The organism is Dissulfurirhabdus thermomarina (assembly GCF_012979235.1).
Classification (GTDB): domain Bacteria; phylum Desulfobacterota; class Dissulfuribacteria; order Dissulfuribacterales; family Dissulfurirhabdaceae; genus Dissulfurirhabdus; species Dissulfurirhabdus thermomarina.
This window is the reverse complement of record NZ_JAATWC010000010.1, coordinates 55,468-105,930: the sequence shown is the minus strand read 5'-3', so window position 1 is coordinate 105,930 and position 50,463 is coordinate 55,468. Positions and strand designations below refer to the sequence as shown.

The window sequence follows — 50,463 nt, the reverse complement described above, 5'->3', positions numbered from 1 at the left end:
TCCGTACGCCGCCTGCGGGATACCCCATGCGGACACCGCCTGCCGGGTAGCCCATCCGTACACCACCTGCCGGGTAACCCATGCGAACCCCGCCGGCCGGGTAACCCATCCGTACGCCGCCGAAGGGACCCGGGGACGGCGCCGCCGGCCCCATCACCGGGATGCCGACGGCACTGGGGGGCACCCACTGCCCAAGATGCCTTTCCATAATCGCGACCTCCTTTTCCGAATGGCGTATTACGCCAGGGATCGATACCAGGCCTCGAGAAAGGCCTGTTTGGCCTCGCAAAACTCGTCCGGGCCCTCCAGGGTGCCGTGCACGGCGAAGGCCCGCGCCGGGCTGCCCCCGCCGCACACCCACCGGTGGCGACATGCCGCGCACGCACCCGGCGGGTGCGCCCGGCGTGCCTCGGCCCGGCGGATCCACTCGGCCAGGACCGGGCGTCCGCCGATCTCGTGCAGGCGCTCCTGGTGCAGGTCCCCCAGGACGAAGCGATCGTCGTCGACGTAGGCCGTGAGATAGACGCGGCCGTCGGGGGCGACCCGGAGGGTCCCCTCGATGGGATCGCCCGGGCCATCGTCCCACCCCAGGAGCCGGGCCAGGAAGTACTGCAAGTGCCCCAGATCCAGGGCCAGGTCGAGGGCGGGATCGGTGAGCAGCAGGACGAGCTGTGTCAACAGCCGGACCCGGTCCGCCGTGGTCAACCCGAGCTCCGGGGCATGCTCCCGCTCGCGGCCCCGGTCCTCGAGCGACGAGACGTAGAGGTGCCGGAAGCCCCAGCCCGAGAGCCGCCGGGCCAGGGGATAGAGCTCGCCGACGTTTTCGTGGTTGGGGGTGAAACAGACGATGCACCGCTCCTGGGCGCCGAGCGCGGCCAGCCGATCGAGGACGTGTCCCACCCGCCGGAACCCACCCGGGGCCCGAATGGCGTCGTGGGTGGCGGCCCGGGCGCCGTCGAGGCTCAGGGCGAGGCGCGCCCCGGAATCGAGCAGAAACTCGAGATCTTCTGGCCCGAGGGCCCACCCGTTGGTGACCACGGTGGCGGCCAGGCCGAGGTCCGCGGCCGCCCGGGCCAGGACGCGCCAGTCCGGGTGGAGCAGGGGCTCGCCCCCGCTCAGGGCCACCGAGAGCCCGCCCAGGCGCCGGAAGTCCTCGAGGGCCTGGCGGACCACCGCGGTCTCCAGGGTGCGGGCCCCCGCCGGCCCGGCGGCCAGGTAGCAATGGCGGCACGCCAGGTTGCACCGGTCCGTGAGCTCGATGTAGAGGTGATCGCACGGTGTCTCCACGAGCGCCTCCCTCACGAAAGCCCCATGCCCGGGGCGATCCCCTCCTGGAGCTGGGCCAGGGTCTCCCGGTAGAGGGCGCGGCGCAGGTCGTTGCGCGACAGGCACCGGGTCTCGCTGATGGGGTTCGAGGTACGGTAATCCCGCCAGGCACGGGCATGAATGCGGACGCCGAGCGCCTCGGCCTCCAGCGCCAGCGGGGTCCCCGGGAAGGGCGTCATGATGGAGAAGAAGGTCACGGCCCCCTTGGCCCGCAGTTCCGCGGCCAGGCGGTGCGTGGCCTCCAGGGTCTCCGGCGTGTCGAAGGGGGCGCCCACCTGGAAGGTGAACATCGGCGTAAGCCCCTGTCCCAAGGTGATCTCGGCGGCCCGCCGCACCTGGTCCAGCGTGATCCCCTTGCGCAGCTGCTCGATGACCTCCTGGGAACCAGATTCCACGCCGATCTCGACCCGCTGGCAGCCGGCGGCCCGGAGCCACCCCACCAGCTCCTCCGTGACGAGGTTGGCCCGGGAGACGCAATCGAAGCGGATCTCCAGCTCCGCCTCCACGATCCCCCGGCAGATGGCCCGCACGCGGTCCGCGTCCACCGTGAAGACGTTGTCGATGAAATAGAGATCCCGCAGGCCCCAGACGAAGCGCAGCTCCTCCAGCTCGGCCAGGACGTCCTCGGCCCCGCGCGGCCGGTAGTTCCCCTCGTAGGTGCTCGAGATGCAGAAGATGCACTTCATGGGGCATCCCCGGCTGGTCATGATGTTGCCGGGCCGGCCGTACCGGGCCATGGGCAGGAGGTGCCGGGCCGGATGAGGCAGCCGGTCGAGATCGGTCTCGGGCGGCCGGGCCGGGGTCTGAACGGCCGCCTCCCCGTCCCGCCAGGCGATGCCGGCCGTCTCGGCCAGGGCGGCCGCCGCGCCCCGCCGCCCGGCATCCACGGCCCGGAGCAACTCCACGATGGTCCGCTCCCCCTCGAAGCAAACGACGACGTCCACCTCCCGGTTGGAGAGCACCTCCCGCCAGCAATAGGAGGCATGCGGGCCGCCCATGACGACCAGGGCCTCCGGGGCCAGCGCACGGGCCGCCCGCGCCGCCTCGAGCGCCAGGTCGTAGTTCTGCGAGATGGAGGTGATGCCCACCAGGCGCGGGCGCGTCCGCTCCAGGGCCCGGGCGAGCGCCGCCCGGGGCTCCGGGGCCACGGCCAGGTCCACGATCTCCACCGTGGCCCCCGCCTCGAGGAGGCTCGCGGCGAGGTAGCCGAGCCCCAGCGGGGGGCACAGCCCGTTGAAGGCCGCCTGGGCGCTGGGCGACCACATGGGGGGGTTGACCAGGAGGACATCCTTCACGTCGGTCTCCTTCCAGGCCGGGGCACCGCGGAGGCGGGCACCACCCGGCCGAGGCATCTCCGGCAGAGGGCCTCCGGGAGCCGGCCGCGGCGCATGAGATCCCGGATGCGGGACATGCGGCGCCCGGCCCAGAGGGCCTCGATCCCGTGCTCGAAGACGTCACCTAGGTTCACCTCGTTGTCGTAGTCGAGGGAGCAGAAGCTGGCGGTGCCGTCCCAAAAGATACAGAAGGTCCGCTCCGGCGCGCCGAAGAGGCAGCGGCCGGTCCCGGCCGGGCGGACGCCCCGGCCCGGCGGCAAGAGGGCGTTGGCGAAGTTGCAGGCCCGCTTGACCACCAGCCAGACGTGCCGTCCGATGGGCAGGTAGTGGGCCGGGTCCCAGGGCGGCTGCTCCAGGGCCCGGGGCCACGTAGCCGCCTCCCGCCCCGCGGGGGCGGCCGCGCCCGCCTCGGCCTCGACGTCCCGGACGAGGTCGCTCCAGAAGGCCAGCTGCTCCTGCACCTGGGCCGGGGTCTCCACGAGGGGGCCGGCGGCGATCTCGGCCCCGCGGGACGAGAGCAGCTGGATCTCGACCCGCGGCAGCACCGCGTCGCGCCGCGCCCGCTCCGCCACGAAGGCCTGGATGTTGCGGACCACCTCGTCGAAGGGGGCGCCGGCGCCGGTGGCGGCGTAGCTTCGGGCATCCGGCGCGTTGAGACTCATCACCACGCTGTGGACCCCGACGTCCAGGAGGGCGGCTCCCACCTCGGGCGTGAGCAAAGAGGCGTTGGTGACCAGGGCGAAGTCGAGGCCCAGCCCGCGCCCGTGCGCCAGGAGCTCGACGAGGCGCGGGTAGAGCAGCGGCTCGCCCATCACGTGCAGGAAGACGGGATGCCGGGCCTCGGCGTAGTTCTGGAGCAGGGGATGCCGGCGGCGGTAGGCGGCGATCATCTCCAGGGCCGCACGGGCCCGATCGAAGGGCATCGCCCCCTGGGGACGGGTCAGAAGCGGCCGCGGGCAATAGGTGCAGGCATAGTTGCAAGCCGTGGTGAGCTCGAGGAAAAACCACTCGATCGCAGGGGCCGACCCCAGCCGCACGGCCTCGGCCGACGACTGTTGCACCCGGCGGGGTACCTCGGCCGACGCCCGGCGGAGGACCCGGTCCCCCGCCGGGGTGGAAACGGACAACAGGAGATCGATCGCCGCCGGGAGACGCCCCGGTTCCGGGCACGCATGGTCCACGGCCACCGCGGCGCCGTCCCGGGTCAGGAGCCGGGCCCCCAGCAGATCCGGGCACCGAAGATCCACCTCCACGGCGACGAGGGGACCGGCCGGCGGGGCGAAACGCCACTCCGCCCAGGGCGTGGCCCAGGCCGGCGCCCCCCGCTCGAAGAGGCGCACCGCCACCTCCCCAACCGGAGGCGGCGCCTCCCCGGGCGGCAGCACCACCCGCCAGCGAGCCGCCCCCGGGACGTCGGCGTCCTCGATCGAACCGGGGCGGCTCACCGGACCTCGAAGTCCACCAGGCCGTTCCGGGCCGCCTCGACGAGGAAGGCCACCGACCAGAAGGCGACCTCGTCCGGGTCCGCGTCCGGGAAGGCCGCCTGCATCTCGGCGACGATCTCCCGCACGGGCTTTCCGAGGGCCGACCAGAGCGCCGCCGCCGAGTGGTTGAGCTGCCACTGGAGGCCGTGCCGCATGACGACCACGGCCCCGTGCTCTTCGTCCTCGTACCAGATGTCGGTGGCCGGCGTGGGGACCGCCGGCATGATCGCCTCCATCACCAGGGGCTGCAGCGCCGCCGGAAAGGCGCCGAGCAGAGTCCCGCTCCGCGGATCCCACTCCGTGCCGGCCCAACCCGCCTGCTCCCTAGCCGTCGCTTGTTGTTGCACCACGTCGCACCTCCCTCAGGTTTTCCCTGACCTGGGCGGGTGTCTTGCACCCGCAGACCACGACCGACACCTCGGGCCGCTCCAGCACGAACCGCAACGCCAGCTGGGTAGGAGTCTCCCCCTCCCGGCAAAACCGGGCCAGCCGCGCCGCCGCAGCCGTCGCCCGGGCCCAGTATGCGGCCCCCCTCCGGGCCCGGATGTCTCCCGGGGCCAGCCGGGGCCGGGGGCCGAACTTCCCGGTCAACACGCCGTTGGCCAGGGGCTCCCGGGCGATGATCCCGACCCCCCGGGCCGCCGCCAGGGGGAAGAGCGCCTCTGCCTCCGGGGCCAGCATGTGGTAGTGCACCTGGACGGTCTCCGGCCAGCCCGCCTGCAGGGCCCAGAAGGCGTCCTCCACGGTGGCCGCGGAGACGCCCACGGCCCGGGCCTTGCCTTCCGCCTTGAGGGCACGAAGCACCGCCACCACACGGGGGTCGAAGAGCACGGCCGCGGGCGGATCGTGCAGCTGGAAGAGATCCACGGACTCGGCCTGCAACCGGCGCAGGCTCTGTTCGAGGGCCCACCGGAGATAGGCCGGGGCGAAATTCGGCCGGGGCGGCCCGTGATAGAAGTCGTAGCCGGCCTTGGTGGCGATGAAGACCCCGTCCCGGACGGCCCCCAGGGCCCGGCCGAGCAGCCGCTCGCTGTGGCCGAACCCGTAGCTGTCCGCGGTGTCGAAAAAAGTGCAGCCGAGCTCAACGGCCAACCGGACCGCGGCCATCGAGGTCTCGTCATCGGTGGGACCATAGCCGGGCGCCGCCGCCCCCCCGATCCCCCAGGCGCCGAAGCCGATCTCCGAGACGCGGAAACCGGTGCGGCCGAGCCGGCGGATGCCCAGCCGTGCGCGACCGCCGGACGTGGCCTCCACCGGGGGCGCCGCACCCACCGCCGGGGCGCCTCAGCCCACCCCGGCGTGCGGGGTAAGACCGCCGGTGCCCCGGCCCGAGACGACCGGCCGCCGGCCGCCGGCATGGAGCGGGTCCGCGGCCCCGGAAAGGCCGAAGTCCCCCGCGGCGCCGCGGGAGACGGCGGCCTTTCCAAGGGCCGCGTTCTCCTCCCGGCAGAAACGAATCTGGCCATCTTCCATGGACCCCACCTCCCTGTCGGACCTCTCCACGCGGGCGATGCCCTCGCACCGCCCCTTGAACCGCGGAAAGGGGAAACGAACTCTCGTGATCGACGGCCAACACGGGCACCCTTCGGGCCCATCCTGTGTATGGCGGAGATTATGGACCGCCCCCCCGGCGCCGTCAAGGCTGTGCGGTGACTTCGTATGCACCGGGGCGGTGACTTCTTTCGTATTCAATTTTCTATGTATTAATTTTTGTTTATTCTTTTTTTACATTTTCCGCTTGAACATGTAGGTTTTTATAGATACCATGGTTGCCAGTTTCCGAGACCCGACATGAAAAACATCAAGGAGGAGATGGATGGACGCGAAAAACCTGAAGGATGAACTCAAGGTCCTCAAGCGCCTGGGCACGGCGAAGGTGGCCGGCCTCGTCTGCAACAAGAAGGCCCCGGTGACGCTCCGGATCGAGGTGGAGGTCCCCCAGGACCAGGTCGCGGACGTGGTCGCCGCCCTGGACCTCGAACCCACCGACCGCCTCAGGTCCGCACTCGAGGCCATCCTCCGGGGGTTCAAAAAGGCGGAGCACCGGGGCTGAAGCCCCAGGCATGCCGTAAGGAGGAGAGACCATGCCGGACATCAAGGACGAACTCGCCGTCCTCAAGCGGCTCGGGGTGGCCAAGGTGGCCGGCCTCGTCTGCAACAAGGACGCCCCCCTGTCCCTCCGGATTGAGGTCGAGCTCCCGGAAGATCGGGTGGAAGACGTGGTCGCCGCCCTGGACCTCGAACCTACCGAGCGCCTCAGGTCCGCACTCGAGGCCATCCTCCGGGGCGGCGGGCGCTAGGCCCCCGACGCCGAGGCACGTGCCCCCGCATTCCGACGAACCGGCACCGGCCACGGCCGCCGGGGCCCCCGAGGTCTGGGGATACATCGCCGAAGTCTTCCGGCGGGACCTCCATCTCTTTGAAAGGGCGGGCGGGTGGGTGGCCTACGGAACCACGAGCGGTGTCCTGCGCCGGGTGCCCTCCCGCCATGCGGAGGCGCTCCACGCCCTCTGCGACCCCGGCCAAGCGCTCGCCCCGGCATGGGACGGCCCCCTCCGGGCCCCGGAGACCCGGGAGTGGCTGCTGGAGCTCTTCGGCGAAGTCTACCGGCGCCGGGTCGTCGAACAACCCCTGACGTCCCCGGTCTCCGTCCAGCTCGTCCTCGCCGAGGCCTGCAACCTCCGGTGCACCTATTGCTACGGTGCCTACTATGAAAGGCGCCCCCGCCGAGCCCTGATGCCCCCGGAGGTCGCCCGCCGCGCCGTGGACTTCGCCGTGGCCCTGGGCGCGAAGGATATCGGCCTCTTCGGCGGGGAGCCCCTCCTGAACCTCCCGGCCATCCGCGCCGTGCTCGATCACGCGCGGGCCGCCGGCCATGACCTGGCCTACGGGATGACCACCAACGCCACCCTGGTGACCGACGACATCGCGGCCATGCTGGCGGCCCACGGCGTCCGCGTATCGGTGAGCATCGACGGCCCCCCGGAGGTCCACGACCTGACCCGGCCCCACCCGGACGGCCGGGGCAGCTTCGACGACGTCCTGGCGGGCATCCGCCGCCTCGAGCGCCACCGCTGCCTGGACATGCTGGAGATGACGTACAGCCGCCGCCATCCGCCGGAGCTGAAACCCATCCTGGCCTACCTGGCGGGCTTCACCGGCCGCCTGAGCTGCACCTGCGTGGAGGGCCGGCAGAGCGCCCGCTTCGCGGACGACATCGTGAGCGGCGACCGGCTCCGGCGCTATTACGCCGAGATGCTGGACTTCTTCTTCGAGACCCGGGCCCGCGGCGAGGACATCGCCATCGGCGGCATCAACGAACTGATCGAGGCCGTCACGGCCCCCACCCGGATCCGCCGCGCCTACCTCTGCAGCGGCATCATGAACCGGATCGCCATCGGCCCGGACGGCACCGTCTATCCCTGCCCGGAGACCATGCAGCCCGCCTACGCCATGGGAAACGTCATGGAGGCCCCCTCGCCCGCCGCCTTCGAGGCCCGGCGCCGCGAGGTCCTCGACCGTCTCCGGAAGGGCAACCTCGCCCGGAAGTGGTTCGCCAACCTGACCGACGTCTGCGCCGCCCGCCTGGCCCCGAGACGGCACGGCGGCTGGGACCTCGAAGACGAGACGGCCATCGGCCTGGCCCTGGAAGACGTCCTCTACCGGATCGCCGCCACCGGCCCCGGCCTCACCGCTGCCTGAGGCGGCGGCCGGGGCCCTCAGAGGAACCGCCCCCGGCCCCGCCGCTCCAGCTCGGCCACGAGGCGCGGGAGGTCGTCGATCCGGTCCCGCGGGCACACGAGGACCGCCTCACCCACCACGGCGACCACGAGGTCCCGGACCCCCAGGGCCGCCACGAGCCGCCCCGCCTCCACGTGCACCGTGAGCCCCGCCGCGTCGAGGAGCACCGCCTCGCCCCCGCCCAGGAGGGCGTTCCCCGACGGGTCCCGGCCCGCCATCTCGCGGAGCCCCTCCCAGAGCCCCACGTCGTGCCAGTCGAAGTCCGCCTCGAAGACCACGAGGTTGTCCGCCTGCTCGAGGAGGGCCACGTCCAGGGAATCGGGCGGCAGGGCCGCGTAGGCCGCCTCGAGCCCGGCGGCCGGCCCCCCCAGGGCGGCGCGGAGCCCCCCGAGGGCCGCGGCGAGCGCCGGCGCCCGGCGCTCCACCGTCTCGACGAGGACGCCGGGCCGGAAGAGCGCCATCCCCGCGTTCCAATAGTGCCGGCCGGAGCGCAGGAAGGCCTCGGCCTCGGCCCGGCCGGGCTTCTCGTGGAAGGAGGCGGCCCGGTGACACGGGACGCCGCTGCAGGTGCCGAGGCACGCCGCCGTCTCGACGTAGCCGAAGGCCGTCTCGGGCCGCCGGGGCCGCAGGCCCACGGCCACGATGTCCGGGTGGTCCGCGGCCCACCGGAAGGCCGCATCGAGCACCCGCCGGAAGGCCGCCGCGTCTCCCACCACGTGGTCCGAGGGCAGGACGGCCAGGACCGCCTCCGGGTCGCGCCCCATCACCGCCAGGGCCCCGAGGAGCACCGCGGCGGCGGTCCCCCGGGGACAGGGCTCGAGGAGGAGGTGCTCCTCCGGGAGATCCGGGACCTCGCGGTGCACCTCGCCGGCCATCCAGGGCTTGGCCACGACCCAGAGGCGCTCGGGGGGCACCAGGGGCCGGACCCGGTCCACGGCGGCCTGGAGGAGCGTCCGCTCCCCCCCGCCGAGGCGAAGGAACTGCTTCGGCCGGGCCCGGCGGCTCAGGGGCCAGAGCCGGGTACCCGTCCCCCCGGCGAGGACGAGGGCGTGGCGGCGGGCGCTCACGGCCCCGCCCCGCCGCCGCGCAACCCGGCCAGCACGGCCAGGGCGGCCACGGCCGCCGTCTCGCCGCGGAGGATGCGGGGACCGAGGCCGGCCGGCACGAACCCCGCCGCCTCGACCCGGGCGGCCTCGCCCGCCTCGAACCCGCCTTCCGGGCCCACGAGCACCGCGCACGGCAAGGGCCGCCCCAACTCCGCCCAGGCCCGGGCCAGGGGCCGCCCCCCGCCCTCCCACAGGAAGAAGCGCCCGGGGAGCCCGGCGCAGGCGGCGAGAGCCGCCTCCAGCGGCGCCACCGGGGCCACCTCGGTGACCCGCCCCCCCCGGCACTGCTTGAGGGCCTGGCGGGCCAGCCCCCGCCACCGCTCCAGCCGGGCCCCGGCCCGGCTCGAGTCGAGCCGGACCACGGTGCGCGCCGTCACCACCGGCTGGAGGCGGGCCGCCCCCAGCTCGGCGGCCTTCTGGACGAGCCAGTCCATGGCCTCCTTCTTGAGAACGGCGACCAAGAGGTGGACCGGGACGAGGTCGTCCACCTCCTCCGCCGGCCCGGCCAGCTCCAGGACCACCCGGGGCCCGTTCCCCCTCCCGGCCCCGATGCGGCGAACCCGAGCCGGGGCGCGCCAGCCCGTGCCGTCGGCGAGATGCACCCGGTCCCCCTCCCGGAGGCGGAGCACCCGCCGCAGATGCACCGCCTCCTCCCCGGCGAGCGCCACCGTGCCGTCCGGGCCCGGGCGCGTCCCCTCGGGGAGGAGGAAGAACCGGGGATGCATCAGGCCCCCTTCACCAGGGAGAGGGCGCACCACTCGTCGCGGCGGGCCTCGCGGTCGATCCGGAAGCCGTGCGCCCGGAAGGCGGCGGCCACCTCGCCCCCCTGCGCCGCAAGAAGCCCCGAGAGAAGGAGCCGGCCGCCGGGACGGCACCGCCCGGCGAGCAGCGGCGCAAGATCCAGGAGGACGTTCCGCTCGATGTTGGCGAGGACGAGGTCGAAGGCGCCGGAGGCCGCATCGGCCGAGCCCCGGACCACCCGGACCACGGCCGCCACGCCGTTGACCCGGGCGTTCTTCCGCGCGGCCTCCACGGCGTCGGGGTCCACGTCCACCGCGGTGACAGCCGCCGCCCCCAGCCGGGCCGCCGCCACGGCGAGGATCCCCGTCCCGGTCCCCACGTCCAGGACCGCCGGCCGCCCGGCGCCTTCCTCTCCGGCCGGCCAGACCGCCTCCAGGAGCTCCAGGAGCAGGGCCGTGGTGGCATGGGAGCCCGTCCCGAAGGCCCGGCCCGGGTCGATCTGGAGGATGACGTCCCCCGGGCGGGGGGCGGCCGCGGCCCAGGAGGGACGGACCAGCCAGCGGCGCCCCACCCGGAAGGGGGCGAAGTCCCGCTTCCATCCCTCGCTCCAGTCCGTCTCCGCCAGTTCCCGGTACGCCGGCGGCGCCCCGGGAAACCCCGGGTACAGCCGCCGGAGGCCGCGGAGGAAGGCCTCGAGGCGCCCCGGGAACCCCCCCGCCCGCTCCGCCGGGGTGAGGTAGGCCCGGACGTCCGCCAGCTCCGGCGGCGCCTCCGGGTCGATCCAGGCCCCGGTCACCACCCCGCGGCCGAGCTCGTCGGCGAGGAAGGCGGCCACGGCCTCCACGTGGGCCGGCGGAACCGCCAACCGGAGCTCGATCCACTTTTCGTCCCCGCGGTTCTTCTCGTCCATGGCATCCCGAGACCGGCCGCGGCCGGTTTTGATTTTTGTGGTGTTCCGGGGTAGAGAAACCGAAAAGAAAGACTGACGGGCCCCGGGCACCCGCGCCCGGGCCGCCCTTCATTTGTACCACGAAACCCGCGCCCATGGCACACCCCTACCACGACCCCGACTACCTCTTTCCGCGCCTCGAGGCCGCAGGCTACCTCGCCCCGGAGCAGACCGCCTCCCTCCGCGCCAAGCTCGCCATCCCCCGGCGGCGGGGCCAGGACCTCGTCCAGTGGATCCACTCCCTCAAGCTCCCCCGGCGGGACGACCCGCTCCGCCCCCTGGAGGAGGCGGACATCCTCGCCCTGGTGGCCGGGGACCGGGGCTGGCGGTTCCGCCGCCTGGACCCCCTGGACCTGGACATGGAGGTGGTGACCCGGACGCTGCCCGCCTCCTTCGCGGGCCGGCGCCTGGTCCTGCCGGTGGAGTGGGACGGCAAGACCCTCGAGGTGGCCTGCTACGACCCCCTGGACGCGGAGCTCCGCCAGGACGTGGAGCGCGCCTGCAAGACCGCCATCCGGCTCTCCGTGGCCCCCAGAGGCGACATCGAGCAGATCATCCGCGAGTTCTTCGGCTTCAAGAAGTCCATCGCCGCGGCCCAGGACCTCCTCCAGGGGCCCTCGGTCGACATCAGCAACCTGGAGCAGCTCATCCGGCTCCAGGGCATCGAGGGGGCCCACTCCGACAAGCACATCCAGCAGGCCGTGGACCACCTCCTCCAGTACGCCATGGAGCAGCGGGCCAGCGACATCCACATCGAGCCGAAGCGCAACGAGTCCGTGGTGCGGCTCAGGATCGACGGCGTCCTCCACGTGGTGCACCGGCTCCCCCGGGTGGTCCACGAGGCCATCTGCTCGCGGATCAAGGCCATCTCCCGGCTCGACATCGCCGAGAAGCGCCGCCCCCAGGACGGCCGCCTCAAGATCGCCTGGAAGGACGACGAGGCCGAGGTCCGGGTCTCCACGGTGCCCGTGGCCTTCGGCGAGAAGATGGTGCTCCGGCTCCAGAGCGCCGACATCCTCTTCCGGAACCTGGAGGAACTGGGCTTCTCCCCGCGCGACCTCGAGACCTACACCCGATTCCTCCAGCACACCTACGGCATCGTCCTCATGACGGGCCCCACCGGGAGCGGCAAGTCCACCACCCTCTATTCCACCCTCCGGCACTTGAACTCCCCGGAGATCAACATCGTCACCGTGGAGGATCCCGTGGAGATGATCCACGAGGACTTCAACCAGATCGCGGTCCAGCCCGCGGTGGACGTCACCTTCGCCTCCATCCTCCGCAACATCCTCCGCCAGGACCCGGACGTCATCATGATCGGCGAGATCCGCGACCTCGAGACCGCCCGCTACGCCATCCAGGCGGCGCTCACCGGACACCTCGTCTTCTCCACCCTCCACACCAACGACGCGGCCAGCGCCGTGACCCGGCTCATGGACCTCGGCCTGCCCTCCTACCTCATCGCCTCGACCCTGCTCGGGGTGGTGGCCCAGCGGCTGGTGCGGATGATCTGCCCCCGCTGCCGCGAGGAGCTCACCGTGCCCGCGGACCAGCTCCGGGCCCTCTCGTGTGAGGTCCCGGACGACCCCGTCCGCATCCTCCGGGGCAAGGGGTGCAGCTACTGCCGGAACACCGGCTACTGGGGCCGGATCGGCATCTACGAGGTGCTCGCCGTCTCGGACGAGATCCGAAAGATGATCCACGACCGGGCCGACGAGATGGGCATCAAGCGCCAGGCCATGAAGGAGGGGATGACGCCGCTCCGGCACGACGCCTGCCGCAAGGTCCTGGAGGGGATCACCACGGTGGAGGAGGTCATCCGGGCCACCGCCACCTGAAGGGCCGGGATTTGAGCCCGCCGCCCCGGGCGGCCGATGAGGGGAGCAGGGAGGGTCGCGGCCATGGCCCCTGGACGTGGCCCCCGCCCATGACCTGATGGACTCGGAACAAGCCACCTGAGCAGCTCGAAGCCGCCACGGATCCGGGATGAACGTCAGCCCCGCCAGCCTTCCCCTCACCATGCCCCGGGTCGCCGGCCAGGGCCCGGAGGCGGAGGTCGCCCACCGGGCCGGTGCGGCGGCGGAGCGCCCCGCCGCCGCGCCGCCCGGTGCCCGCACCCCCGGCGGCGAGCCCCTGGACCGGGCGGAACTCGCCGAGCTCCTCGACCTCCGGAAGCGCGACGCCGAGGTCCGCCGCCACGAGCGGGCCCACATGGCCGCCGGCGGGGCCTACGTCCGGGGCGGGGCCACCTACACCTACCGGACCGGCCCGGACGGCCGCCGCTACGCCGTGGGAGGCGAGGTCCACATCGACGCAAGCCCCGAGCCCGACCCCGAAAAGACCCTCCGCAAGATGGAGACCGTCCGTCGGGCCGCCCTGGCCCCCGCCAACCCCTCGCCCCAGGACCGCGCCGTGGCCGCAGAGGCCGCCGCCCGGGCCGCCGAGGCCCAGCGCGAGCTCATGGCCATCGAGGCGGCCCAGGATTCTTCCCACCAGACCGGCACGGAGTCGGGCGGCGGCCTCCCCCCGGGGTCCATCATCGACCGCCTCGCCTGAGGCCCGGCCTCACCCCGCCTCCGCCTCCAGGGCCTCGAGCGCTTCCATGGCCGATTCCCAGTCCCGGTAGTGGCCCTCGAGCCGGCGCCGCACCGCGTCGTAGGCCCTCTGGGCCTCCCGGGCCGCCGCCCCGTCCCGGTAGAGGCCCGGGTCGGCAAGCCGCGCCTCGAGGCCGGCCTTCTCCGCCTCGGCGGCCTGGATGAGCGCCTCCAGCTCCGCCACCCGACCCCGGAGGGGGGCGGCCCGCCGGGCCAGCGCCCGCCGCGCCTCCGCCGCCGCCCGGCGCAGCGCCTTCCGGTTGCCGGCCGCCGCGGCCTTTCCGGGACCGGCAGGGCCCGGGGCCGCCGCCCGGCCCCGGGTCACCGCCTCGGCCAACCCGCCGGGGAGCTCGTCCACCCGGCCCCCGCGGACGTCCCAGACCCGGGTCACGAGCCCGTCGAGGAAGGCCCGGTCGTGGGAGACCACCACGAAGGTCCCGTCCCAGCCGGCCAGCGCCGCCTTGAGCACCGCCTTGGACGGGATGTCGAGGTGGTTGGTGGGTTCGTCGAGGAGGAGCAGGTTGGCCGGGGAGAGGAGGAGCCGCACCAGGGCGAGGCGGCTCTTCTCCCCGCCGGAGAGGACCGAGACCCGCTTCTCCACGTCGTCTCCCCGGAACAGGAAGGCCCCGAGGAGGTCCCGGACCACCTGCGGCGGGTGCCGATCCGCGACGTCCGCGACGGCCCCGAGCACCGTGGCCCCGCCGTCCAGGGCCAGGACCTGGTGCTGGGCGAAGCAGGCGGGCGCGACCCCGGCGCCGAGCCGGACACGGCCGGCGTCCGGGGATTCGAGGCCGGCCAGGAGCCGGAGCAGCGTGGATTTCCCCGCGCCGTTGGGGCCCACCACGGCCACCCGGTCCCCCCGGTCCACGTAGAGGTCCACGCCGCCGAGGATCTGCCGGCCGCCGTAGCGCTTTTCCAGGCCCTCGGCCTCGAGGACCCGCCGCGCGCACCGGGCGGCCGCCGGAAAGCGGAAGCGCACGGCCGGCCCCTCGGCCGGCGGGGCCTCGGGCCCCTCCCCCATCCGCTCCAGCATCCGGATCCGGCTCTGGACCTGGCGCGCCTTGGTGGCCTTGGCCCGGAACCGCTCCACGAAGCGTTCCGTCTCCCGGACCCGGGCCTCGTGGGCCCGGCGGGCGGCCTCGGCCTGCTCGGCCCGGCGGCGGCGGGCCTCGATCCAGGCGGAGAAGTTGCCGGGATAGACGACGATGCGCCCCGCCTCGAGTTCCAGGATCTTTCCGGCCACCCGGTCGAGGAAGGCCTGGTCGTGGGAGACCGCCACCAGCCCGCACCCCTGGCCCGCCAGCCAGTCTTCCAGCCAGAGGAGGGAGTCGAGGTCGAGGTGGTTGGTGGGCTCGTCGAGGAGGAGGAACCCGGGCCGGGTGAGGAGGAGGCGGGCGAGCTCGGCCCGCATGAGCCAGCCCCCGCTGAACTCCGAGAGGGGCCGGTGGAAGTCCGCCTCCCGGAACCCCAGGCCGGAGAGCACCCGCCCCACCTCGGCCTCCACCCGGTAGTAGCCCGCGGCCTCGAGCCGGGCCGAAAGCACCCCCTGCCGGCGGACGAGCGCCGCCCGCTCCTCCGGCCCCGCCCCCTCAAGGGCGGCGTGGACGCGCTGGAGCTCCGAGGCCGCCCGCCGCAGGTCCTCGAAGGCGGCCGCAGCGGCCTCCCACACCGTCCGGCGCGAGCCTGCCGCCACCTCCTGGGCGAGATAGCCCAGGCGGACGCCAGCGGGCCGGAGGACCCGCCCCGCCTCCGGCTCGACCTCGCCCGCCAGGATCCGGAGGAGGGTGGTCTTGCCGGCCCCGTTGGGGCCCACGAGGCCGGCGCGCTCCCCGGGGCGCACCGTGAAGGTGACGTCCCGGAGGAGCCAGCGGTCCCCCGCGCGGAAGGAGATGCCCTGGACGTCCAGCATCCGCCCAGGATAAACGCCGGCGGGCGGCGGCTCAACGCCCGGCGCGGCCGCCGCGGAGTTGACAGGGACGGGATCCGCCCTTTACAACTGCCGGTGAGACGCCGGCCACCGGCCGGGCCACCGCCATGGACATCCGGATCTACAACACCCTCACCCGCCGCAAGGAGCCCTTCGTGCCCCTGGAACCCGGCCGCGTCCGCATGTACGTCTGCGGCATCACGGCCTACGACCGCTGCCACATCGGCCACGCCCGCTCCGCCGTGGTCTTCGACGCCGTGGTGCGGCACCTGCGCCGGCGGGGCTTCGAGGTCACCTGCGTCCGCAACTTCACGGACATCGACGACAAGATCATCCGCCGCGCCCGCGAGGAAGGCATCGACACCACGGCCCTGGCCGAGCGGGAGATCGCCCACTTCTACGAGGACATGGACGCCCTGGGCGTCCTCCGGGCCGACGTGGAGCCCCGGGCCACGGCCCACATCCCGCAGATCATCGACCTGATCCGCACCCTGGTCGAGAAGGGCCACGCCTACGAGGCCGGCGGCGACGTCTACTTCTCCGTGCGGACATTCCCCTCCTACGGCGCCCTCTCCGGCCGCGACCTCGAGCAACTGCGGGCGGGGGCCCGGGTGGCCGTGGGCGAACGCAAGCAGGACCCGGCGGACTTCGCCCTCTGGAAGGCCAGCAAGCCGGGCGAGCCCGCCTGGGACAGCCCCTGGGGGCCCGGGCGGCCGGGCTGGCACATCGAATGCTCCGCCATGAGCATGGCCTACCTCGGCCCCACCCTCGACATCCACGCCGGCGGCCTGGACCTGAGCTTCCCCCACCACGAGAACGAGCGGGCCCAGTCGGAGGCCGCCACCGGGCGCCCCTTCGTCCGGTACTGGATGCACAACGGGTTCGTGACCATCCGGGGCGAGAAGATGTCGAAGTCCCTGGGCAACTTCGTGACCATCCAGGACATCCTCCGCCGCTACCACCCGGAGGTCCTCCGCCACTTCCTGCTCACCAAGCACTACCGGAGCCCCCTGGACTACGGCCCCGGGGCCCTGGAGGAGTCCCGCGCCGCCGTGGACCGCGGCTACGCCGCCCTGGCCCAGGCCCGTCGGATCGCCGCCCGGCCGGCGGGCAAGAAGCGCCCCTTGGACGACGAGACCCGGGCCGCGGCCGAGACCCTCTCGCGGCTCCCGGAACGCTTCGACGCCGCCATGGACGACGACTTCAACACGGCCCAGGCCCTCGGCGTCCTCTTCGAGGGCGTCCGCGCCTTGAACCGCCTGTCGCTGGCGGGGGAGAAGCGGCCCTCGGCCCTCCTGGCCGAGCCGCTGGCCGCCGGCGCCGAGGCCCTCCAGGCCGCCGGCGGCGTGCTCGGGCTCTTCCGCGAGGACCCGGCCGGGTACCTCCGCCGGCGCGACATCGAGGCCCTCGCCCGGGTCGGCCTCACCGAGGCCGAGGTGGAGGCCGCCGTCCGGGAACGGGCCGAGGCCCGAAAGGCCCGTGACTGGGCCCGCTCCGACGCCATCCGGGACGCCCTGGCGGCCCGGGGCGTCGTGCTCCGGGACGAGCCCGGGGGCGGCACCACCTGGACGGTCAAGGAACCCGGGGCCTGACCCGGCGGAATCATGTTCCCCCGGTGAAGTGCCGAAAAGTTGGTCGAGGCGGTCCGCACGCCGGGCCGGCCCGAGACGCCACCGAGTGCAGGGGGAGCCCATGACCGACGGTGAACGCAGGAAGAACACCCGGGTACCGCTCAAGATCGAGGCGGAGCTCCGCCTCTCCGACGGCACGGTCCACAAGGGCGTCACCGAGAACATGAGCTTCGGCGGCACCTTCCTCAAGTGGCCGGGCCTTGCCGGGATCTCGGAGGGCGACCCGTGCGTCTTCGCCCTCGTCCTCCAGCCCGAGCCCCACCCCTGGGTCATCGAGATCGAGTCCCGGGTGATCCACGTCCAGGAAGACGGCGTGGGCCTCCAGTTCCTGAGCGTGGACTACGAGGGCTACCAGAATTTCCGCGATCTCATGGTGAGCGCCACCCCGGACTCCGGCGCCCTGATGGAAGAACTCCACAAGAACCCCGGCCTCGAGGTCCGGCGCTGAGCCGGGCTTTCGAGCCCCCGCCGCGGGTCTGAGGCGCCGGCGAGTCCGCCGGCGGCCATGTACCAGGTCTAGGCCGCGGCACCTCCCGGAGACCGGCGGCGCGGCCGGGCGTCACGGCAACTCCCGCCACCAGGGCGATCCGAGGGAGGCCTCGACCCGGAGGCCCCCGGCCGCGTCCGCCACCAGCCGCCGGCCGGCCTCCACGATGACGGGCGCCCCGCCCCCGGCGGGCGTCACCTCCACCCGGCCATCGAGAACCGCCACCTCCGTCGCCCCCGAGGCCGCCTGTCGGACGGCCACCCGGGTCCCCCGCACGGCCACCACCACCGTGGGCGGCCGAATCTCGACCCCGGGGAGCACCGGCCAGAGCAGGGATGGGCTGCGGTAACCCTTGGAGGCCCGTTCCAGGCGCCCGAGGAAGGCCTCCCAGGCCGCCGCCGCCCGGCGCACGCCCGCGTCCCGGACGAGGTCGGCATCCTCCCGCCACCGCCGGATGTCCTCGGAGACCCGCCGTCGGAAGGCGTCCGCATGCTCAAGGGCCAGGAGGAGCCGACCCCGAAGGAGATGGAAGGTCCGCGCGCCCCCGGCCGCCGCCCCGCCCACCCGGACGGCCGTTCCGCCCCCCAGGGACAAGGCGCCGCGGCCCCCGAGGACCTGGAGCCTCGCGCTGCCGGCCTCGCCGGTGACGATCTCGTCCCCGGGGTGGAGGTCGATCACGGCCCCCTCGGTCACCGGCCCCGCCGGTCCGTCCCCCGTCCGGATGGCGACCTCGCCCGAGACCCGGGTGCAGGCGGCGGCGGACCCGAGAGACGGCCGATCCAATCGCCGGCGCACGGCGGCCAGGGCCTCGTCCAGCCGCTCCAACCGCCGCCGCGACCGGGCCGCCATCTCCGCGTAGGCCGTCTTGGCCCGGGCGGCCTCCGCCAGGGCCCGCGCCGCCAGGGCCGCCGTCCCGGCCTCGCCGGCGGCCGCGGCCGCCTCGCGGAGGGCGGCGGCCCTCGCCTCCGTGGCGGCACAGCGGCGGGCTTCGGCCTCGAGACGGTCGGCCTCGGCGGCCGCCTCGTGCCGGAGGTGCCAGACGTGGGAATACAACCCCAGGAGTTCCGCCCCCGGCGGAAGCTGCACCACCTCCGCAGCCGCGGCCGGCGGGGAGAAGAGCAGGAGGGCCAGGACGGCCCCGGCGAGCCTCACGGCCGATCTCCGCGGGGCGCGGCGGCCCCGCCCCCCGCGCCCCCGGCCTGGAGCCGGGCCTTCAGCTCGGAAAGGCGCCCCACCACGGCGGACCGCTGCTCCCGGAGCGCCTTGTCGTCACGGTCCGCCGCCGCGAGTTCGGACTCGGCCTCCCGGAGCAAGGCCCGCGCCCGGGCCTCGAGGTCCGTGCGGTCCCGGACGGTGCCGTTGCCCCCCGGTCTCCCGGCCCCCGCCGCCTCCCCGGACAGGAGCGAGGCCGCCTCCGCCTTCTTCCGCTCCGCCGCCTGCCGCTGCGCCGCCACATCGGCGAGGCGGCGGTCGATGGCCTCGATGTCCCGGAGGTCCTTCTGGACGGCGGCCATCACCGACCGGTAACGGGCGAGGCCGTCCGCGCCGGCGGGAGAAGGCGCCGGGGGTGCCGGGACGTCGGGCTCCGGCCCGGCGCAGCCCGCGGGCGGCGGGCCTTCGCCCGCCATGACGTCCGCGGCCTGCCGGTCGAGGGCCCGCGCGCGGGCGGCATCCCCCGCCGCCGCGGCACGGAGCGCGGCCGCCGCGAGGCTCGCCGCACACCTGGCCCGGTCCAGCGCCGCGCGCCCCCGGGCCGCCCCGGCCTCGGGGACGTAGAGCCCGAGCCCGTCGGCCCCGGCGCCCTCAACGGGCGGCCCTACGTCCAGCAGGGCGGCCAGCTGCCGGTTTTCCGCCTCCCGGCGCCCGGCCGTCTCGTGCTCCAGCCGCCGCCACCGCTCGGCCCTTGCCGCCCGGGCCTGGGCCGCCAGCCGAGCCGCCTCGGCCGCCCGGGCCTGGGCCGCCGCCTGCCCGGCCGAGTCGTCCGGCGGCGCCAGGGCCGCCTGGAGCGCGGCTCCGATGAACCCCATCACCATCTGCCGGGCGAAGTCCTCGGAACTCCCGCCGGAGACCGGGGGCACCCACGCGCCGCCCCCCGTGGAGGGGCCGCCGCGGTCCACGCACCAGGCCTCGTTCCCGAAAACGTTGAAGCCCTGGTGGGCCGCCATGGCGGCGAGGGCGCTCCGGCACGCGGCCTCGGAGGCATAGTGCCCGTTGTACCGGGAGACGGGGTGCCCCTGCCGGCGGAGCTCGTCCATGAGGGTGGCCGAGTACTCGATCTGCCACTCGGCGAAGACCAGCACCGGCACACACAGGCACAGGACGGCCAGGAGCACCGGGAGAAAGACCGGTCGGGGCCCTGCCGGCGGCTTCATGAGGCGACCTCCTTCCCGCAGGGTGGGTTCGGGGCGGTCACCTCGCGGCCACCGCCCGCTTGAGACCCGCGAGGATGGCCTGGAAGACGGCGATCCGCTGCCGGTAGAGGACGGCCAGCTCGCTGTCCTTCCGGGTGTCGGCCCGCCGGCCCATGGCGACGACCTGCTGCTGGACGCGCTCGTCCGCCAGCTGGGCACGGGCGGTGAGATCCAGCACCGCCTGCTCCATCCGCGTGACCAGGCCCAGGAGTTCGTCCCTGCCGGCGGACGCGAGGAGCCCGGGGAGGGTCTGGTTCTTGGCCTGGACCAACACGGCGTTCCGCCATCGGATCTCGGCCGCTCCGGCCTTCGGCGGCAAGTCGATGAAGTCCTCGATGGGCGGCCGTTCCACCCGCCGGATCACCGCCCGGGCGGGCCGGCCGGCCTCCAGTTCCACGGTGGCGGCGGTGAGCTCGGGCACCCATCGGAGGTAGGCCGTCACGGGCCGCCACCCGCCGTCGGCGCCGCGCCGGGCCACCTCCACGACCTCCACCGTCTGGACGCGACCCTGCCTGAAGAAATCCCGGAAAAATGCCCCGCCTTCCCCCGCCAGTTGGAAGCGCCACGAGGGCGGTTGGCGGAAGAAATAGAGACGGGCCGCCGTCGGCCGGTCCGCGCCCTCCTCGTAGACGTAGGCCAGCCAGGTCCAGTAGGCCGTGCCGCCGACGGTCACCCGCCGGATACGGCGGCGGCGGAAGTCGGCCTCCGCTGCCGCGGCCCGCCCATCGACCTTCCGCACCGCCCCGGCGGCGGCCGCGGCCAGCGCCTCGACCGTCAGGCGGTGCATCCGCTGCCGGGCGACGTCGTTGGAGGAACCGAAGAAGTCCACGGCCCGGGGCAGGTCCGACCGCCCCGGGACGGGGAGAAGCGGCAGGGGGGTGATCCCGCCCCAGAAACCCACGGTGAGGTCGAAGGACCGGGATTCGTCGGAGAGAAACCCCTCCGCCCCCGGGACCCGCACCCGGGCCTCGCAGGTCATCTCGTAGGAATAGGGAAACGGCAGGAGCCCCAGGGTGAAACCGGTGACCATGGCCCCGAACTGGTGGAGTTCGCCGCGGCACGTGACATCCAGGGTCACGGGGAGATCGGTGAAGTCGGTCCCGAAGAGCCCGGGGTAGAGCGCCGCGGCGCGGGTCCGGACGTCGTCGCCGGTGACCTTGTCCACCGTGAACCAGGCCCCCTCCGCCTGTTGCCGGATCCGGAGGCCGGCCACGGCGAACCTGGTACCCCCGGGGGCCTGGACGGCGGCCGCGGCCGGGTCGGGCCGGAGCGTGGAGGCGAAGCGCAGGGAGCCGCATCCCGGGAGCAAGAGGAAGGCGACGACGAGGAGCACGGCGGCCGGTGGGCCTGCGAGCGGGTGACGAAGCATCTCGACCTCCCATGGATTCGGGCGCGGGCGGCGACGACGCGCCCATCTCTTTTCTACACCAACCTCCGCTCCGGCAAAACCCGAACCGAGTTGACGCCCCCGGGGGGAAATGCTATCTAGTTTGGACCCCGAACCCCCCGGAAACGGCGGTGCGCCGGCCCGCCGAGGCGACATGACCTTCCAGGACCTCATACTGAACCTCCAGTCCTACTGGGCCTCCCGCGGCTGCCTCCTCCTCCAGCCCTACGACACCGAGGTGGGCGCCGGGACCTTCCACCCGGCCACCTTCCTGCGCGCCCTCGGCCCCGACCCCTGGCGGGTGGCCTACGTGCAGCCCTCCCGCCGGCCCACCGACGGCCGCTACGGCGAGAACCCCAACCGCCTCCAGCACTACTACCAGTACCAGGTGGTCCTCAAGCCCTCGCCCGACGACGTCCAGGATCTCTACCTGGAGAGCCTCGCCGCCTTCGGCCTGGATCTTCGGGAGCACGACGTCCGCTTCGTGGAAGACGACTGGGAGTCCCCCACCCTGGGCGCCTGGGGGCTGGGCTGGGAGGTCTGGCTGGACGGGATGGAGATCACCCAGTTCACCTACTTCCAGCAGGTGGGGGGCATCGACGTCCACCCCGTCTCGGTGGAGATCACCTACGGTCTCGAGCGGATCGCCATGTATCTCCAGGGCGTGGACAACGTCTACGACCTCGCCTGGAACGGCGAGGTCACCTACGGCGAGGTCCACCACCGGGGCGAGGTGGAGTTCTCCCGCTACAACTTCGAGGCCGCCGACGTCGCCATGCTGCGCGAGGCCTTCGACCGGCACGAGGCCGAGGCCCGGGCCCTGCTCTCGGCGGGTCTCGTCCTCCCCGCCTACGACCAGTGTCTCAAGTGCTCCCACACCTTCAACCTCCTCGACGCCCGGGGGGCCATCAGCGTGGCGGAACGGACGGCCTACATCGGCCGGGTCCGGCACCTGGCCCGGGGTGTCGCCCGGGCCTACGCGGGGGCGGACGGCCCGCCGGAGGCCGCCGCGCCGTGAACCGCCGACCGCTCCTCTTCGAGATCGGGACCGAGGAGCTCCCCGCGGGCTTCCTCCCGGGGGCCCTCGAGGCCCTCGAGGACCTCGCCCGGCGGGGCCTTGAGGCGGCCCGCCTCGCCCACGGCCCGGTCCGGACCCTCGGGACCCCGCGCCGCCTCGCCCTCTTCGTGGACGGCCTCGCCGAGGCCCAGGCGGACCTGGAGGAGCGCCTCACCGGCCCGCCCGCCGCGGCGGCCTTCGACGGGAAGGGACGCCCCACCCGGGCGGCGGAGGGCTTCGCCCGCAAGCACGGGGTGGACGTCTCGGCCCTCTCGGTGGAGGAGACGGACCGGGGCGCCTACGTGGTGCTGGACCGGCGGGTCCCGGGGCGGCCCGCCCTGGAGGTCCTGCCCGGGATCCTGGCGGGCCTGGTGACGGCCCTCCCCTTCCCGAAGACCATGCGGTGGGGGGCGCACGACCTCCGCTTCGCCCGGCCCATCCGGTGGCTGGTGGCCCTCTTCGGCGACGACGTGGTCCCCCTCGCGCTGGCCGGGGTCCGCTCCGGGCGGGAGAGCCGGGGGCACCGCTTCGCGGCCCCGGGGCCGGTGGCCGTCGCCGCGGACCTCGAGGCCTACCGGACCGCCCTCGCCGACCGGTTCGTGACGGCCGACCCGGCCGACCGGCGGGCCCGGGTGCGCGAGGCCGCAGAGGCGGCCGCGGCGGCCCGGGGCGGCCGCCTCCTCCCCGACCCCGAGCTCATCGACCTCAACGCCGACCTCACCGAGTACCCCGTGGCCGTGTGCGGGGACTTCGACCGCCGGTTCCTGGAACTTCCGAGGCCGGTCCTGGTCACCGCCATGCGGGAACACCAGAAGTACTTCGCCGTGGTGGACGAGGCCGGGGACCTGCTCCCCCACTTCGTGGCCGTGAACAACACGCCCTCCCCGCGGCCGGAACTGGTCACCCGGGGGCACGAGCGGGTCCTCCGGGCCCGGCTCGCCGACGCGGCCTTCTTCTTCGAGGAAGACCGGCGCCGGCCCCTCGAGGCCTACGTCCCGGGCCTGGCGGACGTGGTCTTCCACGCCCCCCTGGGCTCCATGCTGGACAAGACCCGCCGGGTGGAGGCCCTGGCCCGCTTCGTCGCCCGGCGGCTGGACCCCGCCGCCGAGGCGGGCGCCGCCCGCGCCGCCCGCCTCGCCAAGGCCGACCTCCTCACCGAGATGGTGGGGGAGTTTCCCACCCTCCAGGGGATCATGGGCCGGGAGTACGCCCTCCTCTCCGGGGAAACGCCCGAGGTGGCCGACGCCATCCGGGAGCACTACCTCCCCGTCCGGGCCGGCGGGGAACTGCCGGCCGGAGCCGCCGGGGCCGCGGTGGCGCTGGCGGACAAGGCCGACACCGTCTGCGCCACCTTCGCCATCGGGCTCCAGCCCTCCGGGACGGCGGACCCCTACGGGCTCCGGCGCCTGGCCCTGGGCGTGATCCGGATCCTGGAGGACCGATCCCCCCCGCTCCGCCTGGACGAGCTGGTGGACGCGGCCCTCGCGGGGCTGCCGGAGGGGCTCGGGGCCGACCTCGACGCCGTGCGGCGGGAGGTCCTCGACTTCTTCCGCGCCCGCCTCGTCCACGAGCTGGCGGGCCGCGGCCACCCCGCCGACACCGTGGAGGCCGCCGTGCGCTGCGGATTCGAGGATCCCGCCGACTGCCGCCGGCGGGTGGAGGCACTGGAGGCGGTGCGGGGCCGACCCGAGTTCGCCCCCCTGGGCACGGCCTTCAAGCGGGTGATGAACATCCTGAAGGACTTCCAGGGCGGCGGGCTCGACCCGGAACGGCTCGCCGAGCCCGCGGAGCGGTCCCTCCACGAGGCCCTCTCGGGCATGGAGGCCGAAGTCCGTCAGCGGTTCCATGACCGCGACTACGAGGCCGGCCTCGTCCGCCTCCTCGACCTCAAGCCCCACGTCGACCGCTTCTTCGACGAGGTGATGGTCATGGCGGAGGACCCCGCCGTGCGCCGGAACCGCCTGGCGTTGCTCCGGCGCATCGCGGACCTCTTCCTGGCGGTGGGCGACCTCTCCGCCATGGCCGCCGGCTGACGCGACAGCCGCCGTGAAGGTCCGCATCGCCAGGGTGGCCGGCTTCTGCATGGGCGTCCGCCGGGCCATGGACATGGCCCTGGCCGCCTCCCGGGACGCCGCCGGTCCCGTCTTCACCTACGGCCCCCTCATCCACAACCCCTCCGCCCTGGCCCTCCTGGAGGCCCGGGGCATCCACGTCCTCCGGGAGATCCCGGAGCGCGGGGAGGGGACGGTGATCATCCGCGCCCACGGCGTCCCGCCGGAGGAAAAGGCCCGGCTCGCCGCCGCGGGCTTTCGCATCCTCGACGCCACCTGCGGCCGGGTGGTCAAGGTCCAGATGATCGTCCGGCGCCACGCCGAGGCCGGCGACACCTGCCTCCTCGTGGGGGACCCCGGCCACCCCGAGGTGGTGGGCATCCTGGGCCACGCCGGCGGCCGGGGCCGCCTCGTGAGCACCGAGGCGGACATCGAGGCCCTGGAGGATCCCGGCCCCTACATCGTGGTGGCCCAGACCACCCAGGACCGCGAGCGCTTCGAGGCCTGGTCCCGGCGCATCCTGGCAAGGTTCCCCGGCGGGCGCGTCTACAACACCATCTGCCACTCCACCCACAAGCGACAGGCCGAGGTCCGGCGCCTGGCCGCCGAGTGCGACGCCGTGGTGGTGGTGGGCGGGCGCCAGAGCGCCAACACCCGGCGCCTGGCCGAGATCGCCGAGGAGACCGGGCGGGCGGCCTTCGCCGTGGAGACGGACCGCGACCTCGACCGGGCCGCCCTCTCCCGCTTCCGGCGGGTGGGGGTCACGGCGGGCGCCTCCACCCCCAACTGGATCATCAACCGGGTGGTCCGGGAGATCGAGGCCCTGCCCGGCCGGCACGAGTCCGCCCTCCGCCGGCTCCTCTACCGGGCGGTCCGGTTCCTGCTGGAGTCCAACGCCTGGACCGCGGCCTGCGGCGCGGCGCTGGCCTGGGCCGCCGCCCGGGTCCTCGGCCGGCCCGGCGTCCTCCCGGCGGCGCCCCTGGCCGCGGCGGGGTTCGTCTTCGCCGTCCACACCCTCTACCGGCTCCTGGACCATGAGGCCGGCCGCTACAACGACCCCCTCCGGGCCAGGTTCGTGAGCCAGCACAAGGGGTTCATGGCCGCGGCCTCCGCGGCGGCCCTGGCCGGGGCCCTGGCCGCGGCGGCGCACCTGGGCCGCCTCGCCCTGCCCTTCCTCCTCTCCCTGGCCGGCCTGGCCGCGCTCTACTGCGCCCAGCTCCTCCCCGCCGTCCGGCGCCACCGGCTCGCCCGTCACGTCCCGGGCTCCAAGGCCCTCCTGGTGGCCCTGGCCTGGTCCTCCGTGGCCGTGCTGATGCCCGGGGACGCCTGGCGGCCCCCCTGGAACGGCGAGGTCCTGGCCGTCTTCGGCCTGGCCGCCGTCCTGGTCTACATCCGCTCGGTGCTCCTCGAGATCCTGGACGTCCAGGGCGACCAGATCGTGGGCCTCGAGACCCTCCCCGTCCTCGTCGGGGAGAAGCGGGCCCTGCTCCTGGTCCGCCTCCTGGCCGTGGCGCTGGCCCTGGCCGCGGCCGGACCGGTGCTGGCCGGCCTCGCCCCCCGCCGCCTCCTGGCCTTCGTTCCGGCCGCCGCCTACCTCCTGGCCCTCACCATCCCCTTCGAGAAGCGGCGCATGGGCCAGAACCTCCGGCTGGAGGCCGCCACGGAAGGCGCCTGCCTGGTGCTCCTGGCCGCCGCCCTGGCCCCCCTCTCGCCTTGACCCGGAAGGGGCCGAAGAGCGGCGGGCGGACCGTCCCCGCCATCCACGCCCGGGGGCTCGCCCACCACAACCTGAAGGGGATCGACCTCGACCTCCCCCTCCACCGCGTCATCGTGGTGACCGGGCCCTCCGGGGCGGGAAAGTCCACCCTGGCCTTCGATACCCTCTACGCCGAGGCCCAGCGCCGGTACGTGGAGACCTTCTCCCCCTACGCCCGCCAGTTCCTGGAGCGGCTCCCGCGGCCCGAGGCCGCCGAGCTCTCCAACCTGCCCCCGGCCGTGGCCATCGGCCAGGCCAACCCCGTCCGGAGCGCCCGGTCCACCGTGGGGACCCTCTCCGAGGCGACCTACCCGGCACGGCTCCTCTTCCACCGGGCCGCCGTCCTCCACTGCCCGGGATGCGGGCGCCCCGTGGCGGACGAGGGACCCGGGGACGTCTGGCGGGCGGTGGCCGAGGCCGCCGCCCGGGGCGGGCGCGGCGCCGTCGTGCTCACCGCCGAGGTGGCGGCCGGCGCCGCAGCCGAGCTGGCCCGCCTGGGATACCACCGGGAGCTCATCGGCGGCGAGGTCCGCGAGCTCGGGGACGGGCCGGGGCCCCGCCAGGTCGTGGTGGACCGGTTTCCCCTGGAGGCCGCCCGGCAAGAGCGCGTCCTCGACTCCGCGGAGCAGGCCTTCGCCCTGGGCGGCGGGCGGATGCGGCTCCGCCTCCCGGACGCCCCGCCCCGGGCCTTCAGCCGGGGCCGCCACTGCGCCCGGTGCGACCGGAGTTTCCCCGCCCCCGTCCCCGCCCTCTTCTCCTTCAACAGCCCCGCCGGGGCCTGCCCCGCCTGCCAGGGGTTCGGCCGGGTGACCGGCGTGGACTGGGACCTGGTGGTCCCGGACCCGTCCTTGTCCGTGGCGGCGGGGGCGATCCGGCCCCTGGAGAACTGGCCGGAGGAGAAGGCGCAGCTCCTCGCCTGGCTCCGCCGGCGGGGCGTCCCGGAGGACACCCCCTGGAACCGCCTCGACGAGGCCACCCGGGCGGCCGTCCGGGAAGGCGACGGCGACTGGCCCGGCCTCCGGGCCTACTTCGACTGGCTCGAGGGCAAGCGCTACAAGGCCCACGTCCGCATGTGGCTCGCCCGGTACCGGGCCTACCGGACCTGCTCCGCCTGCGGCGGCCGCCGCTTCCGGGAAGAGACCCTCCGCTACCGGCTCGGCGGGCGCACCATCGCCGACTTCTACGCCCTCCCCCTGGACGAGGCCCTGGAGTGGGTCCGCGGCCTGGCCCCCGGGCTCTCCGGCGACGCCGCCGCCGAGCGCCTCCGGGACGACCTCGAGCGGCGTCTCGACACCCTCTGCCGGGCCGGCCTCGGCTACCTGGCGCTGGACCGGCAGTCCCGGTCGCTCTCCGGCGGCGAGGTGGCCCGGGTCTCCCTGGCCCGGGCCATCGGGACCGACCTATCGGAGACCCTCTACGTCCTCGACGAACCCACCACCGGGCTCCACCCCGTGGACAACCGGCGGCTCCTGGACCTCTTCCGCGCCCTGGTGGAGCGCGACAACACCGTCCTCGTGGTGGAACACGACCCGGTGGTCGTGAAAGGAGCGGACCTGGTGGTGGCCCTCGGGCCCGGATCGGGCGAGGCGGGCGGCCGTCTCGCCTATCTCGGGCCGCCGGGGCGGCTCCGGGAGCCCCGGGCCGCCGCCCCGGCGCCGCCCCCCGCCGCCGTGCCGGCGCCGCCGGGGGGAGCCATCGAGGTGCTGGGCGCCGCCGAGAACAACCTCCGGGACCTCGACGTGGCCTTTCCGCTGGGCCGCTTCACGTGTCTCACCGGGGTCTCGGGCTCCGGCAAGTCCACCCTCCTCGAGCTGGTCCTCCACCGGGGCCTCCTCCGCCTGAAGGGCCTCCCCACGGAGCCCCCGGGCCGGTTCCGCGAGATCCGGGGGGCCGGGGCGGTGGACCGGGTGCACCTCGTGAACCAGGCCCCGCTGGGGCGCACCCCCCGGGGCTGCCCGGCCACCTACCTGGACCTGCTCACCCCCGTCCGGCGCCTGCTGGCCGCCACTCCGGCGGCCCGGGCCGCCGGGCTCGGGCCCGGGGCCTTCTCCTTCAACACGGCCGGCGGACGGTGCGAGGCCTGCGCCGGGCAGGGGGTGGAATGGGTGGAGATGCAGTTCCTTCCGGACGTCGCCCTCCCCTGCCCCGCCTGCCGCGGCCGGCGGTTCGGCGCCGAGGTCCTGGCCGTGCGCCACCGGGGTCGGAACATCGCCGACATCCTGGACCTCACCCTGGACGCGGCGGCCGAGGCCCTCCCGGAGGTGCTCGGCCGGTCCGGCCCCCTCGCCGCCGCCCGGCAGCTCGGCCTCGGCCACCTGCGGCTGGGCCAGCCGCTCAACACCCTCTCGGGCGGGGAGGCCCAGCGGCTCCGGCTGGCCCGCTCCCTGGGATCGGCGGGCGCCGCCCGGGACCTCTACCTCCTGGACGAGCCCTCGGCCGGGCTCCACCCCCGGGAGGCGGCCCGGCTGGCCGAGGCCCTGCGGCGGCTCACCGCCGCCGGCCACACGGTGGTGGCGGTGGAGCACGACCTCGAGCTGGTCCGCCGGGCGGACTGGGTGGTGGACCTGGGGCCGGGGGGCGGCGCCGCCGGGGGACGACTGGTCTACGCCGGGCCGCCGGGGGACCTGGCCGGCCGCGCCGGGTCCGCCACCGGCGCGGCCCTGGCCGCGGCGGCCTCGCCGCCCCCCCGCCGGCCGCGCCGGAGACCCCGGCAAGGCACCCGGCGGGCCATCCGGATCCGCGGCGCCCGCCATCACAACCTCCGGGACCTCGACGTGGACATCCCCCGCGGCCGGCTCGTGGTGATCACCGGGGTCTCGGGCTCCGGGAAGTCCTCCCTGGCCTTCGACGTGGTCTTCTCGGAGGGGCAGCGGCGCTACGTGGAGGGGCTCTCCTTCTACATGCGCCAGTTCATCCGCATGTACGAGCGGCCCGAGGTGGACCGGGTGACGGGGCTCACCCCCACCGTGGCCATCGAGCAGCGGACGAGCCGGGCCGGGCCCCGCAGCACCGTGGCCACCCTCACGGAGGTGGCCCACCACCTGCGGCTCCTCTACGCCAAGGCCGCCCGGGCCTTCTGCCCCGGCTGCGGCCGCCCCCTGGAGGCCATGGACCGGGAGACCCTCCACCGGCGGATCCGGGAGGAGGCCCGGGGCGAGGCCCGGCTCCTCGCCCCCCGGGTCCGGCGCCGCAAGGGCTGGCACCGGCCGGTGGTGGAGGCGGCGGTGCGGGCCGGGCTCTCCGAGGTCCGGGTGGACGGGGTGCTCCACCGGGTGCCGCCCCCGCCGCCGCTCTCCCGCCACGGCGTCCACACCGTGGAGTGGGTCTTCGGCCCCTTCACCCCGGGGGTGCTGGCCCCGGACGCGCTCCGCGACCTGGCGGACGCGGCGCTGGCCGCCGGCGGCGGCGAGCTGGTGCTCCTCGACGCCGCCGGGGAACGCCGGCTCAGCCTCCACCATGCCTGCCCGGACTGCGGGCGCGCCCTCCCGGACCCGGACCCCCTCCTCTTCTCGTTCCACACCCCGGCCGGGGCCTGCCCGGACTGCGGCGGGCTCGGCCACCCGGAGGGAAAGGAGATCCCCTGCCCCGCCTGCGGCGGCTCCCGCCTCTGCGCCGAGGCCCGCGCCTGGCGGCTCGGCGGGCTGGGCCTCGACGCGCTCTCCGCCATGGAGATCGGCGAGGCCCGCCGCGTGCTGGCGGACTGGCTCGAGATCCCCCCGTGGGACGAGCGCCTCGACCCCGTGGGCCGCCCCCTGGCCCGGGAGGCCCTCCGGCGTCTCGAGTTCCTCGAGGCGGTGGGCCTCGACTACCTGCCCCTGGACCGGGGCGGCGACACCCTCTCGGGCGGCGAGGCCCAGCGGCTGCGCCTCGCCGCCCAGGCCGGCTCGGGTCTCTCCGGGCTCACCGTGGTGCTCGACGAGCCCACCATCGGCCTCCACCCCTCGGACACCCGCCGCCTCGTCGCCGCCCTGCGGGACCTTCGGGACCAGGGCAACACCGTGGTGGTGGTGGAACACGACGAGGAGACGCTGCTCGCCGCCGACTGGGTCCTGGACCTCGGCCCCGGCGGGGGGCGGGACGGGGGCCGCCTGGTGGCCCAGGGCCCCCCGGGGCGCATCCGCCGCAGCCGGGCCAGCGCCACCGCGGCGGCGCTCCGAAGCCCCGGCCGCCACCGCCTGGCCGGCAAGGACCGGCCGGCGCCCCCGGAACGCCGCCTCCGAATCCGGAACGTCCGCCACCGGAACCTCCGGATCCCCGAGCTCGAGATCCCCCTCGGGGCCCTGGTGGCGGTCACCGGGGTGTCGGGATCCGGCAAGACCACCCTGGTGGAGGAGGTCCTCCGGCCCGCCGTGGAGGCCCGGGGCTCGGGGCGGGCGGCCGACGGGGTCGCCGGGGCCGAGGCCCTGGCCCGGGTCGCCGTGGTGGACCATGCGCCCATCGGCCGGACGCCCCGTTCCTGCCCCGCCTCCTACGTGGGGCTCCTCGGGGTGATCCGCTCGCTCCTGGCCCGCGTGCCCGCGGCCCGGGCCCGGGGCTACGGGGCCGGCCGCTTCTCCTTCAACGTCCGGGGCGGGCGATGCGAAGACTGCGAGGGCCGCGGCAGCCGGCGGGTCCGCCTCGGCATCCTCCCCGACGTGGACGTCACCTGCGAGACCTGCGGCGGGCGCCGCTTCCGCCCCGAAACCCTGGACATCCGCTACCGGGGGCGGAACATCCACGACATCCTCTCCATGACCTTCGAGGAGGCGGCGGAGTTCTTCGCGGCGGTGCCCCCGATCCGCCGGACCGCCGAGACCGTGTGCCGGCTCGGGCTGGGCTACCTCGTCCTCGGCCAGCCGAGCCCCACCCTCTCCGGCGGCGAGGCCCAGCGGATCAAGCTGGCCAAGGAACTCGGCGCCCCGATGCGGCGGCCCGCCCTCATCCTGCTGGACGAGCCCACCACCGGGCTCCACATGGCGGACACGGCCCGCCTGGTGGACCACCTCCAGTGCCTCGTGGACCGGGGCCACACCGTGGTGGTGGTGGAACACAACCTCGACGTGATCGCGGCCGCGGACTGGATCGTGGACCTCGGCCCCGGGGGCGGGGCCCGCGGCGGGCGGCTCTGCTTCGCCGGGCGTCCCCGCGAGCTGGCCGACCCGGGGGTGGACACCCCCACGGCCCGGGCGCTGCAAGCCTACCTGGCGGGCGGCCCGCCGGACGCCGGGGCGGACCGGCGCGCCACCCGGCCGGATTAATGGACAGGCCGGGCGGGTTCCGATATAAAGAAGACGGTACAAAGGGATCCCACTCTCCACCGCCATGCCCCAGCCCAGCGACGCACACCCGAGCGGCCCCATCAAGGTCCTCCTCATCGAGGACAACCCGGTGGACTCCATCCTCATCAAGGAGATGCTGGAGATCGCCGGGGCCGGCCTCTTCGTCATGGAGTGCGCCGACCGTCTCTCCATGGGGCTCGAGCGCCTGAAAGGCAACGACGTGGACGTGGTCCTCCTGGACCTCACCCTGCCCGACAGCGAGGGGCTCGAGACCTGCATCCGCGCCCACATGCACGCCCCTGGGGTCCCCATCATCGTGCTCACCGGTCTCGACGACCACGACATCGCCATCCGCTCCCTCCAGGAAGGGGCCCAGGACTACCTGGTCAAGGGCCAGGTGGACAGCACGCTGCTGGCCCGCTCGCTCCGCTACGCCATCGAGCGGGAGAAGCTGGTCCGCCGCCTCCACGAGGCCATCGACCAGATCAAGACCCTGCGGGGGCTCCTCCCCATCTGCGCCGCCTGCAAGAAGATCCGCGACGACCAGGGCTACTGGACCCAGATCGAGGACTACCTGGCCCGCCACTCCGATGCCGAGTTCTCCCACGGCCTCTGCCCGGAATGCGCCCGCGAGATCTATCCCGAGGCCTACCGCGAACGGCACCCGGAGGAGGACGAGGACTGACCCGCCGGCCCCGCCCCGTGCCCGAGGCGCGATGAACGGGCAGGACGTGGTGCAGGCCGGCCTCCTGGTGCTGGCCGGGGCCGTGGTCGCCGCGGCCGCCTATCTCCTCGCCCTCTACCTCCGCCAGGCGCGCCTCCTGTACCAGCCCACGGCCGCCCTGGCCGCCACGCCGGCGGACGCGGGCCTCGTCTACGAGGATGTCCGCTTCCCCGCCGCCGACGGCACGGCGCTTTCCGGCTGGTATCTGCCGGGCCCGCCGGGCGGTCCCGTGCTCCTCTTCTGCCACGGCAACGCCGGCAACATCTCCCACCGGCTGGAATCGCTCGTCCTCTTCCACCGGATGGGGCTCGGGGTCTTCATCTTCGATTACCGGGGCTACGGCCGGAGCTCGGGCACCCCGGACGAGGCGGGGACCCACCTCGATGCCCTCGAGGCCTGGCGGTGGCTCGTGGAGAGGCGGGGCATTCCGCCGGGGCGGATCGTGGTCTTCGGCCGCTCCCTGGGCGGAGCCGTGGCGGCCCGCCTGGCGGCGGAGGTGCGCCCGGCGGCCCTGGTGGTGGAATCCGCCTTCACCTCCCTGCCGGACCTGGCCGCGGAGCTCTTCCCCCACGTGCCCCTCGTTCGCCGTTTGTGCCGATTCCGCTATAATACCCGGGAGCACCTCCGGCGGGTCCGGTGCCCCGTCTTGGTGGTGCACAGCCCGGAGGACGAGATCGTGCCGTTCCACCACGGAGAGGCCAACTTCGAGGCGGCGACCGGGGACAAGGCCTTCCTCCGCATCACCGGCGGCCACAACGACGGTTTCCTCCGCTCGGGCGCGACCTACACCGCGGGCCTGGCCCGGTTCCTCCACCGGGCGGGGGCCGGCGTCCGGGAGGCCCCGTGAGGCAAACCGCCGGCTGGCCCACCCAGGCCCAGGCCCTCCGGGCCTGCCGCGTCCTCTTCGGACCAGAGGTCCGCCTCTCCCCGGAGTTCCTGCGCCTGCTCTCCCCCGAGGGGCTCAAGGCCGCCTACCGGCGGATGGTGCTGCGCCACCACCCGGACCGGTCGGGCGGCGGGGCGGCGGCCTTTCTCCAGGTCCGGGAGGCCTACACCCTGCTCGACGCCTACCTGACCGGCGGAAACGGCAACGGCCGTGGGCTCCGGCGCCCCCGCGGGGGATCCACGGGCGGCGGCCGGGCGGCGGGCCTCTTCCACAGGGGCCCTGTCCCCCGGCGGCCCTTGCCCCTCGGGCTCTACCTCTACTACCGGGGCCGCGTCCCCTACGAGGCGGTGCTGGAGGCCCTGGCGTGGCAGGCCCTCCGGCGGCCGCGGATCGGCGAGCTGGCCGCCGCCCGGGGCTGGCTCACCGCCGCCCAGGTGGCCCGCGTCCTCCGGGCGGCCCGGGCCGGGGGCCGCTTCGGCGAGCGGGCCGTGACCCTGGGGCTCCTCGCCCGGGCCCAGGTCCAGCGCCTCCTGGCGGAGCAGCAGGCCCGGCAGCCGCCCATCGGGACCTACTTCGTGGAGCGGCGCCTCCTCGCCCGGGACGAACTCGAGGCCCTCGCCCGCGACCAGCGGCGTCACAACCGCGGCCTCCGGACCGGCGGACCCGGGCCCCCCGGAGAAGCGTGGAGTGGGCCGCCATGAAGGCCGCGGCACCGCCCTACCGATGGGACCCGGCGGACTATGCCCGGAATTCGGCCTCCCAGGCCGAGTGGGCCCGCGAGCTGATGGAACGGCTCGACCTCCGGGGGGACGAGTGGATCCTCGACGTCGGGTGCGGAGACGGAAAGGTGTCGGCGGCGCTGGCCGCACGGGTCCCGGGGGGACGCGTGACGGGGATCGACGCCTCGGCCGAGATGGTGGCCTTCGCCGCCGCCGCGCATCCCCCCGGCGCCTTCCCGAACCTGGAATTCGTGCGCATGGACGCCCGCCGGATCCGCTTCCGGGAACGATACGACCGGGTCTTCTCCAACGCGGCCCTCCACTGGATCGTCGATCATCGCCCCGTCCTGGCGGGGATCCATGCCGCCCTGAAGCCCTCCGGCCGGGTCCTGGTCCAGATGGGCGGCAGGGGCAACGCCGCCGGGGTGGTGGAGGTCTTGGACGACCTGATGCACCGGGACGAATGGCGGCGGTACTTCTCGGGATTCACCTTCCCTTACGGGTTCCACGCCCCTGAAAACTACGCGCCGCTCCTGTCGGCGGCCGGCTTCGAGATCCGGCGCATGGAACTCCTCACCCGCCACCGGGTCCATGCCGACCTCGACGCCTTCCGGGGCTGGATCCGGACCCAGTGGCTCCCGTACACCAGCCGCGTCCCGGAAGGGCTGCGCCCCCGCTTCATCGATACGGTCGCCCGGGAATACCGGCGCCGGCATCCGGGGACGGGAGAGGCGGTGGTCGTCGAGATGAAACGCCTCGAGTTCGAGGCGGTGCGGCCCTGAACCACCCGGAAGGGCGGCGGCCCGGCCGGGCCGCCGCGATCGCAGGAGGTTCCCCATGAAGGTCCTCGTCCTCTTCTACTCCATGTACGGGCACGTCTACCGGATGGCGGAGGCGGTGGCCGAGGGGGTCTCGGAGGTACCCGGGGCCGAGCCGGTCCTGCGCTGCGTGCCCGAGACCCTGCCCCCCGAGGTCCTCCGCAAGATGGGGGCCGAGGAACCCCGGAAGGCCTTCGCCCACGTCCCCGTGGCCACCGTGGACGAACTGGGCGCGGCCGACGCGGTCCTCTTCGGCACCCCCACCCGCTTCGGGAACATGTGCGGCCAGATGCGCCAGTTCCTGGACGCCACCGGCAGGCTCTGGCAATCTGGGGCCCTGGTGGGCAAGGTCGGCAGCGTCTTCACCAGCACCGCCACCCAGCACGGCGGCCAGGAGTCCACCCTCCTCACCTTCCTCGTGACGCTCCTCCACCACGGGATGGTGATCGTCGGCCTGCCCTACACCTTCCAGGGCCAGATGCGGATCGACGAGATCACGGGGGGCTCCCCCTACGGGGCCTCCACCATCGCCGGCCCGGACGGCAGCCGCTTCCCCTCGGACAACGAGCTGGCGGCGGCCCGGTTCCAGGGGCGGCACGCAGCCGCCATCGCCGCGAAGCTCGCCGCCTGAGGCCGATGGCGTCCGGCGACCGCCCCATGATCGAGGCCCGCGGTCTCGTCAAACGCTACGGCGGAATCCGGGCCCTGGAGGGGGTCTCCTTCTCGGTGCGCCGGGGCGAGATCTTCGGGCTCCTCGGGCCCAACGGGGCCGGAAAGAGCACCACGCTCCGGATCCTCACCCTGCTGACCCGGCCGGACGCGGGCCGGGCCCTCCTCGGGGGACGGGACGTCCGGGCCGACCCGGCGGCGGCCAAGCGCCGCTTCGGCGTGGTGCCCCAGGAGATCAACCTCGACAAGGACCTCGACGCCGAGGAGAACCTCCGGATCTACGCCATGCTCCACGGGGTGGCGGACCGGGAGGCGAAGGTCGAGGCGGCGCTCGCCCGGGCGGGGCTCCGGGAGCGGCGGCGGCAGCGGGTCGGCGAGCTCTCCGGCGGGCTCCAGCGCCGCCTCCTCATCGCCCGGGCCCTGCTGCCCGCCCCGGAGGTCCTCTTCCTCGACGAGCCCACGGTGGGGCTCGACCCCCAGATCCGGCGCGAGATCTGGGACGAGATCCGCGCCGCCCGCCAGGCGGGATGCACCCTGCTGCTGACCACCCACTACATCGAGGAGGCGGAGGCCCTCTGCGGCCGGGTGGGCATCCTGGACCGGGGCCGGCTCATCGCCCTGGACACCCCGGCGGCCCTCAAGCGGCGGATCGGCAGCCACGTCGTGGAGGTGACGGGGGCCGACGGCCGCACCCGGCGCCGGCCGTGCCGGGACGAGGCCGAGGCCCGCCGGGCGGCGGCCGGGGCCGGGGGGATCTCGGTCACCATCCGGCCCGCCAACCTGGAGGACGTCTTCGTGGAGCTGACCGGGAAGAGGATCGCGGCATGAGGGGCTGGTTTCCGGTCTTCTACCGGGAGATGCTGCTCTTCCGGCGCCGGCTGGCCAAGCTCGGCTTCGTGTTCTCGTCCCTCTTCGTCCCCTTCCTCTACCTCCTGGCCTTCGGCCTGGGGCTGGGGCGAAGCGTCCGGCTCCCGGGGGCGGGCGGAAGCTACCTCCACTTCCTGCTCCCGGGCCTCGTGGCCATGAGTTCCATGACCAACGCCTTCAACAGCGTGGCCATCAACCTGAACATGGGCCGGAACTACTTCCGCACCTTCCAGGTCCTGGTCCAGGTCCCCGTCCGGCCCCTGGACGTGGCGGCAGGGGAGATGCTGGCCGGCGTGGTCCGGGGGCTCTTCGCCTCGGGGCTCATCCTGGGCGCCGGGTGGATCCTCGGCGGCCCCTCCCCCGTGCACGTCCCCTTCGCCGCGGCCCTGCTCCTGAACTGCGTGCTCTTCGCCGGGCTCGGCCTGGTGGTGGGCATGGCCACCCGACACCTGGAGGACACCTCCACCTTCAGCAACTTCATCATCATGCCCATGGCCTTCTTCGGGGGGACATTCTTCCCGGTGGACCGGATGCCGGGGTGGCTGGCGCCGCTGGTCCGGCTGCTGCCCCTCACCCACACCAACATCCTGATCCGCAAGCCCGCCATGGACGCCGAGGGTTGGTGCGCCCTGGCGGTGCTCGCGGCCTACGCGGCGGTCTTCACCGCCTGGGGCGCCCGCCTGGTGCGAAACTACAGCGAATAGCCGCGGCGCCGGTCACCGGCCCCGGATCCGCCGAAGCGCCCCATCGAGGGCCGCCTCGTAGGCCTTCCCGTAGCGGAAGGGCACCACGGCGATCACCCGCCGGACCGCCGCGTCCGTGACGGCCAGGCGGGGGCTGACCTGGCCGGCCGCCGGGGACCGCAGGGCGTCCCGGACGAGGGACGGCATGCGCCCGAGGTCGCTTCTCGGGTCCACGTGGACCACCACGGCCGCCGGGGAGAGCCGCTCCGCGGCGAGCCGCGCCGCCTGGGCGCAGAGGCCGCATCCGCCCCGGGTGTCCACGAAGAGGAAGGCCAGGGCCTTTCCCTCGCGCCGGGCCTTGGCGCGGGCCGCGGGCAAGTCCGAGAGGGGCACCACTCCGGACGGGAGGGTGAAGGCCGCCGGCGCGGGGCCGGCGGCCAGGAGCCAGAGGACCGCGGCCAAGGCGGCCGCCCTCATGCCTCCCCTCCGCGGCCCTCCGCCGCGCCCTTCCCGGCGGGGCAGGTGGAGAACCCGAAGGGCGCGTAGGCCGGGCACCAGCCCACCAGCGCCGTGAGGAGGGGCACGAGCCCCACGAGGCCCCACCAGCTCCGGAACCACCAGCCGAGCCCCAGGATGACCAATCCCGCCACGGCCCGAAGGCCCCGGTCCACGCCTCCCATGTTCCGTTTCATGTCGCACCTCCCCTTCGTTGCGGGCCCCCCCCGGCCGCCGCGGCGCCCGGCGGGGCCGCCCCCGGAAACCGCTCACGAGACCGGCGCCTCCGCGTCCAGGGCCGCCCGGACCTCCCGGAGGAGGTCGGCCACCCGGTAAGGCTTCTGGAGGAACCGGTAGCCCCGCTCCCGGATGACGGGCCACTGGGAACGGTGGTCACTGTAGCCGCTGCACATCAGGAAGCGCACCCCGGAGCCGGCGAGATCCTCCGCCAGCTGGAGGCCGCTCCGGTCCGGGAGCACCACGTCGCAGAAGACCAGGTCCACCCGGCCGTCCTCACGCCGGAGGATACCCGCGGCCTCCTCGGCCGAGCCCGCGGCCAGCACCCGGTAGCCCGCCTCGGAGAGGACGGCCGCCGCGAGGGCCCGGACCTCGTCCTCGTCCTCCACCACGAGCACGCACTCCCCCCGGCCGGCGGGCGTCTCCCCGTCGGCGGCATGGGCCGGGATCCCGCCGCCCGCCTCGAAGGTGAAGGCCGGGAGGTAGACCTCGAACGCGCTCCCCCGCCCGAGGGTGCTCCGGACGTCGATCCAGCCGCCGTGCTGCCGGACGATCCCGTAGACCACGGAGAGCCCGAGGCCCGTGCCACGCCCCGGCCCCTTGGTGCTGAAGAAGGGCTCGAAGACGTGCTGGAGGGTCTCGGCGTCCATCCCCTCCCCGGTGTCCGCCACCTCGATACACACGTAGGCCCCGGGGGTGGCGGGCCGGTCCTCCTCCACCCCGGGCCCGGGCCGGTAAAAGTGCCGGCGGGTCCGGATTCGGAGCCGGCCGCCCTCCGGCATGGCGTCCCGGGCGTTCACGGCGAGGTTCATGACCACCTGCTCCACCTGCCCGGGGTCCGCCTTGACCCGGTCCAGGTCGGGGGCGAGGTCGGTCTCGAGGGTCACGTCCTCGCCGATGAGGCGGCGGAGCATCTTCTCCATCTCGCGGATCAGGTCGTTGACGTCGATCACCCGGGTCTCCAGCGGCTGGCGCCGGCTGAAGGCCAAGAGCTGCCGGGTGAGCGCCGCGGCCCGGTCCGCGCCGCGCCGGATCTCGAGCACATCCCTCCGGGCCGGGTGGTCCTCCGGAAGCTTGACCAGGGCGAGTTCCGTGTAGCCGCTCAGGGCGGTGAGGATGTTGTTGAAGTCGTGGGCCACCCCGCCGGCGAGCTGGCCCACGGCCTCCATCTTCTGGGCGTGGATCAGCTGCCGCTGGAGCCGGCGGCGGTCATCCTCCGCCGCCTTCCGGGCGGCGATGTTCTGGAAGATCACCACGGCGCCCACGATACCCCCCTCCTCCACGATGGGGGCGCTCACGTAGTGGACCGGGATGGCAGTCCCATCGCGCCGCCAGAAGACCTCGTCGTCGGCGCGGAAGACCACGCCGTCCCGGAGCGAGGCGAAGATGGGGCATTCCTGCCGGGGATAGGCGGTCTCGTCCGCACGGGCGTGGTGCCAGGTCCCGTGGGCGTCGCGCCCCACCAGGTCCTCCACCTCGTACCCCAACATGTGGGCCGCGGCCGGGTTGGCGAAGGTGAGGCGCCCCTCGCGGTCCAGGCCGAGGATCCCCTCCCCCGCGGACTCGAGGATGAGGGAGAGCCGGCGGCTCAGGTTGTGCAGGGCCCGTTCCGCGGCCTGCCGGTCCCCGATGTCCCGGACCACGCCCTGGACGAGCCGCCGGTCGCCGGCCTCGAAGACGCTGGCGGAGACCTCGGCGGGGAAGGTGGTGCCGTCGGCCCGGAGGAACTCGATCTCGAACCGGACGTGGCCGTCCCGGGCGGTCCGCTCGAGCACCTCCCGGGAGGTCTCCAGGGCGGCCGGGGGATGGAGGTCCTTCACGTGCATCCCGCGCAGCCGTTCCGCCGGAAAGCCGGTGAGCTCCAACATCCGCGGGTTCACCTCGAGGATGCGGCCGGCGAGGTCGTGGAGGACGATCCCGTCGTGGGCGTTCTGGAAGAGGCCGCGGTAGCGGGCCTCGCCGACGCGGAGGGCCCGCTCGGCGAACTTCCGTTCCAGGATGGCCTGGGCGTGGACGAGGAAGGCCTCCGCCTCCGCCACGTCCGCCGCCGTGTAGGGCAGGGCCTTGTTGGCGAGTCCGGCCAGGGCCCGGACCCGGCCGTCCCGGACCACGGGCACCACCAGGAGCCGCCGGAGCGGTACGTGCCCCTCCGGGAGCCCCTTCCGGCCCGGGGCCGAGGCGTAGTCGTTCACCACGATCGGCGCCCGGCGCCGCACCGCCTCGGCCCAGAGCCCGGCCCCCTCCACGGGGAGGTCGATGCAGCCCCCGCCGATGCGGCAGTCGCGCATGGCCTGGCGGGACCATGCGTAGGTGGAGAGCCGGGTCTCGTCCTCGTCCACCAGGCCGAAGAACCCGTACCGGCTCCCGGTGGCCTCCAGGAGGTAGGAGAGGGCGTGGTCGGAGATGACCGGGTAGTCTTCGCGGATCAGCTGGACCATCCGGGTGACGGCGGCCAGGCGGCGCCTTTCCCGGCCGAACCGGCGCCCCCAGAAGCCGTAGGCGCCGATCCCCACAAGGCCGGCCGACGCCAGCGCGGGCACCAGGGCCCCGGGGGCCTCGCCCGCCGGGAGGAAGAGGTGGACGGCCCAGACCAGGGCCGCCGCGGCCAGGGCGGCCGCCGGGAGGCGGAGGTCACCGCCCGGTATTGGCAGGCCCGAGAGCTTCATCCGCGACACGGACGGCAGGCGCGGGGCGCCCGCCGCTCCCATGGAATCTTATCGCACGAACCGGGGGACGAAGGCAAGGCGGGCGGCCCCCGGGGAGGCACCGCCCGGGCTCAGTCCTGGATGAAGCCGTCCACCGAGGTGATGGCGGAGAACTCCCGCTCGATCACCTCCGGCTCCCCGGACCGGTAGTGGAGGAAGGTCCGGAAGAAGGCGAGGTCGTCCACGTTGATCCGCTCGAACTCGATGGCCATGCCCGTCTCGTCCACCCGGGCCACCTTCCCCTGGATCCACAGGGAGAGGTTGGTGCTGGAGCCCATGAGCCGCAGCTGGACCTCGCACGGCGTCCCCACGGGCAGCTGGACCTCGGAGTAGAGATAGAGCCCCTTGAGGCTGAGGTCCCGGGTGGGACCCTCGATGGACACCGTGTTCCCCCCGGACTCCGCCTTGAGGGCCGCCGATGCCTGGAACGGGGCCCGTACGTTGCGCCGCCTTTCGATTCCACCTGCCATGTTCGTGCTCCCCCTGGATGGCTGCCGGCCGCGCCCGCCGCGGCCGCCGGCACCCCTACTGTTCTATTGTCGGCATCCGGCGGGAAAACCTTGAAAAGGCGGGGGCGGGAGCGCCGGGGCGGTTCAATCCGGGAGGGGGATCCGCCGCCCGGGACCGGGCCGGTAGAGAAGGATGGTGCGGCCCAGCACCTGGGCCACGGCGGCCCCCAGGCGTTCGCCCAGGACCCGGGCCGCCGTGCGCCGGTCTAGGCCGCATCCCTCCTGCAGCCGGACCTTGACCAGCTCCCGGGCGGCGAGGGCCCGGTCGATCTCGGCCACCACCGCGTCGCCGAGGCCGCCCTTCCCCACCAGGACGGCGGGGCGTAGGGCGTGGCCCAGGGCGCGGAGACGGCGGGCCTGCTTCCCGGTCAGCCGGGGGGCCTGCATGGCGGGACCTCCTGCAGGGGGATTCGGATCGGGCGAGGATAGCACCCTCCGGGCCGGCGGCGCAACCTGGAGACCTCCTGGACAACCGTTCCGGCCTTCGGTATCCTGCCCGGCGGACCCGGTCGGCCCGGCCGGGTGCCGAAGGGGGCGCCGATGCTGGAAGCCGTCCGGGACAACGGCCGTTTCGCCTTCCGGTGCCGCGATTGCGGCGCCGAGTTCGGCGCCGTGCGCCCCGGCGGGCGCTACTGCCCGGAGTGCGGCACGCCCTTCACCTCGACCCGCAGGGCCCTGGTCCCGGTGGACGAGATCCGCTCGGCCCCGCTCTTCGGTGAATTGATCCGGCATATCTTCTTCGAGCAGGAGCCCTGGAGCGGGCACGAGGGAATCTTCGTGCCCCGGAAGGGCGTCCGGATCCTCCCCGGGAGCGCCCCCCTCCGGGCGGAGCTGGCGCGGCTCCTGCGTTCGGCCCTCACCGCCTACTTTACCTCCGACTTCGTGGAGGCCTTCATGGCCCGGGCGGCCTACTTCGCCGCCGGCGACCTCCAGGCGGCGGCCTACTACGCCGAGGGGGAAGGCGGCCTCCTGGCCCGGGCGGGCCAGAGAAGCGCCTTCACCACCGTGCCGCAGCTGCCCGAGACCTGGGCCTGGCTGTAGCCCGGGCCGGGGGGCGACGGCACCGCCGAGGGCAAGGCGCGAAGACTTCGCGGGGCGAGGCGCACCCGGGTACAGCCGCCGTGGCGGGGGCCGCCGGGGCGCCGCGGCCGGCGTCTTTCCACGCCGTCAGGGGAGCGCCGGGGCGGGGGCCGGCAGGGCGGCCAGGGTCACCACCGGCTCGATGCTGGGCATCCGGTCGGCCAGGCGGGCCGGCGGGCGGCGGCCGAGCCGGGCCTCGTAGACCGCCGCGTAGAAGAGGACCCGCTTCACGTAGCGGCGCGTCTCGGTGAAGGGGATGGTCTCCACCCAGAGGTCCGCCTCCACGGGTCCCTCCTCCGGCAGCCACTCCTCGACCCGCGCGGGGCCGGCGTTGTAGGCGGCGGTGGCCAGCACGGGATTCCCCCCGAAGCGGTCCCGGACCATCTCGAGGTAACCGATGCCCAGGCGGATGTTGGTCTCCGCCCGGAAGACCTCGTCCAGGGAACGGAGGGGCAGATCCCGGCGACGCGCCACGAACCGGGCGGTCCCGGGCATGAGCTGCATGAGCCCCAGGGCCCCGGATCGGGACCGGGCCCGGGTGTCGAAGGCGCTCTCCTGGCGCATGAGGGCCAGGGCCCAGGCGGGATCGATGTCGGCCCGGGCGGCCCGGGCGGACACCTCCGGGAGGTAGGCCAGGGGGAACCGGAGGGCGAGGTCGTCCAGGCAGCCGGCACGGCCCAGGGCGGCGATGGCGCGGTCGTACCAGCCCCACGAGTGGGCGAGCCGGGCGGCCTGGAGGAGGTGGTCCCGGTCGAGCCCCCGGACGGCGGCCGCCCATTCGCGCCGCGCCGCCTCCCGCCGCCCCAGGAACAGGAGTTCACGGGCCCGCTGCACGCCGGGCAGTGCCGCCACCTCGGCCGCCACGCCGGGGTCGGCCTCCAGGGGCCGGGTCTCCAGGGCATAGGGCCGCCCGGCGCGGTCGGCGGCGAGGAAGCCGTAGTAGGAGCGGTCACGGGCCAATTCCTCGTAGATCCGCCGGGCGTCCCCCTTCCGGCCCAGGGCGGCGAGCGCCCGGGCCCGCCAGTACCGCCACGCCGGGCGGGACCGCCGTCCCGCCGGGAGCCGCGCCGTCCACTTGAGCACCCCCCGCCAGTCGCGGTCCAGGAGGGAGAGCCGCACGCACCATTCCACGAGGCGCGGATCCTCCAGCCGCGCGGCCAGGGTCTCGAGGTCCCGCCGGTGCGCCGGGTCCCGGTCCGCCGCGAGCGCCAGGGCGATCCCGGTCTCCACCGCCCGCGCCGCCTCCGCCGGGAGACGCCACCGGGCCCGGTTCCGCCGCCAGACGGCCAGGGCGGCGCCCGGGTCCCGCCGGGCGAGGGCCGCGAGCCCGTCCCGGATCACCCACTCCCGGGCGGGGCCCCGCGGCATCCCGGCCACCAGGGCCGCCAGGCGGCCGGGATGGGCACGCGCCTCCTGCCAGGCCGCCACGGCGGCCCGGGCCCCGCGGGAGATGCCACCGGCCAGCTCCAGGGCGAGGTCCCCCCGGCCGGCGGCCATGGCGGTCCGGATGCGGCGCCACTTGACCGCCTCGCCCGGCCCCCCCGCCGCCTCCCAGGCCGCGAAGACGGGGGTGCAGGCCTCCGGCTCGGGAACCGCCGAGGCGTAGATCTCCTCGATGCCGTCCAGGGCCTCTCCGGCACGGCCCGCATGGAGCAGGGCCCGGCGCCGGAGGCAGTCGAGGGAGAGATCCGCGACGCCGGGGTCGTAGGCCCGGAGGAATTCCTCCCACCGTTCCCGCGACGCCAGGGATTCCAGCCAGGCCCGCTGGAGGTCGCCGGCCACCGGGGTGTCGCCGTAGAGGCACAGGAAGACCTTGACCTCCAGGGGCCGGGCCCGATCGAGGCGGGCCCGGAGCCACTGGTAGCGGAGATAAGGAAAGAGGGGGTAGTCGCGGAGACCCTCGAGGTGGCGCCAGTAGGCCGCCTCGTCCCCGGCGGCGAGGGCGGCCTCGGCCGCCAGGAAGGCCTCGCGCTGCGCCTCCCTCATGGGCGGAACGGCGGCGGCCGGCCCCGCCCACGCCCACAGGAGCGCGGCAAGGCCTATGGCGGAGAACATGCGTCGCACGGGGGCTCCTGGGGAGATGTCGGCAAGGGGCGCGCCGGCGGCGCGCCCCTTCCCCGTATTTCATCGGCACGGGCGGCCCGGGCCTTGAGAACGCGCGGGCCGCACCACGCGCCCCCCTCCCACGGGCTCGGAGAAACGCCCCCGTGGTGCACGGTTTCTTGACATCTTTTCTGACCAAAATGCTGGTATTTTCTTTTTTGGGGAAACCATGACTTCCCATGAGTTCTTTTCCTGCCAGTTTGAATTTACAATAACATATTGTTTTTATTTAATTTTTTCTTGACAGGCGCCGATAATGGTGTTAGTTTAAGGCCAAAGCTTAAAGACGGGGCTCATACCACCTACTCAGCAAGGAGGACGCCATGCAGGAAACCATCGCTGCGGCCAGAAGTTGGTACGAAGAAAGCTTTGCCGGTCTCCGGACCCGCCGGTTGCTCTATCCCCTGGTCACCGCTTCCTTCGCCATGGGCTTCATCGCCTTCGGGCTCTTCGCGCTCTGGGTCCTGGCCAGCATCGTGGGCGGCATGGTGGAAGCCGGCGGTCCCCTGGGCTTCATCCACAGCTGGTGGGGTGCCGTGACGGGCGGCTAGTCCGGGTTCGAGCCGGGCGGCGCGCCCGGCCTGTTCGCGAAAGATCCGGGGCCGGCGACAGCCGGCCCCTTTCTCTTGCGCCCGTCATCGCCCGGCTCGATCCAATCCGGGTCCTCCATCGCCGCCGCCTATCCGAGTTGCCGTCCGCGCCCCGATCCGGCTAAATGGAAACATTCGAAAGGAGCGCGGCACGGCGCCATGTGGTTCCAGAAGAAGACACTCACCCGGCTGTCCCGGACCTGCGGCTGAGCGGCCAAGATCGGCCCGACCGTGCTGTCGGACGCCCTGGCCGGCCTCGTGCCGCCCTCGGACCCGGACCTCATCGTCGGCTACGAGACCGCCGACGACGCCGCGGTCTACCGGGTCCGGCCCGACCTTGCCGTGATCAGCACCGCGGACTTCATCACGCCCCCGGTGGACGACCCCTACTGGTTCGGCCAGGTGGCCGCGGCCAACGCCCTCTCCGACGTCTACGCCATGGGGGGGCGCCCCGTCACGGCCCTCAACCTCGTGATGTTCCCCAGCAAGAAGCTGGATCTCGGCCTTCTCCGGGAGATCCTCCGGGGCGGGAACGACAAGGTCCGCGAGGCGGGGGCCTCCCTGGTGGGGGGGCATTCCGTGGACGACCTCGAACCCAAGTACGGCCTGGCCGTCACCGGGCTCGTCCACCCGGACCGGGTGCTCACCAACTGCGGGGCCCGGCCCGGGGACGCCCTGGTCCTCACCAAGTCCCTGGGCTCCGGCGTCCTCTTCAACGCCTGCCGCTCCGGCCGCCTGCCCTGGCCCGAGATGGAGGCCGTCCTCCCGGAACTCGCCTCCCTGAACGGGCCGGCCATGGAGGCGGCCGGCGGCCTCGAGGTCCACGCCTGCACCGATGTCACGGGGTTCGGCCTCCTCGGCCACGCCCTGGAGATGGCCAAGGGCAGCGGCGTCCGCCTGGAGATCTCCTACGCCGCCCTTTCCTTCTACCCCCATGCCCTCGAGATGTACCGGAAGGGGGAGACCACCGGGAGCAACCGCCCCAACCGGGCCCTGGTGGCCGGGGCATGGGAACGCCTGGCCGACCTGGAGGCGGCCCGGGAGGAACTCCTCTTCGACCCCCAGACCTCCGGGGGGCTCCTCTTCGCCCTCCCCGAGGCGGACGCCGAGGCCCTGGTCTCGCGCCTCCGGGCGGCCGGGGTACGGGCGGCCCGGGTGGGCCGGGCCGCCGCCGGCGGGCCGCCCTGGATCCGGGTGCTGCCGTGACCCCGCCGAACCCGTTTGACGATCCGGCCCGCATCCACTATATGATCCTGACGGGCGGCCGCGCGGCGGCCGCCGGCCCGGACACGCCATGAACCATCCACGTCCCGAAGAGACCGGCGAGGACGACATCCCGGACTTCGCCATCCGGGCGGCCGGCGGGCTGCTCTGGAAAGGCCGCCTCTTCAGGCGCCTCGCCGTGATCCGCCGCCATCGCTACGGGGACTGGTGCCTCCCCAAGGGCAAGCTCGACGACGGCGAGACCTTCGCCGAGGCCGCCGCGCGGGAGGTCCGGGAAGAGACGGGGATGCCGGTCCGCCTGGGGGCCTTCGCCGGGGAGATCCGCTACCAGGTGGACGGCCGCCCCAAGGTGGTCCGCTTCTGGCACATGCGGCCGGCCGGGCCCGCCGGGCCCATGGACGACGACGAGGTGGCCGAGGTCCGGTGGCTCCGGCCCAGGAAGGCCCTGGCCCTCCTCGACTACCCCGGGGAACGGCGCCTGGTGGCGCAGGCCCTCGGGCGGCGGCGCCGGTGACGCCGGAGGCCCCGGAAGGCGGCGCACCGGAGGAGGCCGCCTGCACCGCCTGCGGAGCCCGGCTCCCGGTGCGGGAGCTGGTCCTGGACGAGGCCTCGGGGGAGTGGCTCTGCCCCTGGTGCCGGGGGGAGCGCGACACGTGCGGCTGCAGCGACGACGACACCTGACCTTCCGGCGGCGGGCCCCGGCCGTGGCGGCGGCTCTCTGCGCCTGCCTCTTCGCCGCGGCGCCCGCGGCCGCCGGGCGCTACTTCCGGATCGCCGACGGGGCCTGCGGCGTGGTGACCGAGGAGCGGGTCACCCCGTGCAGGGCCTGCAAGTGCTGCAAGAAGTGCCGGAAGTGCCGGAAGGTCGCCATGTACCTCCGCAACGACCACTGCATCGGCCGCTACCGGATCCTCCTCGACGGCAAGGTCCTGGGCGAGGGCGAGACGGACTTCCACGGCCCCCCGAAGACCCTGCCCCTCGGCAACTCACGGGTCACCATCGGCTGCGAGATCCAGGGGGATCTCTCGGTCACCGTCCGCTGAGCCCGGCCGGAGAGCCCCATGCGGCGCACCAAGATCATCGCCACCATCGGCCCGGCGTCCCGGGATGAAGGGATCCTCTCGGCCCTCATCCGGGCCGGGGTGGACGTGGCCCGCCTCAACTTCTCGCACGGCACCCACGACGAGCACCGGGAGGTCATCGCCCGCGTCCGGCGCCTCGCCGCCGAGGCCGGGCGCCCGGTGGCCGTGCTCCAGGACCTCGCCGGCCCCAAGATCCGCACCGGGCCCCTCGCGGCCGGCACCGTCCACCTGGAATCGGGGCGTCCCTTCACCCTCACCAGCCGGGACGTCCCCGGCGACGCGCACGAGGTCTCCCTCACCTGGCCGGAGCTGCCGCGCCAGGTCCGGCCAGGCGACACCCTGCTCCTGAGCGACGGCGCCCTGGAGTTGTCGGTGGACGAGACCACCGAGACGGACATCCGCTGCCGCGTGGTGGTGGGCGGGCCCCTCGGCGCCCACAAGGGGATCAACCTGCCGACCCGATCGCTCCAGGTGCCCGCCCTCACCGGGAAGGACCGGGCGGACCTCGCCTTCGGGCTCCGGGAGGGGGTGGACCTGGTGGCCCTCTCCTTCGTGCGCTCGGCGGCGGAGGTCCGGGAGGCGCGCCGGCTCATGCGGTCCCTCGGCGGGGATCTCCCCCTCATCGCCAAGATCGAAAAACACGAGGCCCTCGGCCGCATCGACGAGATCCTCCAGGAGGTGGACGGACTCATGGTGGCCCGGGGCGACCTCGGGGTGGAGATCCCGGTGGAACGGATCCCCCGTGTCCAGAAGGACCTCATCGCCCGGGCCAACGCCGCCGGCAAACCCGTGATCACCGCCACCCAGATGCTCCGGTCCATGGTGGAGAGCCCGCGGCCCACCCGGGCCGAGGTCACCGACGTGGCCAACGCCATCCTCGACGGCAGCGACGCCGTCATGCTCTCCGAGGAGACCGCCGCCGGGCGGCACCCGGTCCGGGCGGTGGAGACCATGGCCCGGATCGCCGAGGAGGCGGAGGCCACCTTCCCCTACGACACCTGGGCCGCCCGCCTGCCCGGCGGGCGCTTCCTCGACGTCCAGGAGGCCGTGGCCCGGGCCGCCGGCCGCATGGCCGCGGAGGTAGGGGCCTCGGCCATCGCCACCTATACCCAGACCGGGAGCACCACCCGCCTCGTGGCCAAGTACCGGCCCCGCCAGCCCGTGCTCGCGCTCACCCCGAAGGTCGAGACCTACCGCCGGCTGGCCCTCACCTGGGGGGCCTTCCCCGTGCTCGCCGAGGCCGTGGGCGCCGAGGAAGAGATGGAGCGGGAGGCCGTGGCCCGGGCCATGGAGTCCGGGTGGCTCCGCCCGGGCGAGCGGCTGGTGGTCACCGCCGGGCTCCCGCCCGGGATCCCTGGCACCACGAACCTCCTGAAGGTGGCCCAGGCCCCCGGGGCGGAGGCGGCGCCGTGAACCCCGCCGAGGAACGGGTGGCGATCGTGGACGGGGCCAACCGGGTGGTGGGTGCCCTGCCGCGCCGGCGCATGCGGGAACGGGCCCTCCCCCACCGGGCGGCCTACGTCTTCGTCTTCGACGGCGCGGGCCGCCTCTTCGTCCACCGGCGCACCCGGACGAAGGACGTCTACCCCGGCTGCCACGACGTGGCGGCCGGCGGCGTGGTGCTCGAGGGCGAGACCTACGAGGCGGCCGCGGCGCGGGAGCTCGCCGAGGAACTCGGCATCCGGGGCGTGGCCCTGGACCGCCGCTTCGACTTCGAGCACCGGGAGGCCGGCAACCACGTCTTCGGCCGGGTCTTCACCTGCGTCCACGACGGGCCGGTGGTCCTCCAGCCGGAAGAAGTCGAAAGCGGCGCCTTCATGGAGATCCCAGAGGTCCTGGCCATGGCGGCCCGCGGCGAGCCCTTCACCCCGGACGGGCTCGCCGCCCTCCGACGCCTCCTGGCGGAGGCCGGCGAAGGGCCCGGCCCGGGGCACGACGGGTAGGCCCGTGGGCTACCGGAACCTCGCCGAGTGCATCCACGACCTCGAGGCCCGGGGCGACCTCGTCCGGGTGCGGGAGCCGGTGGACCCGGATCTCGAGGCGGCGGCCATCCAGCGCCGCGTCTTCCGGGCGGGGGGGCCCGCCCTCCTCTTCACCCGGGTCAAGGGCTGCCGCTTCCCCCTGCTCGCCAACCTGTTCGGCACCATGGAACGCACCCGGTACCTCTTCCGGGACACCCTGGAGGACCTGGAACGGGCGGCGGCGCTCCTGGCCCGGCCCGCCGAGGCCCTCCGGTCCCCGGGGCGGGCCCTTTCGCTCCTGCCGGCCGCCCTCCGCATGTGGCCCCGGATCGTCCCGAACGGCCCCGTGCTGGCCCACCGGGCCGGCCTCCTGGACCTCCCCCGCCTCCGGTGCTGGCCGGGGGACGGCGGCGCCTTCGTCACCCTGCCCCAGGTCTACTCCGAAAGCCCCGCCCGCCCGGGCCTCAGGGGCTCCAACCTCGGCATGTACCGCATCCAGATCACCGGCGGGCGCTACCGGCCGGGCCTGGAGGCGGGCCTCCACTACCAGATCCACCGCGGCATCGGCGTCCACCACGCCGAGGCCCTGGAGCGGGGGGTCCCCCTCCGGGTCAACGTCTTCGTCGGCGGCCCGCCGTGCCTCGCCGTGGCCGCGGTGATGCCGCTTCCGGAGGGGGTCCCCGAAATCGCCTTCGCCGGGCTCCTCGGCGGCCGGCGGCTCCGCCTCGTCCGGCGCCCCGGGGAACTTCCGGTGCCCGCCGAGGCCGACTTCTGCATCAGCGGCACCGTGGAACCCGGGCGCACCCTGCCCGAGGGCCCCTTCGGAGACCACCTCGGCTACTACAGCCTGGTGCACGAGTTCCCGGTGCTCCGGGTGGAACGGGTCACCCACCGCCCGGGGGCCGTCTGGCCCTTCACCACGGTGGGCCGGCCGCCCCAGGAGGACACCCACCTCGGCGCCCTCGTGCACGAGCTGACCGCCCCCGCCATCCCCCGGGTCATCCCCGGGGTGAAGGCCGTCCACGCCGTGGACGCCGCCGGTGTGCACCCCCTCCTCCTCGCCGTGGGCAGCGAGCGCTACGTCCCCTACGCCGAACGCCGGGGGCCCATGGAGATCCTCACCCAGGCCAACGCCATCCTCGGGACGGGCCAGCTCTCCCTGGCCAAGTTCCTCCTCATCGCCGCCCGGGAGGACGACCCGGACCTCGACCCCCGGGACGTGGCCGCCTTCTTCCGCCACGTGCTCGAGCGGGTGGACTGGCGCCGGGACCTCCACTTTCAGACCCGGACCACCGTGGACACCCTGGACTACACCGGGACCGGCCTCCACCGGGGTTCCAAGGTGGTGATCGCCGCCGCGGGGCCCAAGCGCCGCAAGCTGCCGGAGGCGGTCCCGGCGCGGCTGCCGCTCCCGGTGGGCTTCCGGTCCCCGGCCGCCTGCCTTCCGGGGGTGGCGGCGGTCACGGGCCCGCCGTGCCGCCACTGGCGCCCGGGCCGCGACCCGGAGATGGAGCGGCTCGCCGCGGCGCTCGCCGCCGGGCACCCGCTCCGCTCCTTCGCCCTGGTGGTGGTGGCGGACGACTCGGCGGCCGCGGCCCGCTCCCTGGACGACTTCCTCTGGACCACCTTCACCCGGGCGGACCCTGCCGGCGACGTCTACGGCGCCGGCGCCTTCACCCGGGCCAAGCACTGGGGCTGCGAGGGGCCGCTCGTCATCGACGCCCGGCGCAAGCCCCACCACGCCCCGCCGCTGGAGGAAGACCCGGCGGTCATCCGGCGCATCGAGGCCCTGGCGGCCCCGGGCCGGTCCCTCCACGGGATCCTCGACGTGGAGGCGTGACGCTCCGCCCCGCCCGGTGTAGATTCCGGGG

The 50,463-nt window shown here is 74.4% G+C and carries 46 protein-coding genes; 27 read left to right on the top strand and 19 right to left on the bottom strand.

The window, feature by feature from the left end; translation table 11 throughout:
- Positions 1–237 precede the first annotated feature (237 nt).
- From HCU62_RS12885 to HCU62_RS10595, 6 genes are all read right to left on the bottom strand, one after another.
- Positions 238–1,287 carry a radical SAM/SPASM domain-containing protein gene (locus HCU62_RS12885; RefSeq protein ID WP_163299383.1) on the bottom strand — a complete coding sequence of 350 codons (1,050 nt, stop codon included), beginning with the start codon at positions 1,285–1,287 and terminating at the stop codon, positions 238–240.
- Positions 1,288–1,298: 11 nt separating this feature from the next.
- Positions 1,299–2,621, bottom strand: a complete 1,323-nt coding sequence (locus HCU62_RS10615) for a B12-binding domain-containing radical SAM protein (RefSeq protein WP_163299382.1) — start codon at positions 2,619–2,621, stop codon at positions 1,299–1,301.
- Positions 2,618–4,105, bottom strand: coding sequence for a radical SAM protein (locus tag HCU62_RS10610; protein WP_163299381.1), 1,488 nt, complete (start codon positions 4,103–4,105; stop codon positions 2,618–2,620). The genes HCU62_RS10615 and HCU62_RS10610 overlap by 4 nt, the downstream gene beginning before the upstream one ends.
- On the bottom strand, positions 4,102–4,368 hold the full coding sequence (locus HCU62_RS12735) for a PqqD family protein (RefSeq protein WP_163299380.1): 267 nt from the start codon (positions 4,366–4,368) through the stop codon (positions 4,102–4,104). Before HCU62_RS12735 ends, HCU62_RS10610 begins: the two co-directional genes overlap by 4 nt.
- A 100-nt stretch (positions 4,369–4,468) precedes the next feature.
- Positions 4,469–5,416: an aldo/keto reductase gene (locus tag HCU62_RS10600; protein WP_163299379.1), complete on the bottom strand. Its 948-nt coding sequence runs from the start codon at positions 5,414–5,416 to the stop codon at positions 4,469–4,471.
- A gap of 12 nt (positions 5,417–5,428) precedes the next feature.
- Entirely contained in the window at positions 5,429–5,617 is a 189-nt protein-coding gene (locus tag HCU62_RS10595) for a hypothetical protein (protein ID WP_163299378.1), read from the bottom strand.
- A gap of 343 nt (positions 5,618–5,960) precedes the next feature.
- On the opposite strand from HCU62_RS10595, the gene HCU62_RS10590 reads away from it, so the two are divergent.
- Genes HCU62_RS10590 through HCU62_RS12730 form a run of 3 tightly spaced genes read left to right on the top strand, consistent with a single transcriptional unit; the run spans position 5,961 to position 7,846 of the window.
- Positions 5,961–6,197: a hypothetical protein gene (locus tag HCU62_RS10590; protein WP_163299377.1), complete on the top strand. Its 237-nt coding sequence runs from the start codon at positions 5,961–5,963 to the stop codon at positions 6,195–6,197.
- Positions 6,198–6,228: 31 nt separating this feature from the next.
- Complete coding sequence (locus HCU62_RS10585) at positions 6,229–6,444, top strand: hypothetical protein (protein WP_163299376.1); 216 nt, start codon at positions 6,229–6,231, stop codon at positions 6,442–6,444.
- A 19-nt stretch (positions 6,445–6,463) separates the two neighbouring features.
- Positions 6,464–7,846 carry a radical SAM protein gene (locus HCU62_RS12730; RefSeq protein WP_169755616.1) on the top strand — a complete coding sequence of 461 codons (1,383 nt, stop codon included), beginning with the start codon at positions 6,464–6,466 and terminating at the stop codon, positions 7,844–7,846.
- A 17-nt stretch (positions 7,847–7,863) separates the two neighbouring features.
- Here the strand turns inward: HCU62_RS12730 and HCU62_RS10575 are convergent, their stop codons facing one another.
- The 3 genes from HCU62_RS10575 to HCU62_RS10565 are packed head-to-tail and all read right to left on the bottom strand — an operon-like array spanning position 7,864 to position 10,642.
- The gene (locus HCU62_RS10575) at positions 7,864–8,952 is read right to left on the bottom strand and encodes a mannose-1-phosphate guanylyltransferase (protein ID WP_163299877.1); all 1,089 of its coding nucleotides are present in this window, start codon (positions 8,950–8,952) and stop codon (positions 7,864–7,866) included.
- Positions 8,949–9,716, bottom strand: a complete 768-nt coding sequence (locus tag HCU62_RS10570; RefSeq protein WP_169755614.1) for an RsmE family RNA methyltransferase — start codon at positions 9,714–9,716, stop codon at positions 8,949–8,951. Before HCU62_RS10570 ends, HCU62_RS10575 begins: the two co-directional genes overlap by 4 nt.
- Complete coding sequence (locus HCU62_RS10565; protein ID WP_163299211.1) at positions 9,716–10,642, bottom strand: 50S ribosomal protein L11 methyltransferase; 927 nt, start codon at positions 10,640–10,642, stop codon at positions 9,716–9,718. Before HCU62_RS10565 ends, HCU62_RS10570 begins: the two co-directional genes overlap by 1 nt.
- A gap of 134 nt (positions 10,643–10,776) precedes the next feature.
- Between HCU62_RS10565 and HCU62_RS10560 the strand changes: the two genes are divergently transcribed.
- The gene (locus HCU62_RS10560) at positions 10,777–12,519 is read left to right on the top strand and encodes a GspE/PulE family protein (protein ID WP_163299212.1); all 1,743 of its coding nucleotides are present in this window, start codon (positions 10,777–10,779) and stop codon (positions 12,517–12,519) included.
- A 148-nt stretch (positions 12,520–12,667) separates the two neighbouring features.
- A complete protein-coding gene (locus tag HCU62_RS10555) occupies positions 12,668–13,237 on the top strand; it encodes a putative metalloprotease CJM1_0395 family protein (RefSeq protein ID WP_163299213.1) in 570 nt (189 codons plus the stop codon).
- A 9-nt stretch (positions 13,238–13,246) separates the two neighbouring features.
- Here HCU62_RS10555 and HCU62_RS10550 read toward each other — a convergent pair whose 3' ends face one another.
- A complete protein-coding gene (locus tag HCU62_RS10550; protein WP_163299214.1) occupies positions 13,247–15,184 on the bottom strand; it encodes an ABC-F family ATP-binding cassette domain-containing protein in 1,938 nt (645 codons plus the stop codon).
- Between the two features lie 125 nt (positions 15,185–15,309).
- Between HCU62_RS10550 and cysS the strand changes: the two genes are divergently transcribed.
- A complete protein-coding gene (cysS, locus tag HCU62_RS10545; RefSeq protein ID WP_163299215.1) occupies positions 15,310–16,794 on the top strand; it encodes a cysteine--tRNA ligase in 1,485 nt (494 codons plus the stop codon).
- Positions 16,795–16,894: 100 nt separating this feature from the next.
- Positions 16,895–17,281, top strand: a complete 387-nt coding sequence (locus HCU62_RS10540) for a PilZ domain-containing protein (RefSeq protein WP_163299216.1) — start codon at positions 16,895–16,897, stop codon at positions 17,279–17,281.
- A gap of 111 nt (positions 17,282–17,392) precedes the next feature.
- Here HCU62_RS10540 and HCU62_RS10535 read toward each other — a convergent pair whose 3' ends face one another.
- The 3 genes from HCU62_RS10535 to HCU62_RS10525 are packed head-to-tail and all read right to left on the bottom strand — an operon-like array spanning position 17,393 to position 21,100.
- Complete coding sequence (locus HCU62_RS10535) at positions 17,393–18,472, bottom strand: FecR family protein (RefSeq protein ID WP_169755612.1); 1,080 nt, start codon at positions 18,470–18,472, stop codon at positions 17,393–17,395.
- Positions 18,469–19,692 (bottom strand): hypothetical protein, encoded by a 1,224-nt coding sequence (locus HCU62_RS11640; RefSeq protein WP_163299196.1) that lies wholly within the window; start codon positions 19,690–19,692, stop codon positions 18,469–18,471. The genes HCU62_RS10535 and HCU62_RS11640 overlap by 4 nt, the downstream gene beginning before the upstream one ends.
- Before the next feature lie 37 nt (positions 19,693–19,729).
- Positions 19,730–21,100 (bottom strand): hypothetical protein, encoded by a 1,371-nt coding sequence (locus HCU62_RS10525; RefSeq protein WP_163299197.1) that lies wholly within the window; start codon positions 21,098–21,100, stop codon positions 19,730–19,732.
- Between the two features lie 172 nt (positions 21,101–21,272).
- On the opposite strand from HCU62_RS10525, the gene HCU62_RS10520 reads away from it, so the two are divergent.
- From HCU62_RS10520 to HCU62_RS10470, 11 genes are all read left to right on the top strand, one after another.
- Positions 21,273–22,136: a glycine--tRNA ligase subunit alpha gene (locus HCU62_RS10520; RefSeq protein WP_163299198.1), complete on the top strand. Its 864-nt coding sequence runs from the start codon at positions 21,273–21,275 to the stop codon at positions 22,134–22,136.
- The gene (gene glyS, locus HCU62_RS10515) at positions 22,133–24,208 is read left to right on the top strand and encodes a glycine--tRNA ligase subunit beta (protein WP_163299199.1); all 2,076 of its coding nucleotides are present in this window, start codon (positions 22,133–22,135) and stop codon (positions 24,206–24,208) included. The genes HCU62_RS10520 and glyS overlap by 4 nt, the downstream gene beginning before the upstream one ends.
- A gap of 13 nt (positions 24,209–24,221) precedes the next feature.
- A complete protein-coding gene (gene ispH / locus HCU62_RS12290; RefSeq protein ID WP_309474827.1) occupies positions 24,222–25,943 on the top strand; it encodes a 4-hydroxy-3-methylbut-2-enyl diphosphate reductase in 1,722 nt (573 codons plus the stop codon).
- Positions 25,940–31,219, top strand: coding sequence for an excinuclease ABC subunit UvrA (uvrA, locus tag HCU62_RS10505; RefSeq protein ID WP_220096330.1), 5,280 nt, complete (start codon positions 25,940–25,942; stop codon positions 31,217–31,219). Before ispH ends, uvrA begins: the two co-directional genes overlap by 4 nt.
- Positions 31,220–31,283: 64 nt before the next feature.
- Positions 31,284–31,925, top strand: coding sequence for a response regulator (locus tag HCU62_RS10500; RefSeq protein ID WP_163297820.1), 642 nt, complete (start codon positions 31,284–31,286; stop codon positions 31,923–31,925).
- Between the two features lie 31 nt (positions 31,926–31,956).
- Positions 31,957–32,811, top strand: a complete 855-nt coding sequence (locus HCU62_RS10495; protein ID WP_163297819.1) for an alpha/beta hydrolase — start codon at positions 31,957–31,959, stop codon at positions 32,809–32,811.
- Positions 32,808–33,551: a J domain-containing protein gene (locus tag HCU62_RS10490; RefSeq protein ID WP_163297818.1), complete on the top strand. Its 744-nt coding sequence runs from the start codon at positions 32,808–32,810 to the stop codon at positions 33,549–33,551. Before HCU62_RS10495 ends, HCU62_RS10490 begins: the two co-directional genes overlap by 4 nt.
- On the top strand, positions 33,548–34,351 hold the full coding sequence (locus HCU62_RS10485) for a class I SAM-dependent methyltransferase (protein WP_163297817.1): 804 nt from the start codon (positions 33,548–33,550) through the stop codon (positions 34,349–34,351). The genes HCU62_RS10490 and HCU62_RS10485 overlap by 4 nt, the downstream gene beginning before the upstream one ends.
- 55 nt (positions 34,352–34,406) lie before the next feature.
- Entirely contained in the window at positions 34,407–35,018 is a 612-nt protein-coding gene (wrbA, locus tag HCU62_RS10480) for an NAD(P)H:quinone oxidoreductase (RefSeq protein ID WP_163297816.1), read from the top strand.
- A gap of 26 nt (positions 35,019–35,044) precedes the next feature.
- A complete protein-coding gene (locus tag HCU62_RS10475) occupies positions 35,045–35,884 on the top strand; it encodes an ABC transporter ATP-binding protein (protein WP_163297815.1) in 840 nt (279 codons plus the stop codon).
- Positions 35,881–36,627 (top strand): ABC transporter permease, encoded by a 747-nt coding sequence (locus tag HCU62_RS10470; RefSeq protein ID WP_163297814.1) that lies wholly within the window; start codon positions 35,881–35,883, stop codon positions 36,625–36,627. Before HCU62_RS10475 ends, HCU62_RS10470 begins: the two co-directional genes overlap by 4 nt.
- A gap of 12 nt (positions 36,628–36,639) precedes the next feature.
- Here the strand turns inward: HCU62_RS10470 and HCU62_RS10465 are convergent, their stop codons facing one another.
- The 5 genes from HCU62_RS10465 to yhbY form a co-directional block, all read right to left on the bottom strand.
- A complete protein-coding gene (locus HCU62_RS10465; RefSeq protein ID WP_163297813.1) occupies positions 36,640–37,083 on the bottom strand; it encodes a hypothetical protein in 444 nt (147 codons plus the stop codon).
- The gene (locus HCU62_RS10460) at positions 37,080–37,298 is read right to left on the bottom strand and encodes a YgaP family membrane protein (protein WP_163297812.1); all 219 of its coding nucleotides are present in this window, start codon (positions 37,296–37,298) and stop codon (positions 37,080–37,082) included. The genes HCU62_RS10465 and HCU62_RS10460 overlap by 4 nt, the downstream gene beginning before the upstream one ends.
- Before the next feature lie 72 nt (positions 37,299–37,370).
- The gene (locus HCU62_RS10455; RefSeq protein WP_163297811.1) at positions 37,371–40,004 is read right to left on the bottom strand and encodes a PAS domain S-box protein; all 2,634 of its coding nucleotides are present in this window, start codon (positions 40,002–40,004) and stop codon (positions 37,371–37,373) included.
- A 110-nt stretch (positions 40,005–40,114) separates the two neighbouring features.
- A complete protein-coding gene (locus tag HCU62_RS10450) occupies positions 40,115–40,513 on the bottom strand; it encodes a PilZ domain-containing protein (RefSeq protein WP_163297810.1) in 399 nt (132 codons plus the stop codon).
- Between the two features lie 123 nt (positions 40,514–40,636).
- Positions 40,637–40,939 carry a ribosome assembly RNA-binding protein YhbY gene (gene yhbY / locus HCU62_RS10445; RefSeq protein WP_163297809.1) on the bottom strand — a complete coding sequence of 101 codons (303 nt, stop codon included), beginning with the start codon at positions 40,937–40,939 and terminating at the stop codon, positions 40,637–40,639.
- A 153-nt stretch (positions 40,940–41,092) separates the two neighbouring features.
- Between yhbY and HCU62_RS10440 the strand changes: the two genes are divergently transcribed.
- Positions 41,093–41,593 carry a hypothetical protein gene (locus HCU62_RS10440; RefSeq protein ID WP_163297808.1) on the top strand — a complete coding sequence of 167 codons (501 nt, stop codon included), beginning with the start codon at positions 41,093–41,095 and terminating at the stop codon, positions 41,591–41,593.
- Positions 41,594–41,719: 126 nt separating this feature from the next.
- On the opposite strand, the gene HCU62_RS10435 is transcribed toward HCU62_RS10440, so the two are convergent.
- The gene (locus HCU62_RS10435; RefSeq protein ID WP_169755610.1) at positions 41,720–43,687 is read right to left on the bottom strand and encodes a transglycosylase SLT domain-containing protein; all 1,968 of its coding nucleotides are present in this window, start codon (positions 43,685–43,687) and stop codon (positions 41,720–41,722) included.
- A 371-nt stretch (positions 43,688–44,058) separates the two neighbouring features.
- On the opposite strand from HCU62_RS10435, the gene HCU62_RS10430 reads away from it, so the two are divergent.
- From HCU62_RS10430 to HCU62_RS10395, 8 genes are all read left to right on the top strand, one after another.
- A complete protein-coding gene (locus HCU62_RS10430; RefSeq protein ID WP_163297806.1) occupies positions 44,059–44,286 on the top strand; it encodes a hypothetical protein in 228 nt (75 codons plus the stop codon).
- A 198-nt stretch (positions 44,287–44,484) separates the two neighbouring features.
- The gene (selD, locus tag HCU62_RS10425) at positions 44,485–45,531 is read left to right on the top strand and encodes a selenide, water dikinase SelD (protein WP_374001931.1); all 1,047 of its coding nucleotides are present in this window, start codon (positions 44,485–44,487) and stop codon (positions 45,529–45,531) included.
- Positions 45,532–45,619: 88 nt separating this feature from the next.
- The gene (locus tag HCU62_RS10420) at positions 45,620–46,063 is read left to right on the top strand and encodes an NUDIX hydrolase (protein WP_163297805.1); all 444 of its coding nucleotides are present in this window, start codon (positions 45,620–45,622) and stop codon (positions 46,061–46,063) included.
- Complete coding sequence (locus HCU62_RS10415) at positions 46,060–46,230, top strand: hypothetical protein (protein ID WP_163297804.1); 171 nt, start codon at positions 46,060–46,062, stop codon at positions 46,228–46,230. Before HCU62_RS10420 ends, HCU62_RS10415 begins: the two co-directional genes overlap by 4 nt.
- On the top strand, positions 46,203–46,592 hold the full coding sequence (locus tag HCU62_RS10410) for a hypothetical protein (RefSeq protein WP_163297803.1): 390 nt from the start codon (positions 46,203–46,205) through the stop codon (positions 46,590–46,592). The genes HCU62_RS10415 and HCU62_RS10410 overlap by 28 nt, the downstream gene beginning before the upstream one ends.
- An 18-nt stretch (positions 46,593–46,610) precedes the next feature.
- On the top strand, positions 46,611–48,044 hold the full coding sequence (gene pyk / locus HCU62_RS10405; protein ID WP_163297802.1) for a pyruvate kinase: 1,434 nt from the start codon (positions 46,611–46,613) through the stop codon (positions 48,042–48,044).
- Complete coding sequence (locus HCU62_RS10400; RefSeq protein WP_309474762.1) at positions 48,041–48,574, top strand: NUDIX hydrolase; 534 nt, start codon at positions 48,041–48,043, stop codon at positions 48,572–48,574. Before pyk ends, HCU62_RS10400 begins: the two co-directional genes overlap by 4 nt.
- Positions 48,575–48,578: 4 nt before the next feature.
- Positions 48,579–50,432, top strand: a complete 1,854-nt coding sequence (locus HCU62_RS10395) for a UbiD family decarboxylase (protein WP_163297801.1) — start codon at positions 48,579–48,581, stop codon at positions 50,430–50,432.
- Positions 50,433–50,463 lie beyond the last annotated feature (31 nt).

Coding starts and splice junctions, on each gene's coding strand:
- HCU62_RS10500 (WP_163297820.1), top strand. CDS start 31,284: ATGCCCCAGCCCAGCGACGCACACCCGAGCGGCCCCATCAAGGTCCTC.
- HCU62_RS10470 (WP_163297814.1), top strand. CDS start 35,881: ATGAGGGGCTGGTTTCCGGTCTTCTACCGGGAGATGCTGCTCTTCCGG.
- wrbA (WP_163297816.1), top strand. CDS start 34,407: ATGAAGGTCCTCGTCCTCTTCTACTCCATGTACGGGCACGTCTACCGG.
- HCU62_RS10570 (WP_169755614.1), bottom strand. CDS start 9,716: ATGCATCCCCGGTTCTTCCTCCTCCCCGAGGGGACGCGCCCGGGCCCG.
- HCU62_RS10520 (WP_163299198.1), top strand. CDS start 21,273: ATGACCTTCCAGGACCTCATACTGAACCTCCAGTCCTACTGGGCCTCC.
- HCU62_RS10440 (WP_163297808.1), top strand. CDS start 41,093: ATGCTGGAAGCCGTCCGGGACAACGGCCGTTTCGCCTTCCGGTGCCGC.
- HCU62_RS10460 (WP_163297812.1), bottom strand. CDS start 37,298: ATGAAACGGAACATGGGAGGCGTGGACCGGGGCCTTCGGGCCGTGGCG.
- HCU62_RS11640 (WP_163299196.1), bottom strand. CDS start 19,692: ATGAAGCCGCCGGCAGGGCCCCGACCGGTCTTTCTCCCGGTGCTCCTG.
- HCU62_RS10450 (WP_163297810.1), bottom strand. CDS start 40,513: ATGGCAGGTGGAATCGAAAGGCGGCGCAACGTACGGGCCCCGTTCCAG.
- HCU62_RS12735 (WP_163299380.1), bottom strand. CDS start 4,368: ATGCCGGCGGTCCCCACGCCGGCCACCGACATCTGGTACGAGGACGAA.
- HCU62_RS10565 (WP_163299211.1), bottom strand. CDS start 10,642: ATGGACGAGAAGAACCGCGGGGACGAAAAGTGGATCGAGCTCCGGTTG.
- HCU62_RS10435 (WP_169755610.1), bottom strand. CDS start 43,687: ATGTTCTCCGCCATAGGCCTTGCCGCGCTCCTGTGGGCGTGGGCGGGG.
- HCU62_RS10475 (WP_163297815.1), top strand. CDS start 35,045: ATGATCGAGGCCCGCGGTCTCGTCAAACGCTACGGCGGAATCCGGGCC.
- cysS (WP_163299215.1), top strand. CDS start 15,310: ATGGACATCCGGATCTACAACACCCTCACCCGCCGCAAGGAGCCCTTC.
- HCU62_RS10540 (WP_163299216.1), top strand. CDS start 16,895: ATGACCGACGGTGAACGCAGGAAGAACACCCGGGTACCGCTCAAGATC.
- HCU62_RS10555 (WP_163299213.1), top strand. CDS start 12,668: ATGAACGTCAGCCCCGCCAGCCTTCCCCTCACCATGCCCCGGGTCGCC.
- HCU62_RS10420 (WP_163297805.1), top strand. CDS start 45,620: ATGAACCATCCACGTCCCGAAGAGACCGGCGAGGACGACATCCCGGAC.
- HCU62_RS10550 (WP_163299214.1), bottom strand. CDS start 15,184: ATGCTGGACGTCCAGGGCATCTCCTTCCGCGCGGGGGACCGCTGGCTC.
- HCU62_RS10430 (WP_163297806.1), top strand. CDS start 44,059: ATGCAGGAAACCATCGCTGCGGCCAGAAGTTGGTACGAAGAAAGCTTT.
- HCU62_RS10465 (WP_163297813.1), bottom strand. CDS start 37,083: ATGAGGGCGGCCGCCTTGGCCGCGGTCCTCTGGCTCCTGGCCGCCGGC.
- HCU62_RS10525 (WP_163299197.1), bottom strand. CDS start 21,100: ATGCTTCGTCACCCGCTCGCAGGCCCACCGGCCGCCGTGCTCCTCGTC.
- HCU62_RS10585 (WP_163299376.1), top strand. CDS start 6,229: ATGCCGGACATCAAGGACGAACTCGCCGTCCTCAAGCGGCTCGGGGTG.
- HCU62_RS10485 (WP_163297817.1), top strand. CDS start 33,548: ATGAAGGCCGCGGCACCGCCCTACCGATGGGACCCGGCGGACTATGCC.
- HCU62_RS10595 (WP_163299378.1), bottom strand. CDS start 5,617: ATGGAAGATGGCCAGATTCGTTTCTGCCGGGAGGAGAACGCGGCCCTT.
- HCU62_RS10455 (WP_163297811.1), bottom strand. CDS start 40,004: ATGAAGCTCTCGGGCCTGCCAATACCGGGCGGTGACCTCCGCCTCCCG.
- HCU62_RS10560 (WP_163299212.1), top strand. CDS start 10,777: ATGGCACACCCCTACCACGACCCCGACTACCTCTTTCCGCGCCTCGAG.
- HCU62_RS10495 (WP_163297819.1), top strand. CDS start 31,957: ATGAACGGGCAGGACGTGGTGCAGGCCGGCCTCCTGGTGCTGGCCGGG.
- yhbY (WP_163297809.1), bottom strand. CDS start 40,939: ATGCAGGCCCCCCGGCTGACCGGGAAGCAGGCCCGCCGTCTCCGCGCC.
- pyk (WP_163297802.1), top strand. CDS start 46,611: ATGCGGCGCACCAAGATCATCGCCACCATCGGCCCGGCGTCCCGGGAT.
- HCU62_RS10590 (WP_163299377.1), top strand. CDS start 5,961: ATGGACGCGAAAAACCTGAAGGATGAACTCAAGGTCCTCAAGCGCCTG.